We start from the raw sequence: 56,761 nt of genomic DNA, 5'->3' as shown, positions 1-56,761 counted from the left end.
GGGTCCTACGCAGATGCCCGCAACCAGGTAACCAACCAGCGGAGACAAACGCAGCTTGTTGGCCAGCGCACCCAGGATGAAGGCGAGCCCAAGGCCAACGGCAACGATGTTGATCAGGTCGGTGTCATGGTGCATCGGGGCTCGCAACGTGGGGGATGCCCCGATTTTCACCGATGCGGCCAGTTCCGGCAAACCGTACTGCGGTAATCGACGCTGCAGCTGTCGGTAGCGCCGGCCGTTGGCCGGCCCTCATGAACGCCGGAACGTCCGCGAGGGCCGGCTGACAGCCGGCGCTACCGCGAACTCACCACTTGTACGTGACGCGGCCGTACACGTAGGCGCCGTTGAAGCCGTACGGCGAGTAGTTGCTGTACGGCAGCATGCCCCAGGTGGAGTTCTGCAGGTCCACGGTGCGGTCGGGGTATTCATCCAGCAGATTGTCCGCACCCAACGTCAGGGTCCAGTTCTCGCTCGGCTTGTAGGCCACCGAGGCATCGAGCACCCACGAGGCATCGTAGGTCTGGTCGCGGGTCGGGGTGGCCGAATTGCGCACGGTGAACGAGCCGTAGCGGGTGGCCGCCAGATTCAGGTCCCAGTGGTCCGACCGCCAGGTGCCGCTGAGAATGGTCTTGTCGCGTGGGTAGCTGTCTTCGATGCGGCCCACTTCATCGCGGCCGATCAGCGACTGGGTCAGGCCCAGAGAGCCGAACACGGCCGGCGATGCGATGAACTTCTTCACCTCGGTGTCGTTGTAGCTGTAGGCCGCGGTCAGTTCCAGCGAGCTGGCACTGAACGGGATGGTGTAGCTGGACACCGCGTCCACGCCGCGGGTGCGGGTATCCACGCCGTTGGTGAAGTAGGAGAACGCGGTGACCTGCGGCAGGCCCAGGTTGGCCAGCAGCGCATTGGTGGCCGCATTGGTGGTGATGTTGGTGGACAGGATGATGCGGTCGTCGATGTCGATCTGGTACGCATCCACGGTCAGGTAGAGGCGGTCGATCGGCTGCAGTACCAGGCCCACGCTGTAGGAGGTGGAGCTTTCAGCCTTCAGCGGGCTGGCGCCCAGTGCCTGCGCGGCGGTGCTGGTGGTGGGGAAGGTGCCGCGTTCGACGAACACGCCGTTGACGATGGTACTGGTTACCGCCTGGTAGCTCTGCTGGGCCAGCGACGGGGCGCGGAAGCCGGACGAAGCGGTGGCACGCAGCGCAACCTTGTCGGTGAACGCGTAGCGGGCCGACAGCTTGCCGGAGAACTTGTCGCCGAAGTCCGAGTAATCCTCATAACGGCCGGTGACGCCGGCCGAGAACCTGTCGGTCAGGTCCGCTTCCAGGCCGGCGTAGACGGCGTAGTTGTCGCGGTCGGCATCGACGGCGTTGAGCGGGGTGAAGCCGCCGAAGCCCTGTGCGCCGGTGCCGAAGTACGAATTGGGCTCGCCCGCGCTCTGCTCCCACTTCTCGCGGCGATACTCACCGCCGAAGGAGAGGGTGACCGGGTAGGCCAGGCCCCAGTCCAGCTGCTTGGTGATGTCCACGTTGCCGATGTCCTGGGTGTATTCCAGCGCGCCGGCGTAGAACGAACGCGGGCTGGTCACGCCCAGCGCGTAGTTGATGCTGTTGCGGGTGTGGAAGTCGATCTTGTTGGTGCCGTGGTTGTAGCTCACGTCCCAGGTCCAGCCGCTTTCGGTGTCGCCCTTCACGCCGGCCACCAGCGAGCGGTCCTTGGAGTACTGGTTGATTTCCGGGACGAAGCCGTCCGGGTAGGTCTGGGCCAGCAGCGCGCCCTGGCCGCTGTTGGTGCGCGAGCGGTAGAAGGCGAACGAGGTGATGTCGCGGTTGCTGGCCAGCGCGGTGGCATAGGCTGAGACGTGGTCGCTGAACTGGAAGCTGGCATTGGCCGAGGCGGCCGTGGCATCCACCTGCGGGTCGCCGACCACGAAGGTGGTCTGGCCCACGCTGGGGAAGTTGCCGGTGTTCGGCGCGGTGCCCTGGTAGGGCCCGGCGCGGTTGCTTTCATCCTGCTGGGTGATCTGCCCAGCCACGTGCACGCTGCCGCGGCCGTCGGCAAAGCCGATGCCGGTATCGCCGGAAAGCTGGTACTTGTTGCCGTCGCCGGCCGAGTACTGGCCGGCATCCAGGGCCAGGCTGCCGCCGGTGCTGGAGCCCTTGAGCACGATGTTGATCACGCCGGCGATGGCGTCCGAGCCGTACTGCGCCGAGGCACCGTCGCGCAGCACTTCAACGCGCTCGATCGAAGCGATGGGAATGGCGTTGATGTCCACCGCCGACGAGCCGCGGCCGATGCTGCCGTTGACGTTGATCTGGGCCGAGGTGTGGCGGCGCTTGCCGTTGACCAGCACCAGCACCTGGTCCGGGGACAGGCCGCGCAGCTGCGCCGGACGGATGCCACTGGTACCGTCGGTGAGCGCCGGGCGCGGGAAGTTCAGCGAGGGCAGGGCACGGGCCAGCGCAGTGGCCAGTTCGGTGGTGCCGGTGGACTGCAGGGCCTCGGGGGTGATGATGTCGATGGGCGACTGCGACTCGGCCACGGTGCGGTCGGCCACGCGGGTGCCGGTCACGATGACCGTGTTCAGGGTGTTGGCGCTGGCGCGGGCAGGGGCGTCCTGGGCAGTGGCACTGAAGGCAGAGGCCCCGAGGGCGACGGCGACAGCGGCGGCAAGCGTGCGGGTCTTGCGGTTCATCACGATGTGGCTCCGGTTGGGACAAGGCGGCACCGGGCGACATCACGACTGCGGCAAAGCGGGTCAGCGAGGGCGGGTGTTGCGGTGCGCAATCCATGGATTAACGGTATTTTTACTGACTGTCAAATCTAAAAAACGTTGCAAAAGCAACGATTTAGGACGATCTGACGGCTCGCGCGGGACAGAGGTCCCGGGGAAAGCGCAGGCAGGGTCGTGGGAGAGAGACGAGACCTGCCGCGCATCCCGGGGCCCGTCAAGTATTCGTTAACGCTAGAATTGCGTCGCAGGAAAGGTGCTCACCAGCACATTCCATTCCGTTATATGGACCCCCAGAATGATTTCCCTTCGTAACTTCGCCTTGCGCCGCGGCGAGCGGCTGCTGTTGTCCAACGTCGACCTGACCCTGCATGCGGGCTACCGCGTGGGCGTCGTCGGCCGCAACGGGGCCGGCAAGTCCAGCCTGTTCGCGGCCGTGCAGGGCGAGCTGGAGGCCGACAAGGGCGATGTCGACCTGCCCGGCAAGATCCGCATCGCCAGCGTGGCCCAGGAAACCCCGGCACTGCAGGACCCGGCGCTGCAGTTCGTGCTGGAAGGTGACACCGAGGTGGCGGCCGTGCTGCGCGAGGAAGCCGAGGCAACCGCGCGCGAGGATTGGGAAGCGGTGGCCAATGCCCACCAGAAAATGGCCGAGATCGGCGCATACGACGCCGAGTCGCGTGCAGGCAAGCTGCTGCATGGCCTGGGCTTCCCGTCCGACACCCACTCACGGCCGGTGGCGACGTTCTCCGGTGGCTGGCGCGCGCGACTGAACCTGGCGCGCGCGCTGATGATGCCGAGCGACCTGCTGTTGCTCGACGAACCGACCAACCACCTTGATCTGGACGCGGTGTTCTGGCTGGAACAGTGGCTGCTCAAGTACCCGGGCACGCTGCTGCTGATCTCGCATGACCGCGAGTTCCTCGACAACGTGGCTACCCACACCCTGCACCTGCATGGTGGCGGGGCCAAGCTGTACCCGGGCGGCTACACCGACTTCGAACGCCAGCGCGCCGAACAGCTGCGCCAGCAGCAGATCGCGCACGAGAAGGAACAGGCCGAGCGCGCCCACCTGCAGAGCTTCATCGACCGCTTCAAGGCGTTGGCCAGCAAGGCCACCCAGGCCCAGAGCCGCATGAAGCGCCTGGCCAAGCTGACCGGCACCGAAGCGGTACGTGCCGAGCGCGAGTTCCGTATCGAATTCGCGCCCCCGGCCAAGCTGCCGTTCTCGCTGATCCGCCTGAACGATGTGGAAGCCGGTTACAGCCCCGACGCGGTGATCCTGCACCACGTCGGCTTCGGCCTGGAAGCGGGCCAGCGTATCGGCCTGCTGGGCCCGAACGGCGCCGGTAAGACCACGCTGGTCAGGACCCTGGTGGGTGAGCTTGATCCGGTGGCCGGCGAGCGTTCGGCGCACCCGGACCTGCGCATCGGCTACTTCGCCCAGCACACGGTAGAGTCCCTGCACGCAGGCCAGTCGCCGATGGACCATTTCCGGGACATTTCCCCGGATGGCAGCAACCAGGCCTTCCGCGATTTCCTCGGCAAGTGGAACTTCGCCGGCGACCGCGCCTTCGAGCCGGTGGACGGTTTCTCCGGCGGTGAGCGCGCGCGGCTGGCGCTGGCGATGATTGCCTGGCAGCAGCCGAACGTGTTGCTGCTGGACGAACCGACCAACCACCTTGACCTGGAAATGCGCGAAGCACTTGCCGAAGCGTTGGCGACCTTCGAGGGCGCGATCGTGATGGTTTCGCACGACCGCCACCTGATCGGCCTGGTCTGCGACACCTTCTGGCGCGTAGCCGATGGCGTGGTGGAGCCGTTCGACGGCGACCTGGACGAATACGCGGCGTGGCTGCGTTCGCGCCCGGCGGCGCAGGGCACCAAGCAGAAGATGGCCGCCGCCGCGCCGGAACCGGTACCGCCGACCCCGCCGCTGCCGCCGAAGAAGAACGTCAACCCGGTCAAGCTGGCCGCCGCCGAGGCGAAGGTCAACCAGCTGGAAAGCCAGCTGGCCGAGCTGGACCGGCAGCTGGCCGACCCGGCCAACTACGCCGATGCCACCCGCATGGCGGTGCTCGGCCGCGACCGCGAAGCCACCGCGCAACAGCTGGAAAAGGCCGAGGCGAGCTGGATGGAGCTGATGGCCTGACGCAATGCGTGCGCCACGGCAGAAGCCGTGGTGCACGAACGCCGGAAACGGCGAACGGGAACGGCGAACGGAAATTGCGCACCCGGGACGTAGGGCCGGCGCGACCGGGGCCCTGCGCGTGCAATGCATCGTGTGTCACGCCGCGCCCTGCGCTTCCAGCCATGTGCGGAACCGCCGCGCCGCATCGCTCTCTGCCCGGGAGCGTAGCCGCGTCAGCCAATAGCTGCCCAGCTCCAATGTCTGTGCGAACGGCTGCACCAGCCGTCCCTGCGCCAGGTCCTGTTCGAACATCCGCAGCGGAAGCAACGCCACGCCGGCGCCGGCTGCTGCCGCACTGGCCAGGGTCAACGATGAATCAAACACCGGCCCGCGCGCCTCCAGCTCGCCCACGCCAGCAGCCTGCAGCCACTGCGGCCACTCGTCGCTGCGGTAGGAGCGCAGCAGCGCCACACTGGCCAGGTCACGCGGGTGCCGCAGCGTTCGCGCCAGTGCCGGCGCGCACACCGGTGCGAACGGGGCGGCCAGCACCGGCGTACAGAGCTGCCCCTGCCAGTCGCCGTCGCCGAAACGGATCGCCAGGTCCAACCCTTCGCCGGCCAGGTCGATCCGGTTGTTGTGGGTCTGCAGGCGCAGCTCGATATCCGGATGCCGCGCATTGAAATCGGCCAGCCGTGGCAGCAGCCAACCGGTGGCGAAGGTGCCCACCACGCCGACCCCCAGGACCTCGCGGAAATGCCCGCCCACGAACCGGTCCAGGCTTACCGCGATCCGATCGAAGGCCGCGTTCAGTACCGGATAGAGGCGCGCCCCTTCGTCGGTCAGCGCCACGCCGCGGGGCAGCCGGTGGAACAGCACCGCGCCCAGGCGCTCTTCCAGCCCACGGATCTGGTGGCTCAGCGCGGCCTGGCTCACACACAGCTCCAGCGCGGCGCGGGTGAAGTTCTGGTGGCGCGCGGCGGCTTCAAAAGCGCGTAGCGCGTGGAGCGGGAGCTGGGGCCGAAGCATGGGAGAGGTGAGCAATCCTGATGGCTGCGATGGCGGTAGCGCCGGCCGTTGGCCGGCCGTCCCCATCCTACCCTTGGCGCGGGTCGTTCGTCAGGCGGACAGGCATTAGTGTGGCTCATGCCTCTCCCTGAAAATACGCGCTGGTGCCGGCACCGCCCGCATGTCGATACTGCAGCCCTGCCCAACAAGGAACCGCCCATGATTGCCCGCCGCCACTTCCTGCTATGGTCCGGCGCCGCCGCCGCCTCGGCCCTCGCTGCTACCGTGCTGGGCAAGGCTCCGCCGACCACGCTGGCCGCCAGCCAGGCCCAGGCGAGCGACTTCGCCGCACTGGAAAAAGCCAGTGGCGGCCGCCTCGGCGTGACCTTGCTCGACACGGCCAGTGGCCGTCGCATCGGTCACCGGCAGGACGAGCGTTTTCCGATGTGCAGCACCTTCAAGTTCGTGCTCTCCGCCTGCGTGCTGCACCTGGCCGACCAGGGCACGCTGTCGCTGGATCGGCGGCTGCCGGTACGCCAGCAGGACATGTTGTCGCACGCCCCGGTGACCAGGCGCCACATAGGCAAGGACCTGACCGTGCGCGACCTGTGCCGCGCCACCATGGTGACCAGCGACAACCCGGCGGCGAACCTGCTGCTCGGCGTAGTGGGTGGGCCGGCCGGGGTGACGTCGTTCCTGCGCGCCAATGGCGATGCGGTGACCCGCAACGATCGCCTGGAGCCGGAGATGAACCGATTCGCGCCCGATGACCCGCGCGATACCACCAGCCCCGCCGCGATGGCGGCCAGCCTGCAGCGGTTCGTGCTGGGGGATGTGCTCAAGCCAGCGTCGCGCCTGCAGCTGGCCGACTGGCTGATCGACAACGAAACCGGCGACACGCGCCTGCGTGCGGGGTTGTCGCCAGCGTGGCGGGTAGGCGACAAGACCGGCAGCAATGGCGAAGACACCACCAATGACATCGCGATCCTGTGGCCGCTGGCCGGCGGCGCCCCGTGGGTGCTGACCAGCTACCTGCAGGGCGCCACGGTGGATGATGCCGGGCGCAACGACGTGCTGCGCCAGGTGGCAGTGATCGGCGAAAAGATGATCAGCGCGCACGCGCGCTGATCAATACGGCATCAACCGTGGCCGGCTTGCTTGACCGCATCAAGGAACTCGCGGCCCCAACGATCCACATCGTGGTACTCCACGGTGCCGAACAGCTGGCGCATGCGGCCGCCGGCTTCTTCGTCGGGCATCGACAGTGCCTGCAGCAGCCCGGCGGTGAGGTCGGCCGGGTCGTGCGGGTTGGTCAATACCGCGCCCTTCAACTCCGCCGCCGCGCCGGCGAATTCGCTCAGCACCAGCACGCCATTGCTGCCTTCGATCCCGTGGGTGGCGACGAATTCCTTGGCCACCAGGTTCAGCCCATCGCGCAGCGGGGTGATCCACATCACCTGTGCCGCCGCGTAATGCGCCACCACCTCTTCGAACGGCAACGCCTGTGCGAAGAAACGCACCGGAGTCCAGTCCAGCCGCGAGAAGCGCCCGTTGATGCGGCCCACCGCCTGTTCGATCTGGTTCTGCAGCGTGCGGTACACGGTCATTTCGCGCGCGGCCGGCACGCACACCATCAGCAGGGTCACTTTGCCCTGCCGGTCTGGATGCTGTTCCAGCAGCCGCTCGAATGCCTCCAGCTTGGCCAGCGTGCCCTTGGTGTAATCCAGCCGTTCCACCGACAGCACCAGCTTGCGCGCGCCGATCTCACGGCGCAGCTTGAAGATGTCGTTGCGTACGGCGGGCCGGGCCAGCACGTCGTGGATGCGGCGCAGGTCAGTGCCGACCGGGTGCGCGCCCAGTGCCACTTCCCGGTCACCGACACGGATGCGCGTGGTCATCGTATCCAGCCCCACCGCGCAGCCATAGGTCAGGAAGCGCGGCGCGCAGCTTTCCCACGACAACCGCTCGGCCGGCATCGCCCCGCGCACCACGTCCACGAAGTTCTCCACCTGGCGCGGGATGTGGAAACCAATATAGTCGCAGCAGAGCAGGCTGCCGATGATCTCGCGGCGCCACGGCACCACGTTGAACACATCCGCAGACGGGAAGTAGGTGTGGTGGAAGAAGGCGATCTTCAGGTCCGGACGCAGCTCGCGCAGTGTGGCCGGCACCATCCACAGGTTGTAATCGTGGATCCACACGGTGGCCCCGTGCGCGGCTTCGGCGGCCGTTGCTTCGGCGAAGCGGCGGTTGACCTTGAGGAACACCTGCCAGTCGTCCTCGCGGAAGCGCGCGCGCTCCCAGAACACATGCAGCATCGGCCAGAACGCTTCCTTGGAGAAGCGCTTGTAGAAGATGTCCACTTCCTGCCGGGTCAGCGGCACGCGCGCGGCGGTCAGGGTGGGGTAGTGCTCGGCGTCCACTGCCATGCGGGTCTGGAACGGGCCGCGCTTGCGATCGTCGATGCCCCAGGCCACCCACGACCCGGTCTGGCCGCCCTGGAAGAAGCTCAGCAGCGAGGGAATGATGCCGTTGGGCGAGCGCGGCGGGCGCTGCACCAGCACGCCGTCTTCCATGACTTCATCGAAGGGCATGCGGTGGTAGAGCATCACCAGATCGGCACCTTCGGCGCGCTTGGCTGCCGGCGGCTTGAGCCATGCATCATCGGCCGGCAACAGGGCGAAATGCTCGATCGCTTCCAGGATGCCGCCGCAGCCCGGTGCCTGCGCGTGGTAGGTATGCGCCAGCCCGCGGGTGGCGGCAGTGAGCGCCTGTTCGGAATCGCCCACGCACACGCCGCGGAAGCCGGCGGTGTACATCGACAGGTCGTTGAGGGTGTCGCCGGCCACCAGGACGCGGTCACGCGGCAGGTCCAGCAGGCGCGCCAGCGCAGCCAGGGTACGGCCCTTGTCGGTGTCCGGCGGCAGGATGTCCAGATAGCGGTCGGCCGAATACAGCACGTCGCAGCCCAGCGCCTGGGCGGCAGCCTGGATCTGCGAACGCAGCGGGGCCAGCGTGGCCGGGTCGCAGAAGTAGGAGCAGCGCCGCTCCTGCGGCACGTCCTGGCGCTGCAGCGCGGTGAACGGCCGCATCGCGGCGGCCACCACCTGCTCGCCGGGCCAGTGCGCGTCGATCATCGATTGCAGGGGCTGCAGCGGCTGCAGGGTGTGGCCATCGACCACGGTTGCGCCGACATCGCAGACCACGTAATCGGGGCGCGGAATGGCCGGATCGGAGAGCAGCGGCATCACCGCTTCAAGGCCACGGCCGGTGATGAAGATCAGGCGGATACCGGGGTGCTGGTCGACCAACCGGTACAGGCGGTGACGCGCGGCGGCATCGCCGGCGAGAAAGGTGCCATCCAGGTCGGTGGCGAGAATCAGTTGCTGGGCCGGGGGAGCCGCCGGCGTGCGGGATGAGGTGGATGGGGCAGGTGTCGAAACAGTCAATGCACTTCCTTATCGGAGTTGTTGGGTGAGGGGTGGGGTGTATCCAGCGGCGCGTCATTCGCGGGTAGCGCCCGACCGTTGGTCGGGTGGCCGTCCGACGGCGCGACAGCATCGGTTTCAGGGATCAGCTCCAACGCCGCAGGCGTAGTGCGCAGCATCAATCGGAACACCACCGGGTGCGTGCGCAGCCGGTCGAAGCTGAGCAGGCGCGCGGTGGTGAACAGCGCCAGCACGCCCAGAACCGCAGCAAAGTAAAGCGGCAGGGCGGCCGGACCGAACTGCTGCATGGCCGCACCGGCCAGCGCCGGGCCGATCGCCGCGCCCACGCCGTGCACCAGCAGCAGGCTGGAGCAGCCCGACAGCAGGTCTTCGCGCGGCAGGTAATCGAGCATGTGCGCCACCGCGAAGGGATACAGCGCGAACGCCAGGCCGCCATAGAAGAAGAACAGACCGAACAGCAGCCAGGTCTGCTGCTGGATCATCGGCATCGCGGCCACCGCCGCGATGCCTGCAGCGGCCAGGCACAGCGCCACCAGCCCGACGCGACGGTCATGACCATCGCTGATGTGGCCCAGCGGCCACTGCAGCAGCGCGCCGCCGGCAATGGCGGTGAGCATGAAGCGGGCCACGCCGTCATTGGTGAGGCCGACCTCGCCGGCATATACCGGGAGCAGGCCCCAGAACGCACCCATGGCCAGGCCCGACAGCCCGGCGGCAACCGTGGCCACCGGCGCCATCGCGTACAGCCGCGACAACGTCAGGCGCGGCACCGACGGCACGTCCGGCGGGGTGAGCCGGGTGGCGGTGATCGGCAGCACGGCGGCGCAGACCAGCATGGCGATCAGCATGAACATCGACATGGCCGGCGCATTGCTGACCATCAGCAGGATCTGCCCCAGGGCCAGCGCGGAAAGGTTGACCACCATGTACAGCGAAAAGGCACGGCTGCGCTGGCGCGGGTCGGGCTCGGCGTTGAGCCAGCTTTCGATCACCGTGTACAACCCCACCAGCGCGATGCCGGTAATGATGCGCAGCAGCCCCCACAGCCAGGCATTGAGCCACAGCGGATGCAGCAGCACCGCAATGGCGGCGAGGGCGGCAAAGAAGGCGAACGCACGGATATGCCCGATGCGGCCAATCAACGACGGGGCGAAGAAGGTGCCCATGAAGAAGCCCGCGAAATAACCGGACATCACCAGGCCCAACGTACCGGCACCAAAGCCGGCCTCACCGCCGCTTACCGCCAGCAAGGTGCCCAGAAGCCCGCTGCCCGTCAAAAGCAGCGCTACTCCTGTCAGCAGGGCGGTCAGCCGCAACACGCGTGCGACCTTCGTGGGGAAGGCGAACCGGTCACGACAATGACCCTAACACAGACGTGATTAATCCTTTGTCGCCGATGGCGCGGATTTGCGCATTGCGCCCACGCGGGCTACGGTGTCCGCATGACTGTGTACAAGTTCATGCCGCTCGCGGCTGCTTTGTTGCTCGCCGCGTGTGGTGGCCAGCGTGACCGCGTGGCCCACGATGTTGCGATGGCCCCGGCCGACGCGTTTCTCGCTGCTGTCGCCGCGCATTGCGGCAAGGCGTTTGAAGGCCATGTCGCCGCCAATGAGCCGAAGAGCGCTGCGCCCGATCCGTTCGACGGCAAGCGCCTGGTGATGCACGTGCGCGGTTGCGATGACGCCTCGCACACGCTGCGCATCCCGTTCCATGTGGGCGACGATCATTCGCGTACCTGGGTGTTGAGTCGCACCGATACCGGCCTGCGCCTGAAGCACGATCACCGCCATGCCGATGGCAGCCCCGATGCGGTCACGATGTACGGCGGCGACAGTGCGCCGCCGGGCACTGCGCAGCGCCAGTCGTTCCCGGTGGATGCCGATTCGGTGGCGATGTTCCGCAAGGCCGGCATGGCGGCGTCGGTGACCAATACGTGGGCGATGGAAATCGAGCCGGACAAGACATTCGTATACGAGCTCACCCGCCCGGGCGGACGCAAATTCCAGGTGGTGTTCGACCTCGCCCACCCGGTGCCGTTGCCACCGGCCCCGTGGGGCGCCGAGGCGCCCCGATAGGGCCCGACCGTGGGTCGGGCTGCCTTCCCGTCAACGCGCGCCGAACCTCGCCCGGCACCCATTGCTGACCCACACCATGCTCGGTCGATAGCCCCAGCTGCGGTTCTCGACACAGCTGCTGCCTGACAGCTGCTCCAGCAGCACAGGACGGCCCTGGCGCGAATCCCATGCACAGGTCTGCTGGCGGTTGCCATTGCTGCTGCAGGTCACGCTGTAGTTGCTGCCGCCCCCGCCACCACCCCAGTTGCCGCGCGATTCGGCGAATTCACCGCGGCAGCCGCGGGTGACCCAGATCGTGTTCCCGCGCATGCCCCAGGTCTGGTTCTGTACGCAGGGCGACCCCGAGATCTGCCGCACCAGGGCCGCATTGCGCCACGGGGTAGGGCAGCTGCGCTCGCGGTTGTCATTGCTTTCGCACCGTATCGTGTTGCCGGGGCCGCCGGTGCCGGGGCCCCAACCGCCGCCACGGCCCTCGACGAATTCGGCCCGGCAGCCGCCGCTGACCCAGACCTGGCCGTTGCGCGAGCCCCAGTTGCTGCCTTCCACGCAGCGGGTGCCCGAGATCTGGCGGGACAGCCGCGCGCTGCGCCAGCCGGTGGGACAGACCCGCTGGCGGTTGTCGTTGCTCTCGCAGCGGACCACCCCGTCGTTGCCACCGCCGGGGTTCCAGCCGCCGCCGGAGCCGCCCAGCGAGGTGGCGATGTCCTGCTTGATCCGGGAAAAGCCCCAGGACGAGCGGTTGACCTGGTCCAGGTAGAAGCGCATCTGGTCGTCGGGAATGCGCCGCCCCCCGGACTGTTCGGCGTATTCCTGGGAAATGACCCGCTGCTGGTCCTGGATCGACAGGGTGCGCAGGTTTTCCGGGGCATAGGCCCGGGCATTGACCTGGGCCTGGGCCTGCAGGGCCGGGGCGCCGCAGGCAAGGAGGGCGGTAAGACAGGCAACAGCGAGGCGGTTCATGGCAAATCCCCTTGCACATGGTGGTGCGCGGACTATAGGGACGGGTCGGATTAAGCCCGTGTGACTGTCCCGGATTTGCCCGATCGGGTCGCCGGCCGCAGAATAACGGGCTGACCGGTGCCGCCTGGCGCCGGCAACCTCCTGCGGAGCTTTACCCCCATGCGTACCCACTTCTGCGGCCTGGTCGACGAGACCCTGATTGGCCAGACTGTCACCCTCGCCGGTTGGACCGACGTTGCCCGCAACCTGGGCGGCGTGTGCTTCATCGATCTTCGCGATCATGAGGGCATCGTGCAGGTGACGGTGGAGCCTGAGAACGCCGACGTGTTCAAGGTTGCCGCCAGCCTCGGCTACGAGGACGTACTGCAGGTGGAAGGCGTGGTGCGCAGGCGCCATGCGGTGAACGACAAGATCCGTACCGGCCAGGTCGAGATCGTCGCCACCCGCATCACCGTGCTCAACAAGGCCGAGCCGCTGCCGTTCCACGCCCACGAGAACCCGGGCGAAGAAACCCGCCTGAAGTACCGTTACCTGGACCTGCGCCGCCCGGACATGCAGCGCATGCAGCGCACCCGCATCAAGCTGGTGCAGGCGCTGCGCCGCCACCTTGATCGCGACGGCTTCCAGGACATCGAAACCCCGATCCTGACCAAAGCCACCCCGGAAGGCGCACGCGACTTCCTGGTGCCGGCGCGCATGCACCCGGGCGAGTTCTACGCCCTGCCGCAGTCGCCGCAGCTGTTCAAGCAGATCCTGATGGTGGCCGGCTTCGACCGCTACTACCAGATCGCGCGCTGCTTCCGCGACGAAGCCCTGCGTGCCGACCGCCAGCTGGAATTCACCCAGCTGGACATGGAATTCGCGTTCGTGCGCGAGCGCGACGTGCAGGATTACGTGGAAGGCATGATCCGCGCGATCTTCAAGGAAGTGGTCGACGTGGAGCTGGCTGCCAGCTTCCCGCGCATGACCTGGGCCGAGGCGATGCGCCGCTATGGCTCGGACAAGCCGGATCTGCGCATCAGCCTGGAACTGGTGGATGTGGCCGAGCTGGTCAAGGACAGCCAGTTCCCGGTGTTCGCCAGCGCCGCTGCCGACCCCGATGGCCGCGTGGCTGGCCTGCGCATCCCGGGCGGTGCCAGCCTGTCGCGCAAGCAGATCGATGAGTATGCCGCGCATGCCGCCAAGTACGGCGCCAAGGGCCTGGCCTACATCAAGATCGCCGAAAACGGCGAGATCAGCTCGCCGATCGCCAAGTTCTTCAGCGAAGAGGCGTTCGCCGCGCTGGTCGCCCACGTTGGCGCCGGCAATGGCGACATCGTGTTCTTCGGTGCCGGTGGCTACAACAAGGTGTCCGACTTCATGGGCGCGCTGCGCCTGAAGGCCGGCAAGGACTTCGACCTGGTTGCCGCCGGCTGGGCGCCGCTGTGGGTCACCGACTTCCCGATGTTCGAGTACGACGACGAAGCCCAGCGCTACGTGGCCCTGCACCACCCCTTCACCGCCCCGGCGGTGGATGACATCGCCGACCTGCGCGCGAACGCGAAGACGGCTGTGTCGCGCGGTTACGACATGGTGCTCAACGGCAACGAGATCGGCGGTGGCTCCATCCGTATCCACCGCTCGGACATGCAGAGCGCCGTATTCGACCTGCTGGGCATCGGCGCCGAAGAGGCCGAAGCCAAGTTCGGCTTCCTGCTCGACGCACTGCGCTTCGGCGCGCCGCCGCACGGCGGCATCGCCTTCGGCATCGACCGCATTGCTGCGCTGATGGCGGGCACCGAATCGATCCGCGACGTGATCCCGTTCCCGAAGACCACCGGCGCGCAGTGCCTGATGACCGGCGCCCCGTCGCCGATCCCGGATGAGCAGCTGGCCGAAGTGCACATCCAGGTCCGTCCGCGCAAGAATTGATCCCGCGATCAATCGATCGCACCATCCCCCTCATCGCTACATCGTCCAGGAGATCCAGCAGTGACCGAATTTGCATTCGCAGTGGAATGGGAAAAGCTGGGCAACGTAGGTGCCGATGCCAACCTGGTGACCGAGCGCGCCCGCGTGTTCGGTGGCTGGCTGGTGCGCGTGGGTACCAACCCGGCCGCGATGGCGCTGACCTTCGTCGCCGATGGCGAAGGCCGCTGGGATGGTGAGGACTTCGGCGTCGAGGACTACGAGGACGACGAAGAGGAAGAGGGCGAAGACGAAGAGTACGAAGAGGGCGAGGAAGACGAGGACGAGGAGGAGTACGAGGAAGAGGACGAAGAAGACGGCGAAGAGGAAGACGCCGCCAAGGGGCCGCAGGCCTGAGGCCTGCCCCGCACCCGTCCATGTACACCATCCGCCGCGCCGGCCCCGAGGACGCACCGACCCTGTCGGTGCTGGCCACCCGTACCTTCGTGGAAACCTTCGGCCACCTGTACCCGGCCCAGGACCTGCAGGACTTCCTGGACGAGGCTTATGCGGAAGATCGCCAGCGCGTGATCCTGTCCCACCCCGATTACGCGGTGTGGCTGCTGGAGCGGGATGGCGTGGCGGTCGGTCATGCCGCCGCCGGCCCCTGCGGCCTGCCGCACCCGGACGTGCAACCGGGGGATGGCGAGCTCAAGCGGCTGTACCTGATCAGGGAGCAGCAGAGCTGCGGTTGGGGCAGCCGCCTGCTCGAAACCGCGCTGACCTGGCTGGAACGCAACGGGCCGCGCACCCTGTGGCTTGGGGTGTGGTCGGAGAACTTCGGCGCTCAGCGTTTCTACGCCCGCTACGGGTTCAGCAAGGTGGGCACCTACGAATTCCCGGTCGGCCAGGTGCGCGACCTTGAATTCATCCTGCGCCGCCCGCCGCGGGCGGCCTGAACGGTCCATCTCCAGGAAACGACGTGAGCGGCGGGTTTCACTCGCCGTTCCTTCGTCCATTTGTCTAATGACACCGTTTCCTGCCTCTGGAACGGTTTTGCACCGGCTACGCTGAGCACATGACTCCCCCCGTTTTACTGCTGCATGGCATCTGGAATGCCCGCGCCTGGGTTGGCCCATTGGCCTGGCGCCTGCGCGCGCGTGGCTTCAGCGTGGATACCTTCGGCTACTCCAGCGTGTTCGGCGGCCCCGACGTGGCCGTGCCGCAGCTGCTGAAGCGGCTCCAAGACAGCGGCCCGGTAGCGCTGGTCGGGCACAGCCTGGGTGGGCTGGTGGCCCTGGAGGCCCTGCGCCGCCAGCCGGACCTGCCGGTATCGAGGGTGGTCTGCCTGGGCTCGCCGCTGCGCGGCAGCGGCACCGCCCGTTCGCTGGCCGAGCATGGCTGGTCGCTGGCGCTGGGTCGCAGCAGCGAGCTGCTGCTCGATGGCCTGCCGGCCTGGGAGGGCAGGGCACAGGTCGGGCTGATCGCCGGGTCCGTGCCGCACGGGCTGGGCAGCCTGCTCGGCGCCTGCGGCGACGCCTCCGACGGCACCGTGGCGCTGGACGAGACCCGCCTGCCGGGCCTGACCGACCATTGCGTGGTGGCCGCCAGCCACAGCGGGCTGGTGTTTTCCCCCGACGCGGCGCGCCAGACCGCCGCCTTCCTGCGCGATGGCTGCTTCCGCCCGGACCGGGCCGCGCACGCGGCCTGACCCCGGCTAACACGGTGAAGGCGGTCGATCAGGTAGAATCCGCGCCCTGTTCCTGACGCACGCACGGAAACACCCATGGGTAGAGGCCCTTCCATCGAAAACCGCAAAAACGCGTCTGACGCGAAGCGCGGCAAGATTTTCACCAAGATCATCCGTGAGATCGGCGTAGCCGCGCGCGGCGGTGGAGGCGACCCCAACAACAACCCGCGCCTGCGGGTGGCCATGGACAAGGGCCTGACCTCGAACATGTCCAAGGACGTGATCGAACGGGCCATCAAGAAGGCCACCGGCGAGCTGGAAGGCGTTGAATACGAAGAGATCCGCTACGAGGGCTACGCCCCCGGTGGCGTGGCCGTGATCGTCGACTGCCTGACCGACAACCGCGTACGTACCGTGGCCGATGTCCGCCACGCGTTCAGCAAGTGCGGCGGCAACATGGGTACCGAAGGCTCGGTCTCCTTCATGTTCAAGCGCATGGGCGTGCTGCACTACGCCGGCGGCGCCAACGAAGACGCAGTGACCGAGGCGGCCATCGAGGCCGGCGCCGATGACATCGTGGTGTACCCGGAAGACGGCGCCATCGACGTGCTGACCGCAGCCGACATGTACCACGCGGTCAAGGATGCGCTGGAAGCGGGCGGGCTGACGCCGGATCACGCCGAGCTGACCTTCCGGGCCGATAACGACATCAAGGTCGAGGGCGACACCGCCCTGCAGGTCAAGAAGCTGCTGGACATGCTGGAAGACCTGGACGATGTGCAGGACGTGTTCTCCAACGCCGACCTTGGCGCGGACGCCTACGCCTGACGTCCATGCCCCCGTCTCGCCAAGTGCGACGTCGGGGGCGGACAATGCGGACCATGATGACTCCCGACGCGCCACGCATGATCCGCATCCTCGGCATCGACCCCGGTTCGCAGCGCACCGGGGTGGGCATCATCGATGTGGACTGCACCGGCAAGGTGCTGCACGTGCACCACCTGCCGCTGGTGCTGCTGGGCGCCGACGACTTCCCCAACCGCATGAAGCTGCTGGTGCTGGGCCTCAACGCGCTGGTGGAGGAATACCGCCCGCATGAAGTGGCCATCGAGAAGGTGTTCATGGCGCGCAACCCCGATTCGGCCCTGAAGCTGGGTCAGGCGCGCGGCGCGGCCATCTCGGCCGTGGTCATGCGCGACCTGCCGGTGCACGAATATGCGGCCAGTGAGATCAAGCTGGCGGTGGTCGGCCGTGGCGGAGCGGAAAAGCAACAGGTCCAACACATGGTGGGGCTTATGCTCAACCTGAAAACCAGGCTGCAGGCCGACGCGGCCGACGCGCTGGCCGTGGCCATCACCCACGCCCATGTGAGGGCAACCGCGCAGCGCCTGGGCGTCAATGCCCGCCAGGCCTGGAGCCGGAAATGAGGACATCTGCATGATTGGTCGTCTGCGTGGGATCGTCGCGTACAAGGCGCCGCCGTGGCTGCTGATCGACGTCAACGGCGTCGGCTACGAACTGGAGGCGCCGATGAGCACCTTCTACGATCTCCCCGAACTGGGCCGCGAGGTCACCCTGTTCACCCACTATGCGCAGAAGGAAGACAGCGTGTCGCTGTATGGCTTCCTGCGCGAGGGTGAGCGACGCTTGTTCCGCGACGTGCAGAAGGTCAGCGGCATCGGTGCCAAGATCGCGCTGGCGGTGCTGTCCGGGGTGAGCGTGGACGAGTTCGCGAAGATGGTGCAGGCCGGTGACATTACCGCGCTGACCCGGATTCCCGGCATCGGCAAGAAAACCGCCGAGCGCATGGTGCTGGAGCTCCGCGATCGCGCGGCGAACTTTGGCGGCGGCGGTGCGCCGATTGCCGGCGCGGCGCCGGCCACCGACCCGGTCTCCGAAGCCACCGTGGCGCTGCAGCAGCTGGGCTACAAGCCGACCGAGGCCGCGCGCATGGCCCGCGACGCCAACGCCGACGGCGACGATGTCGCCACCGTGATCCGCAAGGCCCTGCAGGCCGCGCTGCGCTGAGCGCGCGGGCCTATTCCCCTTCCGACCGACGCCTTCCCGGAGTCTCATGTCCACCTCTTCCACCCAGCACGACAGCGGCCAGCACGGGCATGGCCATGCGCCGGCCGCCAGCGGCCTGGCCCTGATCGTCGGCGCCATCGGCGTGGTGTTCGGCGACATCGGTACCAGCCCGTTGTACACCCTGAAGGAAGCGTTCTCGCCGCATTACGGCCTCAACAGCGACCACGACACCGTGCTGGGCGTGCTGTCGCTGGCGTTCTGGGCGCTGAACATCGTGGTGACGTTGAAGTACGTCACCATCATCATGCGTGCCGACAACGACGGCGAGGGCGGCATCATGGCGCTGATGGCGTTGACCCAGCGCACCCTGCGCCACGGCTCGCGCTCGGCGTATGTGGTGGGCATCCTGGGCATCTTCGGCGCCTCGCTGTTCTTCGGTGACGGGGTGATCACCCCCGCCATTTCGGTGCTGGGTGCGGTCGAGGGCCTGGAAGTGGCCGCTCCGGGCCTGCATTCCTTCATCGTACCGATCACCGTGGTGGTGCTCCTGGCGGTGTTTGCCGTGCAACGGTTCGGCACCGAGAAGATCGGCAAGCTGTTCGGGCCGATCACCTCGATCTGGTTCATTTCGCTGGCCGCGATCGGCATCTGGAACATCGTCGATTCGCCGGAAGTGCTCAAGGCCTTCAACCCGATGTGGGCGCTGCGCTTCTTCATGGAGCACGGCTGGCACGGCATCTTCATCCTCGGTGCGGTGGTGCTGGCGGTGACCGGTGGCGAGGCGTTGTACGCGGACATGGGCCACTTCGGGGCCAAGCCGATCCGCCACGCGTGGTACTTCTTCGTGCTGCCGTGCCTGGTGCTGAACTATCTGGGTCAGGGCGCGCTGGTGCTCAACAACCCCGAAGCGGTGAAGAACCCGTTCTTCGAAGCGGTGCCGCAGTGGGCGCTGTACCCGATGATCATCCTGGCCACCATGGCCGCGGTGATCGCCTCGCAGTCGGTGATCACCGGTGCGTTCTCGGTCTCGCGCCAGGCCATGCAGCTGGGCTACATCCCCCGCATGCGCATCACCCATACCTCGCACGACACCATCGGCCAGATCTACATCCCCGGCATCAACTGGGGTATCGCGGTGATGGTGATCGGCCTGGTGCTGGCCTTCCGCAGCTCCTCCAACCTGGCGGTGGCCTACGGTATCTCGGTTTCGGCGACCATGCTCATCGATACGCTGCTGCTGGCGCTGGTCGCCCGCGCGCTGTGGCCGACCTCGCGTTACTGGATCATCCCACTCTGCGTGGTGTTCTTCATCATCGACCTGGGCTTTGTGATCGCCAACGGTGCCAAGCTGCTGCAGGGCGCCTGGTTCCCGGTGGTGCTGGGCATCGTGCTGTTCACCATGATGCGTACCTGGCGCCGCGGCCGCGAGCTGCTGCGCGATGAGATCCGCAAGGATGGCATCCGGCTGGATACCTTCCTGCCCGGCCTGATGCTGGCCCCGCCGGTGCGGGTGCCGGGCACGGCGGTATTCCTGACCGCCGACCCCTCGGTGGCCCCGCACGCGCTGATGCACAACCTCAAGCACAACAAGGTGCTGCATGAGCGGAACGTGTTCCTGCACGTGGAAACCCTGCCCATTCCGTATGCGATGGAAGGCAAGCGGCTGAAGATCGAATCGGTGGGCGATGAGTTCTACCGCGTGTTCGTGCGTTTCGGTTTCATGGAAACACCGGACGTGCCGCTGGCGCTGATGCGCTCGTGCGACCACGGCGGGATCTACTTCGACCCGATGGACACCACCTTCTTCGCCAGCCGCGAAACCATCGTGGCCACCGCCAACCGGGGCATGCCGATCTGGCGCGACAAGCTGTTCGCACTGATGCACCGGAATGCGGCGCCGGCGACCGGGTTCTTCAGGATTCCGGGCAACCGCCTGGTCGAGCTCGGTGCCCAGGTCGAGATTTGAGGCGATGGCCGACCAACGGTCGGCCGCTACCGGTTGATTTCCATCCCTGGCGGGTGACGACCGTTGGTCGTCACCCGTTTTGCCGCATAATCACGCGATGACCGACGACCGCATCATCGGCGCCGGTGCCACCCGCGAGGATGACACCACCGACGCCAGCATCCGCCCCAAGCGCATGGCCGATTACCTTGGCCAGGCGCCCGTGCGCGAGCAGCTGTCGATCTACATCGAAGCAGCCAAGGCCCGTGGCGATGCGCTGGACCATGTGCTGATCTTCGGTCCGCCCGGCCTGGGCAAGACCACCTTGAGCCATGTGATCGCCAACGAACTGGGCGTGGCGCTGCGGGTGACCTCCGGGCCGGTGATCGAAAAGGCCGGCGATCTGGCCGCGCTGCTCACCAACCTGCAGCCGCACGATGTGCTGTTCATCGATGAGATCCACCGCCTGTCGCCGGTGGTGGAAGAAGTGCTGTACCCGGCGATGGAAGATTTCCAGATCGACATCATGATCGGCGAGGGCCCCGCGGCCCGCTCGATCAAGATCGACCTGCCGCCGTTCACCCTGATTGGCGCCACCACCCGGGCCGGCCTGCTGACCGCGCCGCTGCGCGACCGCTTCGGCATCGTGCACCGGCTGGAGTTCTATACCCCCGAGGAACTGACCCGGATCGTGCGGCGCTCGGCGGCCATCCTCGGCATCGACTGCACCGCCGACGGTGCGGCCGAAATCGCGCGGCGTTCGCGCGGCACCCCGCGTATCGCCAACCGGCTGCTGCGCCGCGTGCGCGATTACGCCCAGGTCAAGGCTGCCGGCCACATCGACCAGGACGTGGCGCAGGCCGCCATGCAGATGCTGAAAGTGGACCCGGAAGGCTTCGACGACCTCGACCGGCGCATGCTGCGCACGCTGATCGATTACTTCGACGGCGGCCCGGTGGGCGTGGAATCGATGGCCGCGGCCCTGTCTGAAGAGCGCGGCACGCTGGAAGACGTGGTCGAACCCTACCTGATCCAGCAGGGTTTCCTGGTGCGCACCGCGCGTGGCCGCATGGCCACCCAGAAGGCCTACCGCCACCTGGGCCTGAAGCCGAAGAATCCGCCGGCCGACCTGTTCGCGGAGGTCCCGGATGTCGGTTGATCCGCGGTTCAGTTGGCCGACACGCATATATTGGGAAGATACCGACGCTGGCGGGGTGGTCTACCACGCCCGCTACGTGGCCTTCATGGAACGGGCCCGCACCGAATGGATGCGGGCTTTGGGCTACGGCCAGGAACGCACCCGCACCGAGCATGGCCTGGTGTTCGCGGTCCGGTCGATGACCATGGAGTTCCTGAAGCCGGCGCGGCTGGACGACGCGCTGGACGTGACCGCCACGCTGGTGCAGTGCAAGCGCGCCAGCATGGTGTTCGACCAGGCGGTGTGTCGCGGCGATGAAACGCTGCTGACCGCGCAGGTGAAAATCGCGGCACTGGACGCTGCCACATTCAAGCCGCGCGGCATGGACGATGCTCTCCACGCCGCGCTGAAACCCCACGTAATTCAAACAGCCGCATATTGAGGAACAACGGATGATCGGAATGCTCCTGGCCCTGCAGGCCACGGTGGTCGAAGCGCTGCCGCAGGAAGTCACCAGCGCCGCGTCGCAGACCGTCGCCCAGGCCGCGCACGGCGGTGGCATCAATTACCTGGACCTGATGATCAAGGCCAGCCTGCCGGTGAAGATCATCGTGCTGCTGCTGTTGGCCGGTTCGTTCATCAGCTGGGTGATCATCTTCCGCAAGGCGCGCGTGTTCAACGCCGCCAACCGCGAAGCCGATGAGTTCGAAAGCCGCTTCTGGTCGGGTGCCGACCTCGGCAAGCTGTACAGCGCCGCCACCGACCGCAACCGCAAGGTGGGCGGCCTGGAGGCGATCTTCGAAGCCGGTTTCCGCGAATTCACCCGCCTGCGCGACAAGCGCCGCCTGGATGGCCGCGCCCAGCTGGAAGGTGCCCAGCGCGCCATGCGCACCACCTTCACCCGTGAGGTGGACCAGATGGAGCGCAGCCTGGAACTGTTGGCCAACATCGGTTCCACCGCCCCGTACGTGGGACTGGTCGGCACCGTGTTCGGCATCATGGTGACCATGCATGACATGATCAACAGCGGCGAGCAGGCCGGTATCGCCTCGGTCGCGCCGGGTATTTCCGAAGCCCTGTTCGCCACCGCCATCGGCCTGTTCGTGGCCATCCCGGCGGTGTGGGCCTATAACCGCTTCACCACCCGCGTCGAGCGCCTGTCGGTCCGCTTCGAGACCTTCGCCGAAGAGTTCAGCTCGATCCTGCAGCGCCAGTCCGCGGGCGACGAGTAAGTGCCCAGCACAAGGACCCTGCCATGACCGCTGCCATCGGCCGCCGCAAGCGCCGCAAGCTCAAATCCGAAATCAACGTCGTGCCTTACATCGACGTCATGCTGGTGTTGTTGATCATCTTCATGGTCACCGCGCCGCTGCTCACCCTGAGCTTTGAAGTGGACCTGCCCAGTTCGCAGGCCAAGGCGCTGGAGAGCAAGCAGGACCCGGTGATCGTCTCGGTGCGCCTGGACGGCCAGCTGAGCCTGAAGCTGCCTGAAGCGAAGGAGCCCGCCCCGATGGAGGCCGGCCAGCTGCAGGCCCAGCTCGGCGCGCTCGCCGCGCAGGACAAGAACCTGCGCGTGATCGTGGCCGCCGACAAAGCCGTTGCCTACGAAAAGGTGGTCGCGGCGATGGACGTGATCAAGCGCGCCAACGTGGAAAAGGTGGGTCTGGCGACCGATGCACGCTGAAGCCCTGCCACCGCAGCGCCAGCCGGAAGGCGAGTGGGGCCTGCCGATCGCTCTGGCGATCCTGGTCCACGTGCTGCTCGCGCTGGTGTTCATCGCCGCCTGGCTGTGGTCGCCCCAGCGCAGCACTGAAGCGGCCGCGGGCGATCCGGCCATTGAAGCCAGCCTGCAGCTGTCGGCCTCGGAAGCCGCCGCGGCACGCCAGGCGCTGCGCGCCTCGGAAAAACTGCCTGACCTGCCCGAGCCGGTGGCCGAGCCGATCCCGGTGGAAGAAGACACCGTGCCGCCGCCGCAGCCGCTGCCCGAGCCGCGCCCGCAGGACGCGCCCACCCCGCAGCAGCAGAACGCCCAGGAGCGCATCGCGCAGCCCGATACGGTCGACCAGGCCGCGGTCAACGCGATGTCGATCTCGGCCGAGAAGGCCAAGCAGGAGCAGGAAGCCAAGCGCCGCCAGGAGCAGATCGACCTGACCGAACGCAAGCGCGTGGAAGAGGCCGAGCAGAAACTGCGGCTGGCCAAGCAGCAGGAAGAGGCCGCGCAGAAAAAGAAGCTCGCCGAGCAGGAGCAGAAGGCCAACGACGTAAAGGCCGAAGCCGAGCGCCAGAAGAAGATCGCCGAGATCCGCAGCCGCCGCGAGGCGGCAGAGAAGGAAGCCAAGCTGGCCGAGCAGAAGCTGCGCCAGCTGGCCGCCGCGCGGGCCGCTGCAGGCCAGTCCACCGCCGGTTCCAGCGGCGCCGCGCAGCCGGCCGCCGGCGGCGGCGGTACCAGCGACGACCTGCGCGCCAAGTACGCCGCAGCGATCCAGCATAAGGTGCTTGCCTCGTGGACCCGCCCGGACAACGTACCGTTCGGCCAGCGCTGCAAGATCGTGATCGTGCAGCTGCCCGGCGGCAACGTGAGTTCGGCCAAGGTCAGCCCGGACTGCCCGTTTGACGAGGCCGGCCGCCGCTCCATCGAAGCCGCTGTGCTGAACGCCCAGCCGCTGCCGTACCGCGGCTTTGAAGAAGTGTTCTCGCGCCAGCTCAACTTCACCTTTACCGCCCAGGACAACTGATCCCGGGCGGCCCGGTGCCGCGTTTCGTTAATGCGCTGTGATTTCCGCGGCCACGACCACTCGGATTTCACACCCGGTTGGTTCATGATTGCGAAACCGTTCACCGCACTGCTGTTATCCCTCGATCTGGTTTTCCCCCTATAGAGCGCCCATGAAGAAGATGCCTCGCTGGTTTGCCGTGTTCGCGGCTTTGTTGTTCCTGCCTTTCGCCGCCGCCGCGCAGCAGAGGGGCCTGGACATCGACATCATCGGCGGTAACGCCTCCGCGTTGCCCATCACCGTGGTGCCCATGCCCTACCAGGGCTCAACCGCTGCCCCGCAGACCGACGTGGCGCAGGTGGTCCGCGCCGACCTGGAGCGTTCGGGCCAGTTCCGCACCCTCCCCGAAGCGCAGATCGTCGAAAAGCCGACCCGTGGCGGTGAGATCCAGTTCGCCACCTGGCGCGCGCTGAAGCAGAACTACATCGTGGTCGGCCGCGTCATGGACGCCGGTGCCGGCGCCTACCGCGTCGAGTACGAGCTGTATGACGTGCCCAAGGGCGAGCGCCTGCTGGGCCTGGCGATGACCGCCCGTGGCAATGCCATGCGCGACGTTGCCCACCAGATGGCCGACGCCATCTACGAAAAGATCACCGGTGTGCGCGGCGCCTTCTGGACCCGCATCGCCTACGTCACCGCCAGCGGCAAGGGCGATGCCATGCGCTACGCGCTGATGGTGGCTGATTCGGACGGTTTCAATCCGCAGACCATCGTGCGTTCGGCCGAGCCGCTGCTGTCGCCTTCGTGGAGCCCGGACGGCAACCGCTTGGCCTATGTGAGCTTCGAACGTGGCAATTCGGCGATCTACATCCAGAACATCGCCACCGGCGCCCGTGAGCTGGTGACCAGCTTCCGCGGCATCAACAGCGCCCCGTCGTTCTCGCCTGATGGCCGCCGACTGGCCCTGTCGCTGTCGCGCAGCGGCAACCCGGAAATCTACGTGATGGACCTGGGCAGCAAGCAGCTGACCCAGCTCACGAACCACTTCGCCATCGACACCGAGCCGACCTGGAGCGCAGACGGTTCCAGCGTCTACTTCACCTCCGACCGTGGCGGCCGCCCGCAGATCTACCAGGTGTCCTCGAGCGGTGGCAGCGCCTCGCGCGTGACTTTCCAGGGCAACTACAACGCCACCCCGAGCATGTCCTACGACGGCAAGAAGCTGGTCGTGGCGCAGGGCAGCGGCAATACCTACAAGATCGCGATGATGGACAGCAGCCTGGGGTCCCCGCGCTGGAGCACGCTGTCGCCGGGCTCGCTGGATGAGTCCCCCACGTTTGCGCCCAACGCAAGCATGGTGCTGTACGCCGCCCGCGAGGGTGGTCGTGGCGTGTTGTATGCCGTGTCGGCTGATGCGCGCGTGCGCCAGCGGCTGGTCCTGGCCGACGGTGATGTTCGCGAGCCTTCTTGGTCGCCATACCGTACAAAGCGCTAACAGAGTGTTAAGATCCGCACGTATTCATCCCTACATCCGGCTTTAGGAGCCTCAAAGGTAACTACATGAACAAGACCACCCGCGTTTTGCTTGTCTCCCTGCTGTCCGTGGCCGCTCTGGCCGGTTGCTCGAAGAAGGTCAAGGAACAGCCGGCTGCTCCGGTTGACACCGGCAGCACCTCGCAGCCGACCGGCCCGTCGACCTCCGGCCTGTACGGCCCGGGCGACCTGGACACCGATGCCTGCCTGCGCCAGCGCGTTGTGTACTTCGACCTGGACCAGGACGCAATCAAGCCGGAATTCCAGGCCCAGATGGCGTGCCACGCCAAGTACCTGCGTGACCGTCCGTCGTCGCGCATGACCCTGCAGGGTCACACCGACGAGCGCGGTTCGCGCGCCTACAACCAGGCCCTGGGTGAGCGTCGTGCCAACGCCGTGTCCTCGGCGCTGCAGGCCAACGGTGGTTCGGCCAGCCAGATCACCGTCGTGTCCTACGGTGAAGAGCGTCCGGTCTGCACCGAATCGGCCGAGTCCTGCTGGTCGCAGAACCGTCGCGTCGAAATCGTCTACACCGCGCAGTAATCCATGCGCATCGGCATCAAAAACCTGATGCTGGTCGTTGCGGCAGCCTTCTTGGCTGCCGCACCGGCGCAGGCCCAGCGGCAGAGCCTGGCCGACCGCGTTGGCGCGCTTGAGCAGCAGGCCTACAACAACAGTTCCAACCAGGACCTGTTGAACCAGGTCAACCAGCTTCGGCAGCAGATCCAGCAGCTGCAGAGCACGGTTGAGCAGCTCCAGAACGAAAACGCCCAGCTCAAGCAGACCTCGCAGGACCAGTACCTGGACCTGGACGGGCGTCTGAACCGTATCGAAGGTGGCTCGGCCCCGATCCTTCCGGCCGCTCCGGCCACGAATGCACCGGCCGTCGCCCCGAAGCCCGCCGTACCGGCAGCGGCCGCCATCGAGCGGCCGCCCTCCGTGCATGGTGACCCGGGCAGCCTTGCTGCCAGCGGCGACGAGCGCACCGCGTACAACGTGGCTTTTGATTCGCTCAAGGCCGGCAAGTACGACGACTCGGCCCAGCTGTTCCTGAGCTTCCTCGAGCTCTACCCCAATGGCGTCTACACCCCCAACGCGCTGTACTGGCTGGGTGAAAGCTACTACGCCACCCGCAATTTCCCGCTCGCCGAGGCTCAGTTCCGCGACCTCATCGCGCGTTACCCAACCCACGACAAGGCCTCTGGTGGCCTGTTGAAGATCGGCCTTTCCCAGTACGGCGAAGGCAGGATCGAGGAAGCCCAGGCCACCCTGGAGCAGGTCGTCAACACCTATCCCGGCTCCGACGCCGCGCGCACCGCGCAGGACCGTCTGCAGGCCATCCGCCTCGGCCAGCAGATCCGCTGAGGCCCCGACCGGTCAAGGCCGGTATAATCAAAGGTCGGCCCGGCTGTTTCGGGCACCGTAGAGCCAGGCTTTGCCTGGCTGCTCTCGTTTCCGTATCCGCACACCAGACCCCCACGATGACCACCCCCCAGTCCGCCGCCGCCGCGCTCCCCAGCGAGATCGTGCAGTCGCCCCTGCCACGGCTGAAGATCACCGAGATCTTTACCTCCCTGCAGGGCGAAGCCGATGCAGCCGGCTGGCCGACCGTGTTCGTGCGCCTGACTGGCTGCCCGCTGCGCTGCACCTACTGCGACACCGCCTACGCCTTTCACGGCGGCACCTGGTGGGACATCGACGAGATCGTGCGCGAAGTGCTGGCCCAGGGCGTCCACCACGTGTGCGTGACCGGTGGCGAGCCGCTGGCGCAGAAGCGCTGCCTGGTGCTGCTTGAGAAGCTCTGCGACGCCGGCCTGGACGTCTCGCTGGAAACCTCCGGCGCACTGGATGTCAGCGGCGTGGACCCGCGCGTGTCGCGCGTGGTCGACCTCAAGACTCCCGGTTCGGGCGAAGTGGGGCGCAACCGCCTGGAAAACCTGCCGCTGCTGACCCGCCGTGACCAGATCAAGTTCGTGCTGTGCAGCCGCGAAGACTACGACTGGGCGCGCGCGATGGTGCGCGAGCACCGCTTGAACGAACGCTCCATGGTGCTGTTCTCGCCCAGCAAGGGCCAGGTCAGCCCGCGCGAGCTGGCCGACTGGCTCGTCGAAGACCGCCTCCCGGTGCGCTTCCAGATGCAGTTGCACAAAATTCTCTGGGACGACGAACCGGGCCGCTGAGCCCGTTCGTTGCCCCCTTGATGTACCGGCGCGGGACAGCGTGCTGGCTTTCCCGCAACCCACCGGAAACACCCTCATGAAGAACGCAGTTGTCCTCCTGTCCGGCGGCATGGATTCCGCCGCCGTCGTCGCCATGGCCCGCGAGCAGGGCTTCGCCGTGCATGCCCTGAGCGTGCGTTACGGCCAGCGCCACACCTCCGAACTGGACGCCGCCGCCGCCGTGGCCAAGGCGCTGGGCGTGGTCGCGCACAAGACCGTCAACGTGGACCTGCGCAGCATCGGCGGCTCGGCGCTGACCGACGACATCGACGTGCCCGAAGCGGGCGGCGAGGGCATCCCGGTCACCTACGTGCCGGCACGCAACACCATCATGCTGTCAGTCGCGCTGGGCTGGGCCGAAGTGCTGGGCGCCAACGACATCTTCTGTGGTGTCAACGCGGTGGACTACTCCGGCTACCCGGACTGCCGCCCCGAGTTCATCAGCGCCTTCCAGACCCTGGCCAACCTGGCCACCAAGGCCGGCGTGGAAGGGGCGGGCATCCAGATACATGCACCGCTGCAGTTCCTGAGCAAGGCCGACATCGTGCGTGAAGGCGTGCGCTTGGGCGTGGATTTCGGCCTGACCGTGTCCTGCTACAACGCCGACGACAGCGGCGCGGCGTGCGGCCACTGCGATGCCTGCCGCCTGCGCGCGCAGGGCTTCGCCGACGCCGGCGTGGCCGACCCGACCCGCTACGCCTGATCGCCGGGGTACGCCTGCGGCGCAAGATGGGTTAGAATGCGCACCCCCGGCGCGAAGTCGGGGCATGCAATGGGCCGTTAGCTCAGTCGGTAGAGCAGAAGACTTTTAATCTTTTGGTCGATGGTTCGAATCCATCACGGCCCACCACTGCATCAGATAACTAAAGGTGCCCGATGGGCGCCTCTTTTGTTTCTGGCGAAGACGTCGGTCACAACGCGCAGCACTCGCCACCGGTGTCATACTCGTTGTATGCCAGAGCGTGTTTCCGGTGGATACAATCCATTGATCCCGGTAGCTCCCGGGCGCTGACATGTGCTCTCCAGTGAAGATTCTCCTGACAGGAAGTTCAGGCCGGGTTGGTCGCGCCATCTTTGGCGCCCTGGCCGCCCGCCACGAGGTGGTGGGCATTGACCGCAGTCCGTTTGCGACCACGCGTCACGTGGCCGATTTCACCGATACCCGGGTGCTCGCCAGGGCGCTGCAGGGCGTGGACGCGGTCATCCATGCCGCTGCGTTGCACGCGCCGCACGTGGGCCTTTTCAGCGACAGCGAATTCCAGCGCATCAACGTGGAAGGCACCCGCACGCTGGCAATGCTGGCGCGCGAAGCAGGAGTGCGGCGGCTGGTGTTCACCAGTACCACTGCGCTGTACGGACACGCCATCGTACCGGGGCGCTGTACCTGGGTGGACGAACAGACCACGCCCCAGCCCCGCACCGTCTACCACCGGTCCAAGCTGGCCGCCGAACAGTGGCTGGAAGAGGCCGCAGGACCCGACCTGGATGTGCGCGTGATCCGGATGTCGCGCTGCTTTCCGGAGCCGCCGGAACGCATGCTGTTGTACCGGCTGCATCGGGGGATCGATGTCCGTGATGTGGCAGATGCGCATGTGGCCGCGCTGACCAACGGCGGCCCGGCGTTCCAGCGCTATCTGGTGAGCGGCTGGACACCGTTCCAGCGGGAGGATTGCGAGGCGCTGGTGAAGCGTCCGCGTGACGTCCTGGCCCAGCGCTGCCCGCAATGGCTGGCCGAGTACGACCGTCGCGGCTGGACACTGCCGGTGGTGGATCGCATCCATGACGCGCGCGCTGCCAGTGTCGGGTTGCAGTGGCGCAGCTGGCGTGGGCCGGAAACGATCCTGGAGCAGCTGGCGGTGGGTAGCATCGAGGTGTTGCCCGATACCGTCCGCGTCGAAGACTGCACCATTGAATAGGCCATGTACACGCCGCCTGAGCGTGGCGTGGCGCAGACTATGTCGGTTGAGTAACGGCGCTGTGGAGGTGCCATGAACCGTTTTGTCCTGATCGGCCTGGGCGCACTCGCGCTTGTGGCCTGCAAACCCACGCCGACTGATACGACGGCTGCACCCACCGCGCCTGCCACGAGCGAAGCCGCGTCCAGATCGCCGAAGCCGGCGCCCGCACCAGCGGCGCTGCCTGCGGCGGGTTCCGAGGGCCCGTCGTTCGACTGCGCCAAGGCCGGCTCGGATGCAGAGAAGACCGTCTGCGGCGACGCGCGGCTGTCGGCATTGGATCGCGAGCTGGCCGGGTTGTACAAGGCGGCGCAGACCGGGCCGGGCGAGCTGGACGTGGCTGCTGAACAGCGCGGTTGGATCAAGGGCCGCGATGCCTGCTGGCAGGCGGTGGACGCCAGCCGCTGCCTGCTCGAGTCGTACCAGACCCGCATCGTCGAGCTGCGCCTGGCCGCGGCCAATGGGCCGGGACCGGCGGCAACCCAATACCAGTGCGACGACGCCAGCAAGCCGCTCTCGGTGGTGTTCCACAATGAGTTTGACCCGCAGGCGGCGGTGATCCGGCTGGGCCGCGACCAGGCCATCGCGTTTGCCGCGCCCTCAGCCAGCGGCAGCCGCTACACCCGCGAGGGCGTGGAGTTCTGGGAGCACCAGGGCGAGGCCACGCTGGAGTTCTACGGCACGCGCCTGAGCTGCAAGGTGGCGGGCAGGTAAACTGAAGCGGGTGCCGGCACAGGCCGGCACCGCCTTGCCGCTCAGCGCACGCGGCGGTAGCGCACTTCGTTCTGGCGGTCGCCCACTTCGGTGGTGACGAATCCGTCGCGGCTCTGGTTGATGTCGAACACGCTGTTGCCCACGTTGAGCTGTCCACCATTGACCCAGCCGGACAGATTCTGCCCGCTGGCCTGGGCGGACATCCGGCCATCGGCTTCGATGCGCATGCGGATGTCGGTGTTGTACATCGGGTTGTAGCCCTCGAACTCACCGACCATCCAGTTCGGCACGTACGAGCTATGGCGCGCGCCCTGGTAGTTGCCATCGTCGTAGCGCTCGTCCTGCTTGTTGGCGTTGTGCACCAGCGCGCCCAAAATTGCCGCACCAACCAATACGCCGGCAGCCACCTTCGCATCGTGGTTGTCGTCATCGCGGTCATGGTGCCGGTCATCGCCGCGCACCCGGAAAGAGGCGCGGCAGCCATCGTCCACCCACACATTGCGGCGGTCGTAATCCCAGCTGCGCCCTTGGCGGCAATCAGCGCCGGACAGCTTGCGATCCAGCGTTACATAGCCGGCGTAGGGCAACGCACAGGACTGGTAGCGGTTGTCGCGGCTTTCGCAGGTAACGAAGTCGTCAGCACGCACGTCGGTGAGCGAGGCCAGCAGCAACAGGGGAGTGCCAAGCAGCAATCGGGTCTGCATGATCAGGAGTCCGGCAAGGGAGGTTCACGTGCCGAACGATGCGCAGGGGTTGATGAAATCCTGATGAAAGCGGGGCGTGGCCAGCGCGCCCCTTACGCGGGGGCCTCAGGCCGCGCGATCCACATCCTCGTCGCCGAAACAGGCGCGGATGGCATCCAGCAGCTCGCTCATCGAATACGGCTTGGGCAGGAAGTGGATGCCGGGGGCCAGCTGGGGGGTCACCCGTTCCGGCTGCAGGCCGGAGGTGACCAGTACCGGCAGGCTCGGTTGGTGCTGGCGGATGCGGTGGGCGGCTTCAATGCCGCTCAGCCCGCCCAGGCAGACGTCGGTGAATACGAGGTCGAAGCGCTCGCCGGCCTGCAACAGGCCCAGGGCGGCTTCTGCCGAGCTGACGGCGGCCACGTCGCAGGCCTGGCTTTCCAGCGCCATGCGGCTCAGTTCACGGGTGTCTTCGGTGTCTTCAATCAACAGCACGCGCGGTGTCACATGGCGCTTGGACAACAGCATGACGCGGGTCCCCTGCAGGGTTTGGGTGGAAAGGCGCGGCAGTATGGGCAGCGGCGGGTGAGGGGATCGTGCAAAAAACGTCAGCCAGGCGTTGGGCTGTTGTGCGCCGCTCAGGTCGGTCACGGTACAGTCAGAGCCTGACCCCGAATGGAGCCAAATCGATGCAATGCCCCGTATGTACGACCCAGGCGCTGGTGATGTCCGAGCGCCAGGGCATCGAAATCGATTACTGCCCGCAGTGCCGGGGCGTGTGGCTGGACCGCGGTGAGCTGGACAAGATCATCGAGCGTTCGGCCGGTGCCGCTGCGCCCGCCCCGGTGCCGCAGCCTCCGCCGACGCAGCAGGTCCATCAGCAGGTGCAGCACCGTGACACCCGCCACCTGGGCCAGCAGCATTACGGCGATGCGCAGGGCTACCGCAAGAAGAAGAAGGAAAGTTTCCTGTCGGACCTGTTCGATTTCTGATCGCCCAGGCGGTCCGTGCGCCGGCCCTGCTCAGGGCCGGCGCAGGATGAATTCCAGGTCGCGGCTTTCGCCCACCGGGAATTCATAGCTGCCCACCTGCACACAGCCGTAGCGCGCGTAGAAGCGCTGCGCGCCAACGTTCTCCGACCAGACGCCCACCCACAGGGTGCGGCGCCGGGGCTGGTCCAGCCAGTCCAGGAACGCGTCCATCAACCGTGCCCCATGCCCGCCGCCCTGATGGCTGGTCTGCACATACAGCCGCTTCAGTTCGATATCGCCTTCCGTCGCCAGTGCATGGGGCAGGCTGTTCGGCCCTGCGGCGAGATAGCCGATCGCCTGCCGTCCATCGAAGAGCAGCCATGCGGCACTGAGCGGGTCTTCAAGCTCGCGAAGCTGGGGTGCGGGAGCGTAGTGCGCCTCGAGGAATTCATGCAGGTCCTGCGGCGGATACGAATCGCCAAAGGTCTCTGTGTACGTGGCAATGGCCACGGCGGAGAGCAGCTCGGCATCGGCAGGCGTTGCACGTCGGATCTGCAGTGCCATCAGAACCAGACCCGCACGCCGGCCACCCAGCGGGTGTCGCGGGTGTGCTCGCCCGCCGCCTGGTGGTAGTCGGCCGTGTCGCCGAACAGGCGCTCGTGGCTGATGCCGATGTAAGGGGCGAAGCGACGGCTGAACTCGTAGCGCAGGCGCAAGCCAGCCTCGACCTTGTTCAGGCCCGTCCCCATGCCGTGCTCGGGTTCGTCCTTGGCGGCGAGCGTGGCCTCCACCAGTGGCTGCAGGATCAGGCGGTTGGTGAGCAGCAGCTCGTACTCGACCTCCATCGTGGCCGCCACCTGTCCGCCTTCGCCGACATACGCCGTCGCCGAGGTTTCGAACTTGTACGGGGCCAGGCCCTGGATGCCGAACGCGGCCCAGGTGCGCGATTCCGCCGGGCGGAAGTCCTGCTTCACGCCCACGAGCACGTCCCACCATGGCGACACGCTGCGCCCGTACAGCACTTCGAGATCGGACGATTCGGTGCGCCCGCCGCTGCGTTCGCCTTCGCTGCGCAGCCACAGGCGGTTGATGTTGCCGCCGACCCAGCCGCTGGCTTCCCAGGCCTGGCCGGTCCCGTGTTGGCCATCCCAGTGTTCCAGCCGGTTGATCAGCAGCAGGCTGTGGACGTCGGGCGCGTGTTCCATCGCATCATGGTTGATGGGCGGGAAGGCGGCCGTACGGTCAGCGTCGGTGACCGGCGGGATAGGCTCACGCGGTTCGCTGGGCGCGGTGCCATGGCCCATGGCGGCGTGATCCATCGTCGAGTGATCCATCTGCGCGTGGTCGTTGCCGCCGTGGTCCATGGTCGAATGGTCCATCGTTGAATGGTCCATTTTCGAGTGGTCCATTTTCGAATGGTCGACCGCTGCCGGTGCAGCCGCCGGGGCTGCATCGGTGTGCCCACGCGACTGGGCCCAGGCAGGTGTGGCCATGGCGGTCAGAAGCGCAACAGTGAGTGCCTTCATTCTTCGATCCTCACTTCGCGCATCATCCCTGCTTCCATGTGGTAAAGCAGGTGGCAGTGGTAGGCCCAGCGGCCCAGTGCATCGGCGCGCACGCGGTAGCTGCGGCGGGTGCCGGGTGGCATGTCGATGGTGTGCTTGCGCAGGTGGAATTCGCCGGCGGCGTTTTCCAGGTCACTCCACACCCCGTGCAGGTGGATGGGGTGCTGCATCATCGTGTCGTTGACCAGCACGATGCGCATGCGCTCACCGTAGTTCAGGCGCAGCGGTTCGGCGCTGGCAAACGGAATGCCATCAAAGGACCAGCTGAATTTCTCCATGTGCCCGGTGAGGTGAAGCTCGACCTCGCGCGACGGCTCGCGCCCGTCGGGATCCTCGAACAGGCTGCGCATCGCGCCATAGGTGAGCACCTGGCGGCCGTTGTCGCGCAGGCCGATGCCGGGGTCGTCGAGCTTGGGCTCCGTGGCCGAGCTCTGCATGTCGACCAGCGGGTTGCCGTTCTCGCTCGGTGCGTGGCGCGGGGCCTTTTCGCCACCGCCATGGCCAGCGTGGCCCATGTGGGCGCCGCAGCCGCCTTCCATGCCTTTCATGTCGTGGCCCATGGCACCCATGTCATGCCCCATGTCGCTCATGGTCAGCAGCGGGCGCGGGTCACGGGTGGGAATCGGCGCCTGCAGCCCGTGGCGCACGGCCAGGGTGCCGGCAGCGTAGCCGGTACGGCCCATGTCCTGGCAGAAGATGGTGAAGGCATCCTGGCCGCTCGGTTCGACGATCACGTCGAAGGTTTCGGCCGGCGCGATGCGGAATTCGTCGATGCTCACCGGGTGGATGTACTGACCGTCGGCGGCGACCACGGTCATCTTCAGGCCGGGAATGCGCACGTCGAAGTAGGTCATCGAACCGCCGTTGATGAAACGCAGCAGCACCTTTTCGCCGCTGCGGAACAAACCGGTCCAGTTGCCGGCCGGTGCGGTGCCGTTGAGCAGGTAGGTGTAGGTGTGGGCGTTGATGTCGGAAATGTCGGTGGGGGTCATCCGCATCCGGCCCCACATGCCGCGGTCGGCGGTGGCCGCGCTCCAGCCATCGCGGCGCACGTCGCGCAGGAAATCGGGCAGCGTGCGCTTGTAGTAGTTATCGTGCTCGGCCAGCTTCTTCATGCGCCGGAACAGTGCACCGGGGTCCATGTCGGTCCAGTCCGAGAGCAGGATCACGTGTTCGCGGTCGAACCGGTAGGGGGCCGGCTGCAGCGGATCGATGATCAGCGCGCCGTACAGCCCGGCCTGTTCCTGGAACATGGAGTGGCTGTGATACCAGTAGGTGCCGGACTGCTTGAGGGTGAACCGGTACTGGTAGGCCTCGCCCGGGGCGATGCCGTTGAAGCTCAGGCCGGGCACGCCGTCCATGTTGGCCGGCAGCAGGATGCCGTGCCAGTGGATGGAGGTGGGGTGGCCCTGCAGGGCGTTGGCCACGCGCACGTTGACGGTGTCGCCCTCGCGCCAGCGCAGGATCGGTGCGGGCAGGCTGCCGTTGACGGTGATCGCCGGACGGGTGCGGCCGGTGAAGTTGGCCTGCGATTCGCCGATGCTCAGCTGGAACTGCTGGCCGCTGAGCACCTGGGGGGCGGTGGCCACGCGCGGACCGGCGCTGGCCAGGGCACGCGCGGGTACGGCACCGGCCAGGCCGGCAACCACGCCGCCAGCGGCCAGGCCCTGCACGAACAGGCGTCGCGACGGTACGGGCGGGGCGCCCGCGCCGGGGAAAGAGGGGTGTGACATTGCAACTCCGAATCGGATCCGAGGGCACGCGCAGGTGCCGGCAGGACGCGCGTGCATCAGCACGGCATCGCGGTTACGCAGGCGTTCGTGGTGAACGCGCGCTCAGGCGATGGGAGGGCGGGTGATGCGGTCCAGCGGCGGGCTGGGCAGGGACGGCTGCGCCGCGTGCAGCAGCACCGGCGACGGCGGTGGGGGTATCGGAAGCCAGGCGATCTGGGCGGTCAGGCTGGGCTGCTGGGCGCAGCTGCGCAGGCAGTCCTTGATCCTGCAGTGCTCGCCGTCGTCCGGCGCCGGGGCCGGTGTCTGGGCCGGGGTGCTGTGCAGGGCGGCATGGTCCTGGCCATGGCAGGGCGGTGCGGACGCGTCCTCTGCGGCGGTGGGCGTGGCCATGGCCAGCACCATGGGGCCGGCCATGGCCGCGTTCAGCCCGTTGAGCAACAGGCTGAGCATCAATACCACTCGCAGGAGCAGGCCACCGGCGGACATGGGCGCCACCTTAGCGCCAAATTGCACAGCGCGCACCCGTGCCTGAACGGGGGATTCAACTCTGGACGTGGGTCCGGCTGGGGCCGCGCGCATCAGCCTTCTTCGCGGACGATTTCGACCAGCCGCTCGCCATAGCGGGACAGCTTGGTGCCACCGATCCCGCCCACTCGGCCCAGCGCGTCGATGCTGGTAGGGCGCTGTTCGGCGATATTGCGCAGGGTGCTGTCGTGGAAGATCACGAAGGCCGGTACGTTCTGCTCGCGCGCCAGCTCGGCGCGCAGGCCGCGCAGGGCGTTGAACAGGGCCAGGTCCTGCGGCAGCACCGACAGGCCGGTGCGCTGGCCGCCGCGCTCGCGTTCGCGGGTCCTGGCGCTTTCGCGGCGCATCATGACCTTGCGCTCGCCCTTGAGGACCTGGCGGCTGCCATCGGTCAGGCGCAGACCGCCGTAGGCGTCGCTGTCCACCTCCAGCAGGCCGGCGGCGACCAGTTGGCGGAACACGCTGCGCCAGGTGCGTGCGTCGAGATCCTTGCCGATGCCGTAGGTGCTCAGTTCGGTATGTCCGAACTGGCGGATCTTGTCGTTCTCGCCGCCACGCAGGATGTCGATCAGGTGGCCCACGCCGAACCGCTGCCCGCTGCGGTACACACAGCTCAGCGCCTTCTGGGCGGCCACGCTGGCATCCCAGGCATCGGGCGGCTGCAGGCAGTTGTCGCAGTTGCCGCACGGCTGCGGATAGGTTTCACCGAAGCCGGCCAACAGCACCTGTCGGCGGCACTGCATGGATTCGCAGTAGCCCAGCAGGTGGTCCAGCTTGGAACGTTCCAGCGCCTTGCGCTCTTCGCCCGCTTCGGATTGCTCGATCATCTGCTTCAGCAGTACCACGTCGCCCAGGCCGTAGCAGAGCCAGGCCTCGGCCGGCTCGCTGTCGCGGCCGGCACGGCCGGTTTCCTGGTAGTAGCCTTCCATCGACTTGGGCAGGTCGGTGTGGGCGACGAAACGCACGTCGGGCTTGTCGATGCCCATGCCGAAGGCGATGGTGGCGCACATTACGATGCCGTCTTCGCGCAGGAAGCGGCGCTGGTTGGCCGCGCGCACCTCGGCCGGCAGGCCGGCGTGATAGGGCAGGGCGTTCATGCCCTCCCTGCACAGGAATTCGGCGGTCTCCTCGACCTTGCGCCGCGACATGCAGTACACGATGCCCGCTTCATCGCGGTGGCCGCGCAGGAAATCCAGCAGCTGGCGCTTGGCGTTGTCCTTCTGGACCACGGTGTAGCGGATGTTGGGGCGGTCGAAAGAGCTGACGAAGTGCTGGGCATTGGTCAGGTCCAGCCGCTCGGCGATCTCGCGCTGGGTCGGCGGGTCGGCGGTGGCGGTCAGCGCGATGCGCGGCACATCCGGCCAGCGCTCGTGCAGGACGGTGAGCTGGCGGTATTCAGGTCGGAAATCGTGGCCCCACTGCGACACGCAATGGGCTTCGTCAATGGCGAACAATGCAATGCGGCTGCGCGCCAGCAGGGACAGGAAACGGCCGGTCAGCAGCCGCTCGGGCGCCACGTACAGCAGTTCCAGCTCGCCGGCAGCCAGTTCGCGCTCTACCCGGGCTGCGGTTTCGCCATCCAGGGTCGAATTCAGGTATTCGGCGCGCACGCCCAGCTGGCGCAGGGCTTCCACCTGGTCCTGCATGAGCGCGATCAGCGGCGAGATGACGATGCCGGTGCCCTCACGCAGCAGGGAAGGCACCTGGTAGCACAGCGACTTGCCGCCGCCGGTGGGCATCAGCACAAGCGCGTCATTGCCGGCCGCGACATGCTCGACGATCGCCTGCTGCGGACCGCGGAAATCGTCGTAACCAAAGATGCGGTGCAGCAGTTCGTGCGCGGGGCGGGAAGACATCGCGCTAGTTTACCGGTTCCGGCGGGCGTTCCCCGTCCGGAATTCCCCCGACGGAGCATCGGGGGAACGGGGCCGGGCGTTACTGCAGGAGCGAGCGGAGCATCCAGGCGTACTTTTCGTGGGTCTGCAGGCGCTGGGTCATCAGGTCCTCGGTCGGAGCGTCGTCGGCACCGGCGGCCACGTCCAGCACCTTGCGGGCGGTACGACACACGGCCTCGTTGGCAGCCACCAACTGGCGTACCATTTCACGCCAGTCGGCGCTGTCGGTCAGGCCCGGTTCCTCGGCGATCGAGGTCAGGGCGGCGAATTCGCGGTAGGAGCCCGGGGCATTGAAGCCCAGCGCGCGGATACGTTCGGCCACGTCGTCCAGCGCGGCCCACTGCTCGGTGTACTGGGTTTCGAACATCAGGTGCAGCGAGTTGAACATCGAACCCGTCACGTTCCAGTGGAAGTTGTGGGTCTTCAGGTAGAGCGTGAACGCGTCCGCCTGGAACGCCGACAGGCCATCGGCGATCTTCTTGCGATCCGTTTCCTTGATCCCGATATCAATGTTCGGGGCAGACGGTGCTGACGCTGCCAGCTTCTGCTTGGCGGCCTTGGGTTTGGCCGGGGTCTTGGTCTTCGCCATGGGGGAAATCCTCGTGTTGGATGGGATGGCCTTCACAATAAGTCAGACTAACCTTCAGTTGCACTCATAAGTTCAAAACGATTCGATTGATGACCGCTATCAAAAAACCCGAAGCTTCGTCCCTGTCGTCGCAGCAGGCCGCCATCGACGGGGCCATGAGCCGTGATCGCGGTCGTCTGCTCGGCATGCTCTCGCGCTGGCGGGCCAGACCGGCCGATGCGGGCGTGGCGGCGGCATTCCAGCAGGCCTTGGAGGCATCCGTGGAGAGGCGCCAGGCGCGGGCGCGCAACCAGCCGTCGGTCAGTCTGGACGACAGCCTGCCGATCGCGCGTGAAGCCGAACGCATCACCGCGCTGATCCGCGAACACCAGGTGGTGGTCATCGCCGGCGAAACCGGATCGGGCAAGACCACCCAGCTGCCTAAACTGTGCCTGGCGGCCGGGCGTGGCGTGGCCGGGATGATCGGCTGTACCCAGCCGCGGCGGATCGCCGCACGTGCGGTAGCCACCCGCGTGGCGCAGGAACTGCACTCCGAGCTGGGTACCCTGGTCGGCTATCAGGTGCGCTTCACCGACCGGGTCGGGGACGATACCCGCATCAAGTTCATGACCGACGGCATCCTGCTGGCCGAGATCAGCAGCGACCGCTGGCTGTCGCAGTACGACACGATCATCGTTGACGAGGCCCACGAACGCAGCCTCAACATCGATTTCCTGCTCGGGTATCTCAAGCAGCTGCTGCGCAAGCGGCCGGACCTGAAGCTGATCGTCACCTCGGCGACCATCGATACCTCCCGCTTCGCCCAGCACTTCGACGATGCGCCGGTGATCAGCGTGGAAGGCCGCACCTTCCCGGTGGAAGTGCGCTACCGCCCGCTGGAAGGCGAGGGCGGTGGCGACGAGGACGGCGGCCGCGATGGCGAACGCACCGTCAATGATGCCGTGGTGGCTGCCGTGGATGAGATCACCCGGCTCGACCCGCGTGGCGACATCCTGCTGTTCTTCCCGGGCGAACGCGAGATCCGCGACGCGCACCAGGCGCTGGAACGGCGCAGGTACCGCGAAACCGAAGTGCTGCCGCTGTACGCGCGGCTGTCGGTGAAGGACCAGGACGCGGTGTTCAACCCGGGAAGCAAGCGCCGCATCGTGCTGGCCACCAATGTGGCCGAAACCTCGCTCACGGTGCCACGCATCCGTTATGTGATCGATCCGGGCCTGGCCCGGGTCAAGCGCTACAGCCCGCGCCAGAAGCTGGACCGGCTGCATATCGAGCCGATTTCGCAGGCCAGTGCCAACCAGCGCAAGGGCCGTTGCGGGCGCGTCTCTGCAGGCATCTGCTACCGGCTGTATGCGGAGGCGGATTTCCAGTCGCGCGCCGAATTCACCGACCCGGAAATCCGCCGTTCCAGCCTGTCCGGGGTGATCCTGCGCATGCTGCAGCTGGGGCTGGGCCGGATCGAGGATTTCCCGTTCCTGGAAGCTCCCGACGAGCGCGCCATTGCCGATGGCTGGCAGCAGCTGGGCGAGCTGGGCGCGGTCGACAACGACCGCCGGCTCACCCCGATCGGCCGCCAGATGGCGCGCCTGCCGGTGGATGTGAAGCTGGCCCGCATGCTGGTCGCCGCGCAGGCGCAGGGCTGCCTGCGCCCGATGCTGGTGATCGCCTCGTTCCTGGGCATCCAGGATCCGCGCGAACGCCCGCCCGAAGCGCGCGCCGCCGCGGACAACGCACACGCGCTGTTTGCCGACGGACGTTCTGAATTCGTCGGCGTGCTGCGGCTGTGGGAAGGCTACCGCCAGGCCCACGAAGACCTGACCCAATCCAAGCTGCGCGGCTGGTGCGACCGCCACTTCCTGGGCTTCCTGCGCATGCGCGAATGGCGCGAGCTGCACCGCCAGCTGCGGGTGCTGTGCGAAGAGCTGGGCTGGAGCGAAGAGCCCGCGGACAGTGCAATGGCCCCGTTGCTGGCCGGTTCGTCGGCGCCCGCGCCCGTTCGCGATGATGCCGAGAAGGCCAAGGCCACCCGTGGCCAGCAGCACCGCGCCGCCCGCCTGGCCCGCGAGCGCAAGACCGAAACGCCGGCCGCCACTGCGCCTGCGGCCGTCCCGGCAGCGACCGACGAGGCCCGCAGTGCCTTCAGCGAGCGCGTGCGTGCCGCGGCCTACCAGACCCTGCATCGCGCGCTGATCGCCGGCCTGCCGACCCAGATCGGCCACCGCAGCGACAAGGGCGATTTCCTGGCCCCGCGGCAACGCCGTTTCCTGCCGTTCCCCGGTTCGGTCATGGCCAAGCGGCCGCCGCCGTGGCTGCTGGCGGCCACCCTGCTGGATACCCAGAAGGTGTGGGGCCTGACCAATGCGGCGATCGAGCCGGACTGGGTGATCGCCGAACTGCCGCACCTGCTGCTGCGCAAGCACTTTGATCCGCACTGGTCGCGTGCGCAGGGCCAGGTGCTGGCCTCGGAGCAGATCAGCCTGTTCGGGCTGGTGCTGGCGCCGAAGAAGCCGGTGCACTACGGCCGCATCGCCCCGGGCGAGGCGCACGACATTTTCGTGCGCCAGGCGCTGGTCACCGGCGAGATCAATACCCGCGCCAGTGTCATCGCCGACAACCTCAAGGTGCTGGAGCAGGCCCGCGAAGAAGAAGCCAAGCTGCGCCGCGCCGGTATCGTAGCCGATGAAGGCTGGCAGGCGCGCTGGTACCTGGACCGGATTCCGGCGGAGATCCACTCGGCCACCGGGCTGGATGCCTGGTGGAAGGCGCTGGCTCCAGACAAGCGGCGCGCGCTGGCATGGACGCTGGCCGATCTGCTGCCGGGCGAGGGCAGCGATGCCGAGCGCTATCCCAAGTACCTGCCGCTGGGCGATGCGCGGCTGGCGCTGCACTACCGCTTCGAACCAGGCAGCGAGGACGATGGCGTCAGTCTGGATGTGCCGTTGCATCTGCTCAATGCGCTGGACCCGGCACGTCTTTCATGGCTCGCGCCGGGCTTCGTGGCGGACAAGGCCTCCGCGCTGATCCGCAGCCTGCCCAAGGCCATGCGCCGCAACTACGTGCCTGCGCCGGACTTCGGGCGTGCCTTCGCCGAGGCCTTCCCGGTTCCCAGCGCCGACGACCTGCGTGGAGAGCTGGCCCGGTTCCTGTCGCGCGCCACCGGCGCGCAGGTGGCGGCCATCGATTTTGATGAAAGCGCGCTGGACCCGCACCTGCGCATGAACCTGCGCCTGCACGATGCGCAGGGCAAGCTGCTGGCCGCCTCGCGCGAGCTGGAGGCGCTGCGCGCGCGCTTCGGCGAGCAGGCCGGCGATGCGTTCGCCGCACGCGCTGGTCGCGCGCTGGCGGCCGAAGGGCTGCGCGATTTCCCGGCTGCTCCGATTCCGACGCAGGTGCCCGGTGAAGCCGGCGTGCCGGCGTATCCGGCGCTGGTCGATGCCGGCGAATCCGCCTCACTGCGTATCTTCGCCGACCGCAACGAAGCGCTGGAACAGCACCCGCGGGGCGTCCGCCGCCTCATGGACATCGCGCTGGCCGACAAGGCAAAGCAGGCGCGCAAGCAGCTGCCGGTGCCGCCCAAGACCGGCCTGCTGTATGCCTCGATCGAATCGCAGGAGCGCCTGCGCGGCGACCTGGTCGACGCGGCCATGAACGCGGTGCTGGCCGAAGGCCTGGGCGAGATCCGCGACCCGGCTGCCTTCGCCAGGCGGCGCGATGCCGCCGGCCGGGAGTTGTTTGGCGAGGCGATGGCGCGGCTGAAGCTGGCAGAGAACATCCTGGCGCATGTAGCCGAGCTCAAGCCGTTGCTGGAAGCCCCACTCATGGGTTGGGCGCGCGGCAACCTGGATGACCTGGAGCAGCAGCTGGCGGCGCTGGTCCACCCCGGGTTCCTGCGCGAAACACCGGCCGATGCACTGGCGCAGTATCCGCGCTACCTGCGCGCGATGATCCTGCGCAGCGAGCGCGCCAAGCGTGATCCTTCCCGCGACCAGGCCCGGATGCTGGAGCTGCGTCCGTTCCTGGACGCGCTGGAAGAGGCGCAGGCACGTGGCCTGCGCGACCGCCCACAGTGGCAGGCCTTGCGCTGGGACCTGGAAGAACTTCGGGTGTCGCTGTTTGCGCAGGAACTGGGTGCCAGGAGCGGCATTTCGGCCAAGAAACTGGCCCAGCGGGTGGCCGCGCTGCGTCAGGCGTGACGCGGCAACGCCCCGCGCGGCAGCCGCGCGGGGCGTGCCCTGTCATTTGACCCGGCGGACCTTGGCGCGGGTGTTGACGCCCTTGATCTGCAGGTACCACGCACCGATCATGCCCGGCGCGATGGACACTTCCGGATCGGTGCGACGCACGCCGGCCAGCGTGGTCTCGTCGGTCTGTTCCCATTCCTGCTTGTTGGCCAGCACGTAACGGCGGCCCTTGCCGAAGCCGCGGAATTCGCCCTGCAGCGTGCTTACGATCGGCTCGTTGCTGCCGAAGTCGAAGAAGCCGCGGTTTTTCACGATCACTTCCTGACGGCCTTCCTCGCGTGCTTCTTCGCGCACCTGTTCGCGCACCTGCTCACGCACGTCGGCGCTGACCGCAGCCACCTTGCCCTGCAGCCAGCCGTTGAGGGCGGCCAGTTCGGTGGGGCTCAGCTTGTCCAGGCCGGCGGCCTTGAATTCGGCCGGTGACATCTGCTGCTGCAGATCGCCTTCGACCACACGCTGGGCGAGGGCAGGCCCGGACACGGCCAGCAGGACGGCCGCAGCGGCCAACAACCTAAGACGGGAAAAACGCATGGCAGCTCTCCAGGAATGCATGATGGAACCGGTTCTGATTGTCCGGCAACGATACCAGCGCTAGTGTAGGGCTCTCTATCTTGTCTGCATGATGCTGTGAACCGCGCTTCTGTCCCCGGCCTGGATGGCTTGTTGAACCGACCGTCGGCGGCCTCGCTGCCCCCCGCGCTGCGCGATGCCCTGCTGCAGCGCTGGCAGGCCGACGATGCCGACCACGTCCAGTCAGCCTCCTGGCCGGTGCTGGCCGATACCGTGGATGCGCTGGCCCTGCTGTCGGCCGACGACAGCGCCCTGCTGGCGGCCCTGCTGTTCGACCTGCCGTGGTTGCGTGCCGGGCTGGATGCGCTTCCGCTTGGCAGCCACAAGGCTGCCGTGACAGGCCTGCTCGAGGGCCTGGACGCGGCCGACCAGGTCTGGGCGCTGCACGCTGGGCGCGATGCCGGGCGCAACAGCGAAGGCCTGCGCCGGTTGCTGCTGTCGATCATCCAGGACCTTCGGGTGGTTCCGATCCTGCTGGCCCGGCAGCTGGCGCGCATGCGCGCGGCCGACCGGCTGCCTGAAGAGCAACGCCGCGCGCTGGCCCAGCTGACCCGTGACATCCATGCGCCGCTGGCCAACCGGCTCGGCATCTGGCAGCTGAAGTGGGAACTGGAGGATCTGGCGTTCCGGCACCTGGAGCCGGATACCTACCGCCGCATCGCACGTGAAGTGGACGAAACGCGGTTGGCGCGCGAACGCTACGTCGAATCGGTCAAGAAGGTGCTGTCGCGCGAGCTGCTGGCGCAGGGCATCGAGGCCGAGGTCAGCGGGCGTCCCAAGCACATCTACAGCATCTGGCGGAAGATGCAGAAGAAGCGGCTGGCGTATGAGCAGCTGTACGACATCCGCGCGGTGCGGGTGATGGTCAAGGACGTAGCGGCCTGCTACGCCGCGCTGGGCGTGGTGCATTCGTTATGGGCGCCGGTGCCGAGCGAGTTCGATGACTACATCGCCCGGCCCAAGGCCAATGACTACCGTTCCCTGCACACCGCCGTGGTGGGCCCGGAAGGACGCACGATCGAAGTGCAGATCCGCAGCCACGACATGCACGCCCAGGCCGAGCTTGGCGTGGCCGCGCACTGGCGCTACAAGGAAGGCAGCAAAGGCGCGGAAAAAGCGTTCGATCGCAAGATCACCTGGATGCGCCAGCTGCTGGAGCAGTCCCAGGAAGGCCACGGCGGTGAGCTGGCCGGCGCGCTGGATGCGGAACTGACCGAGGACCGGGTCTACGCGCTCAGCCCCAAGGACGAGGTGATGGACCTGCCGCAGGGCGCCACCCCGCTGGATTTCGCGTACCACGTGCACACGATGGTCGGGCACCGCTGCCGCGGTGCGAAGGTCAACGGCCGCATCGTGCCGCTTACCTACCGCCTGCGCAGTGGCGACCGGGTCGAGATCCTCACCGGCAAGGAGGCCGACCCGCGCCGCGACTGGCTGCTGGCCTCCAATGGCTACCTGGCCAGCAACCGCTCGCGCGAGAAAGTGCGCGGTTGGTTCCACAAACTGGACCGGGCGCGCAACGTCCAGGCCGGGCGGGACCTGCTCGACCGAGAACTGAAGCGGCTCGGACTGGCGCAGGCCGACCTGGCCGTGGCGGCAAAGAAGTTCCATGCCGACAGCGTCGATGACCTGTACATCCAGGTAGCGCTGGGCGACACCGGCCCGCACCAGGTCAGCCGCGCCCTGCTCGAAGCCGAACGCGCGGCCACGCAGCCGGCGGTGCCCGCGCTGCCACGGCCCACGGCGCGCCGCGACAGCCTGGGCAAGTCCAAGTTCACCGTGCAGGGCGTGGGCAACCTGCTGGTGCAGCTCGCGCGCTGCTGCCAGCCGGTGGCCGGCGAGCCCATCGTCGGGTACCTGACCCGCACCCGTGGAGTCACCGTGCACCGCACCGACTGTGCCGCACTGGCGCGACTGTCGGCGGCCAGCCCACAGCGCATCCTGCCGGTCGAGTGGGGCCAGGCAGGCGGTGGCTACGAGGTGGATGTGGCGGTCGATGCGGTGGATCGCCGCTGGCTGCTCAAGGACATCACGAACCTGATCGCGCAGGAAGATGCGTACGTGCTGGACATCCACAGTGACAACGTACGCAACAGTGGCCGAGCGCACCTGCGCCTGCGCCTGAAGGTGAGCGATTACGGCCAGCTTTCGACGCTGCTGGGGAAACTGGATGCCTTGCCTGGCGTCAGCCATGCGCGGCGTCTGGGCTGACATCACGTGACCAACGCTACGCTCACGGAATGAGCCGCCATCCCGACCATGAGGACGCCGCGCATGCCGCCCTCCGCCGCGTTCGCCGCGAAGGGCGCTGGTGGTGGGTGCAGGCCTGGCAGTCGCGCCGCATCTGGCGCTGGGCGCTGTTGGTGGCGGTGACGGTGTTCGTGCTGCTGGCCCTGTTCCGGCGCCCATTGGCCAACTGGTTCTGGAACGAGCCGCAGGTGGAACAGCTGCTGGACCGGGGCGACCGTGCACTGGCGGCGGGACGGTTGACGGCTGCCGACGGCAGCGGCGCGCGCGAGTGGTACCAGGCGGCGCTGGCGCTGGACAGCGATCGACCGCAGGCCCGTGAAGGCCTGGCGCGCACCGGCCAGGCCGCGCTGGTGCAGGCCGGTGCCGCCCTGGATGCCGGCGATGCGGAGGCCGCGCAGCGTGCCCTGGCGCTGGCCCGCGAACTGCAGGTGCCGCAGCGCGATGCCGATGCCGTGGCGCGCCGGCTGCGCGACCACCGGCAGGGGGGCGCCGGGATTGGCGCGCTGCTGGGCCGGGCCGAATCAGCGCTGCAGGCGCAACGGCTGGACGGCAGCGAGGACAGCGCCTTGCCACTGTTCCAGCAGGTACTGGCGCGGGCGCCGAACCACCTGCGCGCGCTGGAAGGGCGCGAGGATGCGCTTTCGGACCTGCTGCAGCAGGCACGCGATGCAGCAGCACGGGGTGATGTCGCCGGTGCCGCGGACCGCGTGCAGCGCGCGCGGGGCTTTGATGCAGGCCATGTCGACCTGCCAGCAAGCGAGGCCGCCCTGAACGCGGCGCTGGAGGCGCGCGTGCGCGATGGGCAGCGGTTGCTGCGCCGGCAGCGCTGGCAGTTGGCGGGCGACGCATTCCAGGCAGTGCTGGCGGTGCGCCCCGATGACGCCGTCGCGCAGCGCGGGCTGCAGCAGGTGGTCGAGGCGCTGCTGGCGGCGGCGGTGCGCCAGGCCGCGGATTTCCGCTTCGATCTGGCGGGGCAGGCGCTGGCCACTGCAGAGGCGTTTGGTGCGTCCGAACGCCAGTTGGTGGCGTCGCGCCAGGCCGTTGCGCAGGCGCGCCAGGCCGAGCGGGCGCTGACCGCACCCGCCACGCCGCACCGACGCCGCGAGCAGGCCGTGCGCGACCTGCTTGCGCGTTTCGAGCAGGCCCAGGCACGCGGCGACATCCTGTCGCCGCCCGGCAGCAGCGCCTATGACGCACTCCGCGAAGCGCAGGCGCTTGCGCCCCGGGACGCGCGCGTGCATGCGGCGGCACAGCGGCTGGTGCCCGCCACCCGGCAATGCGTCGAAGATCGCCTGCGCGAAAACCGCGTACAGGCTGCAGGTGCGTGCCTGGAGGCCTGGCAGGCGTTGTCGCGCAGCGGTGGCCAGGCCGACGCCGGCCAGCGCCTGGGCCAGCGCTGGCTGGCCATTGGCAGTGAGCGCCTTGGCCGGGGCGACGTGGCGTTTGCGCAGGAGGCGCTGCAGCAGGCGGCCCGCTGGGGCGTTTCCCCCACGGCGGCCGAATACCAGGCGCTGCAGCAGCGGCTGCTCGCTGCCGATCCGCTGCGCTGAGTCGCACCGCGCCGGCAGGCTCCACGCAGCCGGTCGGCTATAGTGCGCGCTCGTTCCATCGTGGAAAAGCAATGACAGTTCTTGTTTCCGGCGCGACCAGCCAGATTGGCAGGTACCTGTTGCCGCGGTTGGTGGCCGCACAGGTGCCGGTACTGGCCTTGAGCCGGCATGCGCACCCGGCGCAGCCGGGGGTGGCGTGGCAGGTGGGCGACATGCGTGCACTGCCGGCGCCGTCGCAACCGCTGCAGGCAATCGTCAGCTTCGCGCCGCTGGACGCATGGGGCGACTGGCTGGCCCGGCAGCACACTGCGCCGGCGGGAAAGATCATCGTTACCAGTTCGATGAGCGTGTTGACCAAGCAGGGATCGGCGCAAGCTGAAGAACAGGCGCTGGTGGCGTTGTTGCAGCGGGGCGAGCGCAACCTGGCCGAGCAGGCCGAGCGCCTTGGCATGCAGTGGACCGTGCTCCGTCCAACGCTGGTGTACGGCGCCGGGGTCGACCGCAGCCTGACCCCGATCGTCGCGCGGGCGCGGCGCACGCGCCTGTTTCCGATTCCCATGGCGCACGGGCTGCGCCAGCCGGTCCACGCCGATGACATCGCACTGGCGGTGGTGGCGGCGTTGGGCAGCGAGGCGGGATCCGGCCAGACCCTGCAGATCGGCGGCGGCGAGCGCCTGGATTACCAGCAGATGTTCCGGCGCGTGCGCGCGAGCATGGGCAGCTTCACGCTGCCGGTATACCTTCCGGAGACAGCACTGGCGCTGCTCGCGGCGGCCGTGCCGCGTGCGCGCGGACCGGTGTCGCGACTGCAGCAGGACCTGGTGGCGGACAACACCGAACTGACCCGACGCCTGGGCGTGGAGCCACGTGCGTTCCAGCCGACCCCTGCGACCTGGCGGCCGCATACCCCCTGACGGCCTGCCCTTACTGGACGAACACGCGCCGCACCGTGTCGCGCGCGGCGTCCAGCGAGAAGTGGTCCGCCACGTTGCGCAGCCCCGCAGTCGACAGTTTCCGCCACAGCGCTTCGTCGCGGTACAGGCGGACCACGGCGGCCGCAAACGCGTCGGCATCGTCGGCCACCAGTACATCCTCGCCATCGCGCAGGTGCATGCCTTCGACCCCCACGGTGGTAGCCACGACCGGCTGGCCGTGGGCCATGCTCAGGTTGACCTTGCCCTTGACGCCGGCGCCGAAACGCAGCGGCGCCACCGCGATGCGCACCTCGTCCATGTAGGGGGTCACCACCGGTACGAAACCGTGGATCTGCACGCCCGGCTGGGTGGCGGCCAGCGCCTGCAGGGCAGGGGGAACATCGGCGCCGATGCAGTGGAAGCGCACCTCCGGCAACTGCGCCCGGATGCGCGCGAACACCTCGCCGATGAACCACTGCATGGCATCCACGTTCGGTGGATGGCGGAAGCCACCAACGAACACCAGGTCGCGGCGCTGTGCCCAGCTGGCGCCGCCACCGGCCACTTCATGCAGGTTGGAAATCAGCTCCACGTGTACGGCCGGGGCATCGACCTGCAGCTGGGTGCGCTCGGCTTCGCTCACCAGCACGGTCACGTCGCTGGCGGCCATCACCGCCAGTTCGCGGGTGCGGGTGCGTTCGGCGTTGCGCAGCAGTCCGGCATCGCCAGCCAGCTCCGCGCCGCGGCGTTCGCGCAGGTAATGCAGGTCCACGGTGTCGAACACGCGGCGCGCATCCGGTGCATAACGTCGCAGCAGCGGCAGGCACTCGCTGGCCACGTGGTGGCGCACCATCATTACCACCGCAAAGCGCGGCCCGTGCTCGCGCAGCCACGCGCCGACGCCGTCCAGGAACGGGGCGTACCAGACCTCCACGCCCAGCTTCTGCAGCGCTTCGGTGGGGGCACCGGCATGTTCGCGCAGGGTCGGCACGAACACCACGTGCAGGCCTTCAGCGAGCAGCATGCGGATCAGGTTGTACTGGCGCAGCGACCCGGAATCGCGATCCGGCTGCGGCACCCGTTCGTCGAGGATCAGTACCTGGCGCTGCTGGCGGTGCAGCAGTGCCGGCGTGGGCACGCTGCCTGCGGCGGGGTGGGCAGCCAGTACCGGCGCCCACTTGGCGGCGAACACGCCCCGGTTGCGGACCTGGTAGGCCTTGATCCCCGTGCCGGTATCGGTGCCGTTGCTGGTGCCTTCGTCATGCACCACGCGACTGGCCGGTTGCACCAGCACCCGGTGGCCGGCGGCGCGCACTGCGAAGGCCAGGTCGGTATCTTCGTAATAGGCCGGACGGTAGCGCGTATCCAGCCCGCCCAGCTGCTCCCAGAGCGGGCGCGGCAGCATCAATGCCGCGCCGGAACAGTAGTCCGCATCGCGCAGCGCGCTGTAGCGCGGGTCGTCCGGCGATTCGAAGCGCCCGTAGCTCCACGCGCTGCCCTCGTTGAACACCACGCCGCCCGATTCCTGCAGGCGGCCGTCCGGATACAGCAGTTGCGAACCGACCAGGCCGGCGTCCGGTACCGCGTCGAAGGTGTCCAGCAGCGCGTCCAGCCAGCCTGGCTGCGGTACGGTGTCGTTGTTGAGCAGCACGATGAACGCGCCGCGCGAACGTGACACACCGTCGTTGCAGGCTTCGATGAACCCGCCATTGGCTGCGCGGACTTCATAGCGCAGCCCCTGCACCTGCGGCATCCACTCCGCCGTGTCATCGCTGCTGCCGTCGTCGACCACCAGGATCTCGCAGGCCACCTTCGGCGGGTAGGCCGCCAGGGCGCGCAGACACGCCAGGGTGTGGGCTGCATGGTTGTACACCGGGATCACAATGCTGACCCGGGGCTCAACGCTGTACGGCACCGAAAACGGCGCGAACGGGGTGGCGGGGGGCAGGTACAGCGGCGCGCGCTGAAGACTCGCCACGGGGCGCGCATGCACCCGGATACGCTGCCAGGTGGCCTGCCAGCCCCGTGTCCGCAGGCTGGCCACGCTGCGCCGGAACAGGCCGATCATGCGGTTCAGGAAGTAGCGTGCATCGGCCAAGGACGTGGGCATCCCGTTACAACTCCAGCTAAGCGGGGAAAACCGGGGGACACGCGCGCCACCAAGGCTGCGCTAGACTCGCCGGACTTTTACATTCTTGCATGCCCGTGCCCCCACGCTACGATTCCGACGACAACGACGCGTTCGAGGACGACACCGACAGCCGCTGGCCGCAGTGGCGTCCTCGCCTGATCACCTGGGGCATGGCCGCCGTTGCGCTGGCGCTGGGCTTCCTCATTCCGTATACCGCGTACCTGAACACCCAGGTCACCCAGCGCTTCGGCGAGCTGCGCTGGCAGATTCCGACCCGCGTCTATGCACGTCCGCTGACACTGGCGCCGGGCGTGGCCATGGATGCGCAGACGCTCAAGACCGAGTTGGCGGCATCGGCGTATCGCGATGACGGCATCGGCAAGTCCCCGGCCACCTTCAGCCAGGACGGCGGCCGCTTCGTTGTCTCCAGCCGTGGCTACAACGATGTGGATGGCAAGGTCGCGCCGCGCCGGATCGAGCTGCGTCTTTCCGGCGGCCAGATCGCCTCGCTGCGCGATGCCGACAGCCGCAAGGCGCTGAAGGCCGCGCGGCTGGACCCGGCGCGCATTGCCACCCTGTACGGACAGAAGCAGGAAGAACGCCGCCTGGTCCGGCTGGAAGATACCCCCGAGCTGCTGGTCACCGGTTTGCAGGCTGTGGAAGACAAGGACTTCAACCGGCACCACGGCATCGACCTGAGCGGCATCGCGCGCGCGGTGTGGGTGACCGTGCGGTCCGGTGGCCAGAGCCGCCAGGGCGCGTCCACGCTGACCCAGCAGCTGGCCCGCAGCGGCCTGCTCGGGATCGGCAAGGAACAGACGGTCACCCGCAAGTTCAACGAGGTGCTGTACGCGCTGATCATGGAAGCGCGCTACGACAAGCGCACCATCCTGGAGGCCTACCTCAACCAGGTGTACCTGGGCCAGCGCGGCAGCCAGGCAATCCACGGCATGTCCTCCGGCGCCGAATTCTGGTTCGGCCGCGACCTTTCCTCGCTCAACACCGAGCACATCGCGCTGCTGATCGGCCTGGTCAAGGGGCCGTCGTACTACGACCCGCGCCGCAATCCCGAGCGTGCGCTGGATCGGCGCAACTTCGTGCTCGGCAAGCTGCACGAGAACGGCCTGATCGACGCGACCGAACTGCAGCGCGCGCTCAAGGCGCCGCTGGGCGTACCGAAGAACCCGGGCCTGATCGCCGCCAACCGGTTCCCGGCCTATGTGGATCTGGTGCGCCGGCAGCTGGGGCATGACTACCCGGAATCCGTGTTGCAGGGCGCCGGCCTGAGCGTCATGACCGGCATGGCGCCGTCTGCCCAGGCCTATGCCGAAGGCGCGGTGACCAGGACGCTGAAGTCGCTGGAGAACAAGCGTCGCCCCGAACTGCAGGCCGGCCTGGTGCTGACCGATGTGCACAATGGCGACGTGCTGGCCGTGGTCGGCAGCCGCGATGTGTCCGAGCCGGGCTTCAACCGGGCCATCGAAGCGCAGCGGCAGGTAGGCTCGCTGCTCAAGCCGTTCGTGTACCTGCTGGCACTGGCGCAGCCGGACAAGTATTCGCTGGCGACCTTCGTCGACGATTCGCCGGTGACCGTGCAGCTCAGCCGCGGCAAGCGCTGGACCCCGGGCAATGCGGACAACCGCAGCCACGGCACCGTGCGCCTGGTCGATGCGCTGGCCAATTCCTACAACCAGGCCACCGTGCGCGTGGGCATGCAGGTAGGCCCGGAACGCGTCACCCAGCTGATCCACGTGCTGGCCGGGTTGAAGGCCGAGAGCAATCCCTCGGTGATCCTGGGCGCGACCGACCAGAGCCCGTATGCGATGGCGCAGCTGTACCAGTTCCTCGCCTCCGGCGGCGAAATCCAGCCGCTGCACGCGGTGCGCGGCGTGCTCGATCCGCAGGGAAAGCTGCTCAAGCGCTATGACAAGACCCCGGCACCGGCCCAGGAAGGCGACTCCATCGCCGCCAACCTGATCAGCATCGGCCTGCAGCAGGTGGTCTCCAGTGGCACCGCCGCGCGCCTCAATGCCGACGGCCTGTCGCGCCTGCAGGCGGCCGGCAAGACCGGTACCTCCAATGACGGCCGTGACAGCTGGTACGCCGGCTACACCGGCGACCACCTGGCAGTGGTCTGGATGGGCAACGACCAGAACCAGCAGACCGGCCTGTTCGGCGCCACCGGCGCCATGCGGGTGTGGTCGGGCATCTTCAGCCGCCTGCCGAGCGCGCCGCTGAAGGTCAGCAACAAGGGCCTGGACTGGCAGCCGGTCGAAGCCGGTGGGACCGCCGCCACCGACGAGTCCTGCCCGGGCGCGCGCCGTTTCCCGTTCGTGGTCGGCTACGCACCGGCCTACACTGCGTGCGTGGCCCCCACCGCATTGCCGGAAGGCGAAGGCGGCGAGGGCAGCGAAGGCGGCGGCTGGCGCAGCTGGTTCGGCCTGGACAAGAAGCCCGAACCGGCCGCCGAGCCGGCGCAGGCCGCACCCGCGGCCACTTCCCCCGCTCGATGACGCGCAACGCAAGGCAGCCCCGCATGACGACTTCCCGCACCGTGATTCGTACCGCTACCGTGCTCACCCTTGGGCTGGCGCTGGCCGCCTGCGTGTCCACCGCGCCGCCGGTGAAGGCGCCGGTGGATACCACAACGCCGGCCCAGCGCATGGCGGCGGTGGATGCCAGCGCTGGCAAGGATGACAAGGAACTGGACGTGCAGCCGCTGCGCGATGCCGGCATCGAGGACCTGCGCGTAGTGGCCAAGGCCAAGCGCCAGGCCAACGATCTGGCCGGTGCGGCCGAGGCGCTGGACCAGGCACTGCTGATCAACGAAGGCGATCCCTCCATCGTGCAGGAACGCGCGGAAATCGCGCTGCTGCAGGGTGACTGGGCACGCGCCGAAACGCTGGCCCGCAAGGCGGTGGAGCTGGGATCGAAAACCGGCCCGCTGTGCCGCCGCCACTGGGCCACCATCGAACAGGCGCGGTTGGCGCGTGGCGAAAAGGAAAACGCGGTGTCGGCGCACGCCCAGCTGGAAGGCTGCACGGTGCCGGGCATAAAACGCTATTGACGGTTCGCCGGCCGGCGGCCGGCACTACAATGGCGGTATGTCCCGCCTTGCCCACGCCAGCAGTGAAGCCCTCAGCGAGGGCGGCACCCTGGCCAGCCAACTTGATGCCTTCGTCGCGCGCCCGGCCCAGCTGCGCCTGACCACGGCCATTGCCGAGGCCTTCGTCCAGCGCGAAGTGCTGCTGGCCGAGGCCGGCACCGGCACTGGCAAGACCTTCGCCTACCTGGTACCGGCGCTGCTGTCGGGCCTGAAAACCATCATTTCCACCGGTACCCGCGCGCTGCAGGACCAGCTCTACCACCGCGACCTGCCGCGCGTGCGCGCCGCGCTCGGGGTGGGGCACAGCAGCGCGCTGCTCAAGGGCCGGTCCAACTACCTGTGCCGGTACCGGCTGCAGCAGGCGCGAGGCGAACCGCGCTTCACCTCGCCGCAGGAAGTGGCGCAGTTCCAGCGCATCCTGGCCTGGTCGGGGCGCACGAAGTTCGGCGACATGGCCGAGTTGGAAGCGCTGCCCGACGATTCACCGCTGTACCCCATGGTTACCTCCACGGTGGACAACTGCCTGGGTACCGAGTGCCCGTTCTGGGACGACTGCTTCGTGGTGCAGGCGCGCCAGCGTGCGCAGGCGGCCGACGTGGTGGTGGTCAACCATCACCTGCTGTTGGCTGACCTGGCACTCAAGCAGGAGGGCTTCGGCGAAATCCTGCCGGGTGCGCAGGCGTTCGTGATCGACGAAGCCCACCAGTTGCCGGAGCTGGCGGCCAACTTCTTCGGCGAAGGCTTTGGCATGCGGCCGTGGCAGGAACTGGCCCGCGACTGCCTGGCCGAGAGTCGCAGCGTGGCCGGCGCCCAGGCGGCGCTGCAGGCGCATGCCGGGACATTGGAGCAGACCCTGCGTGACCTGCGCATGGCGATGGATGGCCTGCCCGCGCGTGGCACCCAGTGGCGCGCCCTGGCGGTACCGCAGGTGCGCGATGGCTTCGACGCCGCGATGAGTTCACTGGTCGCGCTGCGCGATGCACTCGATGGCGTGCGGGCCGCATCGCCAGGCCTGGATGCCTGCCATGCGCGTGCGATGGAGGCGGTGTCGCGGCTGTCGCGCTGGTTGGGCGACGATGCGCCGCTGCTGGATTTCGATGCCGATCCGGAACAGGCGCCGGCGCCGGCCGACGTGCTGTGGTACGAGCTCACCCCGCGTGGCTTCCGCTGCCAGCGTACGCCGATGGATGTATCCGGGCCCCTTCGCGAGCACCGCCAGCGTTCGATGGCAGCGTGGATCTTTACCTCGGCCACGCTCACCGTTGACGGCAGGTTCGAACACATCGCGCAGCGGCTGGGCCTGGACGACCCCATCACCCTGCTGCAGCCGAGTCCGTTCGACTGGGCCCGGCAGGCGCTGTGCTACCTGCCGACCGATCTGCCCGATCCGGCTGCGCGCGGCTTCGGTACTGCGCTGATTCGCGCGCTGACCCCGGTGTTGGAAGCGTCCGCCGGCCGGGCATTCCTGTTGTTCGCCTCGCATCGCGCCCTGCGCGAGGCGGCCGAAGCGCTGCGCGACGCGCCCTGGCCACTGTTCGTGCAGGGCGAGGCGCCGCGCGCCACGCTGCTGCAGCGCTTCCGCGAATCGGGCAATGGCGTGCTGTTGGGCTCGGCCAGCTTTCGCGAAGGCGTGGATGTGGTGGGCGATGCATTGAGCGTGGTGGTGATCGACAAGTTGCCCTTTGCCGCCCCCGACGACCCGGTATTCGAGGCGCGGCTGGACGCGATCCGCCGCGACGGCGGCAACCCCTTCCGCGACGAGCAGCTGCCACAGGCGGTGATCGCGCTCAAGCAGGGAGTGGGGCGGTTGATCCGCAGCGAGACCGACCGGGGCGTGCTGGTGCTGTGCGATCCACGCCTGGTCAGCCGCAGCTACGGCCGTACCTTCCTGGATTCGCTGCCGCCGTTCCGGCGCACCCGCTCGCTGGGCGATGTGCAGACCTTCTTTGCGCCACAATGGCCTGCCACGGCCGCCGACCCCGGGACTGCAGGTCCCGCCGCGGTTGCAGACGCCTTTCCTACTTCCCTGTTCTGATCCCCATGAAACTGCTCGCTTTTGAAACCGCCACCGAAGCCTGCTCCGTTGCCCTTTACGTGGATGGGCAGGTGCGTGAGCGCTTCGAGATCGCCCCGCGCCGCCATGCCGAACTGAGCCTGCCCTGGGCCGAGGAGCTGCTGGGCGAGGCCGGGCTGGCGCGGTCGCAGCTTGACGCGATCGCTCTGGGGCGCGGGCCGGGTGCCTTCACCGGCGTACGGCTGGCCATTGCCATTGCCCAGGGCATCGCACTGGCGCTGGATCGTCCGCTGATTCCGGTGTCCACTCTGCAGGTGCTGGCGCTGCGTGCGCCGGCCGGAGCGACCCATGTGCTGAGCAGCATCGATGCGCGCATGGGCGAGGTGTACGCGGCTCGCCAGGTGCGCGTGGATGGGCAATGGCAGCTGCAGGGCGAGGAGGTGGTGTGTGCGCCGGAGGCGGTGGAAGTGCCCGATGGCAGCCGTTGGTTCGGTGTCGGCACCGGCTTCGGCGCGGCCGATGGCGTGCTCGCTGCCCGATTGGCCGACCAGCTGGAAGGTGTCGATGCACAGGCGTTGCCGCGCGCATCCGACCTGCTGACGCTGGCCGTGCCGATGTTCGAGCGCGGCGAGGCGATGGCGCCGGAGCTGGTCGAACCGGCCTACCTGCGCAACAACGTGGCGCTGACGCTGGTTGAACAGCAGGCTGCGCGGGCGGCAAAACAGCAGGTCTAGGGATTGGCCGCAGTCACCGTTTCGGGTGGCCGACCTCATTCACCGGTCGTCGCGCAGCTCGCCGCCGGGCAGGAACACCCAGGTCCGGGTGACCTGCAGGATATCCACGCCGTCATCGGTCTTGGGCAGCGGCGGGAACGGCTGGGCCAGGCGGATTACCCGCAGTGCGGTTTCATCCAGCAGCGGCGTGCCGCTGCTGCGCAGGATCCGGCTGCTTTCCACGCTGCCATCGCGACGCACGCCCACGGTGATCACTACCTGGCCGCCGAGGCGGCGCTGGCGCGCCTCATCGGGGTAGTTCAGGTTACCCACGCGCTCGGCGCGGTCCACCCACGCGCGCAGGTAATTGGCGTAGGCGTACTCACGGGTGCTGGCCGACACGAACTTGCGGTTCGGGCGTTTGGCGTACTGCGCCGAGCGCAGGTGCACTTCGGCGGCCAGCCGCGCCATTTCGGCATCGCGTTGTTCGCGTGCGGTCAGCGCCGGATCCTGCTGCGGATGTTCCGGCAGTGGCTGTGGCTGGGCTTCGGCGACCCGGTCGGAGCTGTTGCGGCTGGCCACGACCCGCGCCTGCGGCGGCGGTGGGCGCGCGGCATCCTGGCGCTGCTGCGGCACCGGCGACAGCCCGGCCTGCGGCTGCGGCACGATCCCGGTCTGGTTGTCGCGCGGACGCTGCGCCTTGTCGTGGTCGCCGCCGCCCTGCTGGTTCGCCTGGGCCAGGAAGTCAGCCTGCTTGGGCGTCAGCGGCGTCTGGGTCTGGCTGAAGATCACGTCCAGGGTGGGTACCAGCGCGGCGTTGTCGCTGACCGCGAAGCCCACCCCCAGGATCAGCAGCGCATGCACCAGCGCCGACAGCGCCAGGGTCGCGCCCAGGCGCTGCGATTCGCGGGCCTGCAGGGGCACCATCGGGGCGACCGTATTCATTGCGCCAGGCTGGCCTCGATCGCGTCGAACAGGGTGCCGGCGATGTTCAGCCCGAACTGCGCATCCAGTTCGCGCACGCAGGTGGGGCTGGTGACGTTGACTTCGGTCAGGTAATCACCGATCACATCCAACCCTACGAAGCGCATGCCACGGCGCTTCATTTCCGGCCCGACCTGCGCGGCGATCCAGCGG

General features: G+C 67.8%; 50 protein-coding genes and 1 tRNA gene (2 of these 51 running past the window's edge). 33 read left to right on the top strand and 18 right to left on the bottom strand.

Annotation, left to right across the window (positions count from 1 at the left end):
• Positions 1-135: the 5' portion of a YbaL family putative K(+) efflux transporter gene (gene ybaL, locus ACGFZ3_RS11685; protein ID WP_392920887.1), read on the bottom strand. Its footprint begins 1,566 nt before the window's first position; only the first 135 of its 1,701 coding nucleotides appear in the window; its start codon is at positions 133-135; its stop codon lies beyond the left edge, outside the window.
• Positions 136-304: 169 nt separating this feature from the next.
• Positions 305-2,698 (bottom strand): TonB-dependent receptor plug domain-containing protein, encoded by a 2,394-nt coding sequence (locus ACGFZ3_RS11680; protein WP_392920884.1) that lies wholly within the window; start codon positions 2,696-2,698, stop codon positions 305-307.
• Positions 2,699-3,032: 334 nt separating this feature from the next.
• Between ACGFZ3_RS11680 and ACGFZ3_RS11675 the strand changes: the two genes are divergently transcribed.
• The gene (locus ACGFZ3_RS11675) at positions 3,033-4,886 is read left to right on the top strand and encodes an ABC-F family ATP-binding cassette domain-containing protein (RefSeq protein WP_392920881.1); all 1,854 of its coding nucleotides are present in this window, start codon (positions 3,033-3,035) and stop codon (positions 4,884-4,886) included.
• Between the two features lie 135 nt (positions 4,887-5,021).
• Here the strand turns inward: ACGFZ3_RS11675 and ACGFZ3_RS11670 are convergent, their stop codons facing one another.
• Complete coding sequence (locus tag ACGFZ3_RS11670) at positions 5,022-5,891, bottom strand: LysR family transcriptional regulator (RefSeq protein WP_392920878.1); 870 nt, start codon at positions 5,889-5,891, stop codon at positions 5,022-5,024.
• Positions 5,892-6,089: 198 nt separating this feature from the next.
• Here ACGFZ3_RS11670 and blaL2 point away from each other — a divergent pair, with 198 nt between their 5' ends.
• Entirely contained in the window at positions 6,090-6,998 is a 909-nt protein-coding gene (gene blaL2 / locus ACGFZ3_RS11665; protein ID WP_392920875.1) for a L2 family extended-spectrum class A beta-lactamase, read from the top strand.
• A gap of 11 nt (positions 6,999-7,009) precedes the next feature.
• Here the strand turns inward: blaL2 and ggpS are convergent, their stop codons facing one another.
• Both ggpS and ACGFZ3_RS11655 read right to left on the bottom strand, forming a co-directional pair.
• Entirely contained in the window at positions 7,010-9,253 is a 2,244-nt protein-coding gene (gene ggpS / locus ACGFZ3_RS11660) for a glucosylglycerol-phosphate synthase (protein ID WP_392920992.1), read from the bottom strand.
• Positions 9,254-9,315: 62 nt separating this feature from the next.
• Positions 9,316-10,638, bottom strand: coding sequence for an MFS transporter (locus tag ACGFZ3_RS11655; protein WP_392920871.1), 1,323 nt, complete (start codon positions 10,636-10,638; stop codon positions 9,316-9,318).
• Between the two features lie 123 nt (positions 10,639-10,761).
• Here ACGFZ3_RS11655 and ACGFZ3_RS11650 point away from each other — a divergent pair, with 123 nt between their 5' ends.
• The gene (locus tag ACGFZ3_RS11650; RefSeq protein WP_392920868.1) at positions 10,762-11,394 is read left to right on the top strand and encodes a hypothetical protein; all 633 of its coding nucleotides are present in this window, start codon (positions 10,762-10,764) and stop codon (positions 11,392-11,394) included.
• Positions 11,395-11,424: 30 nt separating this feature from the next.
• On the opposite strand, the gene ACGFZ3_RS11645 is transcribed toward ACGFZ3_RS11650, so the two are convergent.
• On the bottom strand, positions 11,425-12,354 hold the full coding sequence (locus ACGFZ3_RS11645) for a DUF3011 domain-containing protein (protein ID WP_392920865.1): 930 nt from the start codon (positions 12,352-12,354) through the stop codon (positions 11,425-11,427).
• A gap of 159 nt (positions 12,355-12,513) precedes the next feature.
• On the opposite strand from ACGFZ3_RS11645, the gene aspS reads away from it, so the two are divergent.
• The 21 genes from aspS to ACGFZ3_RS11540 all read left to right on the top strand — a co-directional run bounded on the left by aspS (position 12,514) and on the right by ACGFZ3_RS11540 (position 30,177).
• Positions 12,514-14,265: an aspartate--tRNA ligase gene (gene aspS, locus ACGFZ3_RS11640; RefSeq protein WP_392920862.1), complete on the top strand. Its 1,752-nt coding sequence runs from the start codon at positions 12,514-12,516 to the stop codon at positions 14,263-14,265.
• Positions 14,266-14,325: 60 nt separating this feature from the next.
• The gene (locus ACGFZ3_RS11635; protein WP_392920859.1) at positions 14,326-14,658 is read left to right on the top strand and encodes a DNA primase; all 333 of its coding nucleotides are present in this window, start codon (positions 14,326-14,328) and stop codon (positions 14,656-14,658) included.
• Between the two features lie 20 nt (positions 14,659-14,678).
• Positions 14,679-15,200 carry a GNAT family N-acetyltransferase gene (locus ACGFZ3_RS11630; RefSeq protein ID WP_392920856.1) on the top strand — a complete coding sequence of 174 codons (522 nt, stop codon included), beginning with the start codon at positions 14,679-14,681 and terminating at the stop codon, positions 15,198-15,200.
• 119 nt (positions 15,201-15,319) lie between these two features.
• Positions 15,320-15,952, top strand: coding sequence for an esterase/lipase family protein (locus ACGFZ3_RS11625; protein WP_392920853.1), 633 nt, complete (start codon positions 15,320-15,322; stop codon positions 15,950-15,952).
• A 75-nt stretch (positions 15,953-16,027) separates the two neighbouring features.
• Complete coding sequence (locus ACGFZ3_RS11620) at positions 16,028-16,759, top strand: YebC/PmpR family DNA-binding transcriptional regulator (protein WP_392920850.1); 732 nt, start codon at positions 16,028-16,030, stop codon at positions 16,757-16,759.
• Positions 16,760-16,836: 77 nt separating this feature from the next.
• On the top strand, positions 16,837-17,358 hold the full coding sequence (gene ruvC, locus ACGFZ3_RS11615; RefSeq protein WP_392920990.1) for a crossover junction endodeoxyribonuclease RuvC: 522 nt from the start codon (positions 16,837-16,839) through the stop codon (positions 17,356-17,358).
• Positions 17,359-17,368: 10 nt separating this feature from the next.
• Positions 17,369-17,959 carry a Holliday junction branch migration protein RuvA gene (gene ruvA, locus ACGFZ3_RS11610; RefSeq protein ID WP_392920847.1) on the top strand — a complete coding sequence of 197 codons (591 nt, stop codon included), beginning with the start codon at positions 17,369-17,371 and terminating at the stop codon, positions 17,957-17,959.
• Between the two features lie 46 nt (positions 17,960-18,005).
• Positions 18,006-19,925: a potassium transporter Kup gene (locus ACGFZ3_RS11605; protein WP_392920844.1), complete on the top strand. Its 1,920-nt coding sequence runs from the start codon at positions 18,006-18,008 to the stop codon at positions 19,923-19,925.
• A 97-nt stretch (positions 19,926-20,022) separates the two neighbouring features.
• Positions 20,023-21,063, top strand: coding sequence for a Holliday junction branch migration DNA helicase RuvB (ruvB, locus tag ACGFZ3_RS11600; protein WP_184126745.1), 1,041 nt, complete (start codon positions 20,023-20,025; stop codon positions 21,061-21,063).
• Positions 21,053-21,484, top strand: a complete 432-nt coding sequence (gene ybgC / locus ACGFZ3_RS11595; protein WP_392920841.1) for a tol-pal system-associated acyl-CoA thioesterase — start codon at positions 21,053-21,055, stop codon at positions 21,482-21,484. Before ruvB ends, ybgC begins: the two co-directional genes overlap by 11 nt.
• Positions 21,485-21,494: 10 nt before the next feature.
• A complete protein-coding gene (gene tolQ, locus ACGFZ3_RS11590) occupies positions 21,495-22,274 on the top strand; it encodes a protein TolQ (protein WP_068853753.1) in 780 nt (259 codons plus the stop codon).
• Positions 22,275-22,297: 23 nt separating this feature from the next.
• Positions 22,298-22,726: a protein TolR gene (gene tolR / locus ACGFZ3_RS11585; RefSeq protein WP_392920837.1), complete on the top strand. Its 429-nt coding sequence runs from the start codon at positions 22,298-22,300 to the stop codon at positions 22,724-22,726.
• Positions 22,716-23,777: a cell envelope integrity protein TolA gene (tolA, locus tag ACGFZ3_RS11580; protein ID WP_392920834.1), complete on the top strand. Its 1,062-nt coding sequence runs from the start codon at positions 22,716-22,718 to the stop codon at positions 23,775-23,777. The genes tolR and tolA overlap by 11 nt, the downstream gene beginning before the upstream one ends.
• Before the next feature lie 151 nt (positions 23,778-23,928).
• Positions 23,929-25,251, top strand: a complete 1,323-nt coding sequence (gene tolB, locus ACGFZ3_RS11575; protein ID WP_392920831.1) for a Tol-Pal system beta propeller repeat protein TolB — start codon at positions 23,929-23,931, stop codon at positions 25,249-25,251.
• Positions 25,252-25,316: 65 nt separating this feature from the next.
• Positions 25,317-25,832 carry a peptidoglycan-associated lipoprotein Pal gene (gene pal / locus ACGFZ3_RS11570; RefSeq protein ID WP_392920828.1) on the top strand — a complete coding sequence of 172 codons (516 nt, stop codon included), beginning with the start codon at positions 25,317-25,319 and terminating at the stop codon, positions 25,830-25,832.
• A 3-nt stretch (positions 25,833-25,835) separates the two neighbouring features.
• Positions 25,836-26,654 carry a tol-pal system protein YbgF gene (ybgF, locus tag ACGFZ3_RS11565; protein ID WP_392920825.1) on the top strand — a complete coding sequence of 273 codons (819 nt, stop codon included), beginning with the start codon at positions 25,836-25,838 and terminating at the stop codon, positions 26,652-26,654.
• A 116-nt stretch (positions 26,655-26,770) separates the two neighbouring features.
• Entirely contained in the window at positions 26,771-27,469 is a 699-nt protein-coding gene (gene queE / locus ACGFZ3_RS11560) for a 7-carboxy-7-deazaguanine synthase QueE (RefSeq protein WP_392920822.1), read from the top strand.
• Between the two features lie 76 nt (positions 27,470-27,545).
• Positions 27,546-28,211: a 7-cyano-7-deazaguanine synthase QueC gene (queC, locus tag ACGFZ3_RS11555; protein WP_392920818.1), complete on the top strand. Its 666-nt coding sequence runs from the start codon at positions 27,546-27,548 to the stop codon at positions 28,209-28,211.
• A 71-nt stretch (positions 28,212-28,282) separates the two neighbouring features.
• A tRNA-Lys gene (locus ACGFZ3_RS11550) sits at positions 28,283-28,358 on the top strand.
• A 175-nt stretch (positions 28,359-28,533) separates the two neighbouring features.
• On the top strand, positions 28,534-29,424 hold the full coding sequence (locus ACGFZ3_RS11545) for an NAD-dependent epimerase/dehydratase family protein (RefSeq protein WP_392920816.1): 891 nt from the start codon (positions 28,534-28,536) through the stop codon (positions 29,422-29,424).
• 72 nt (positions 29,425-29,496) lie between these two features.
• Positions 29,497-30,177, top strand: coding sequence for an MliC family protein (locus tag ACGFZ3_RS11540; protein ID WP_392920813.1), 681 nt, complete (start codon positions 29,497-29,499; stop codon positions 30,175-30,177).
• Between the two features lie 41 nt (positions 30,178-30,218).
• On the opposite strand, the gene ACGFZ3_RS11535 is transcribed toward ACGFZ3_RS11540, so the two are convergent.
• The gene (locus tag ACGFZ3_RS11535; RefSeq protein WP_392920810.1) at positions 30,219-30,881 is read right to left on the bottom strand and encodes a DUF3011 domain-containing protein; all 663 of its coding nucleotides are present in this window, start codon (positions 30,879-30,881) and stop codon (positions 30,219-30,221) included.
• Positions 30,882-30,986: 105 nt separating this feature from the next.
• Positions 30,987-31,388 carry a response regulator gene (locus ACGFZ3_RS11530; protein ID WP_392920807.1) on the bottom strand — a complete coding sequence of 134 codons (402 nt, stop codon included), beginning with the start codon at positions 31,386-31,388 and terminating at the stop codon, positions 30,987-30,989.
• Positions 31,389-31,549: 161 nt separating this feature from the next.
• On the opposite strand from ACGFZ3_RS11530, the gene ACGFZ3_RS11525 reads away from it, so the two are divergent.
• Positions 31,550-31,852 (top strand): zf-TFIIB domain-containing protein, encoded by a 303-nt coding sequence (locus ACGFZ3_RS11525; RefSeq protein WP_392920804.1) that lies wholly within the window; start codon positions 31,550-31,552, stop codon positions 31,850-31,852.
• A 30-nt stretch (positions 31,853-31,882) separates the two neighbouring features.
• Here the strand turns inward: ACGFZ3_RS11525 and ACGFZ3_RS11520 are convergent, their stop codons facing one another.
• The 6 genes from ACGFZ3_RS11520 to ACGFZ3_RS11495 form a co-directional block, all read right to left on the bottom strand.
• A complete protein-coding gene (locus ACGFZ3_RS11520) occupies positions 31,883-32,395 on the bottom strand; it encodes a GNAT family N-acetyltransferase (protein ID WP_392920801.1) in 513 nt (170 codons plus the stop codon).
• Positions 32,395-33,357 carry a copper resistance protein B gene (locus ACGFZ3_RS11515; RefSeq protein ID WP_392920798.1) on the bottom strand — a complete coding sequence of 321 codons (963 nt, stop codon included), beginning with the start codon at positions 33,355-33,357 and terminating at the stop codon, positions 32,395-32,397. The genes ACGFZ3_RS11520 and ACGFZ3_RS11515 overlap by 1 nt, the downstream gene beginning before the upstream one ends.
• Positions 33,354-35,129: a copper resistance system multicopper oxidase gene (locus ACGFZ3_RS11510; protein WP_392920795.1), complete on the bottom strand. Its 1,776-nt coding sequence runs from the start codon at positions 35,127-35,129 to the stop codon at positions 33,354-33,356. The genes ACGFZ3_RS11515 and ACGFZ3_RS11510 overlap by 4 nt, the downstream gene beginning before the upstream one ends.
• Before the next feature lie 102 nt (positions 35,130-35,231).
• On the bottom strand, positions 35,232-35,615 hold the full coding sequence (locus ACGFZ3_RS11505) for a CopL family metal-binding regulatory protein (RefSeq protein WP_392920792.1): 384 nt from the start codon (positions 35,613-35,615) through the stop codon (positions 35,232-35,234).
• Positions 35,616-35,707: 92 nt separating this feature from the next.
• Positions 35,708-37,510 (bottom strand): DNA helicase RecQ, encoded by a 1,803-nt coding sequence (recQ, locus tag ACGFZ3_RS11500; protein ID WP_392920789.1) that lies wholly within the window; start codon positions 37,508-37,510, stop codon positions 35,708-35,710.
• 79 nt (positions 37,511-37,589) lie between these two features.
• A complete protein-coding gene (locus ACGFZ3_RS11495) occupies positions 37,590-38,138 on the bottom strand; it encodes a Dps family protein (RefSeq protein ID WP_392920787.1) in 549 nt (182 codons plus the stop codon).
• 89 nt (positions 38,139-38,227) lie between these two features.
• Between ACGFZ3_RS11495 and hrpA the strand changes: the two genes are divergently transcribed.
• The gene (gene hrpA, locus ACGFZ3_RS11490; protein ID WP_392920784.1) at positions 38,228-42,328 is read left to right on the top strand and encodes an ATP-dependent RNA helicase HrpA; all 4,101 of its coding nucleotides are present in this window, start codon (positions 38,228-38,230) and stop codon (positions 42,326-42,328) included.
• 42 nt (positions 42,329-42,370) lie between these two features.
• Here the strand turns inward: hrpA and ACGFZ3_RS11485 are convergent, their stop codons facing one another.
• Entirely contained in the window at positions 42,371-42,907 is a 537-nt protein-coding gene (locus ACGFZ3_RS11485; protein WP_392920781.1) for a hypothetical protein, read from the bottom strand.
• Between the two features lie 96 nt (positions 42,908-43,003).
• Here ACGFZ3_RS11485 and ACGFZ3_RS11480 point away from each other — a divergent pair, with 96 nt between their 5' ends.
• From ACGFZ3_RS11480 to ACGFZ3_RS11470, 3 genes are all read left to right on the top strand, one after another.
• On the top strand, positions 43,004-45,157 hold the full coding sequence (locus ACGFZ3_RS11480; RefSeq protein WP_392920779.1) for a RelA/SpoT family protein: 2,154 nt from the start codon (positions 43,004-43,006) through the stop codon (positions 45,155-45,157).
• Positions 45,158-45,186: 29 nt separating this feature from the next.
• The gene (locus ACGFZ3_RS11475) at positions 45,187-46,746 is read left to right on the top strand and encodes a hypothetical protein (protein ID WP_392920776.1); all 1,560 of its coding nucleotides are present in this window, start codon (positions 45,187-45,189) and stop codon (positions 46,744-46,746) included.
• A 71-nt stretch (positions 46,747-46,817) separates the two neighbouring features.
• The gene (locus tag ACGFZ3_RS11470; protein WP_392920773.1) at positions 46,818-47,660 is read left to right on the top strand and encodes an NAD-dependent epimerase/dehydratase family protein; all 843 of its coding nucleotides are present in this window, start codon (positions 46,818-46,820) and stop codon (positions 47,658-47,660) included.
• Positions 47,661-47,670: 10 nt separating this feature from the next.
• On the opposite strand, the gene ACGFZ3_RS11465 is transcribed toward ACGFZ3_RS11470, so the two are convergent.
• The gene (locus ACGFZ3_RS11465; RefSeq protein WP_392920771.1) at positions 47,671-49,770 is read right to left on the bottom strand and encodes a glycosyltransferase; all 2,100 of its coding nucleotides are present in this window, start codon (positions 49,768-49,770) and stop codon (positions 47,671-47,673) included.
• A gap of 95 nt (positions 49,771-49,865) precedes the next feature.
• Here ACGFZ3_RS11465 and mrcB point away from each other — a divergent pair, with 95 nt between their 5' ends.
• The 4 genes from mrcB to tsaB are packed head-to-tail and all read left to right on the top strand — an operon-like array spanning position 49,866 to position 55,645.
• A complete protein-coding gene (gene mrcB / locus ACGFZ3_RS11460) occupies positions 49,866-52,304 on the top strand; it encodes a penicillin-binding protein 1B (protein ID WP_392920987.1) in 2,439 nt (812 codons plus the stop codon).
• A gap of 23 nt (positions 52,305-52,327) precedes the next feature.
• Complete coding sequence (locus tag ACGFZ3_RS11455; RefSeq protein WP_392920769.1) at positions 52,328-52,858, top strand: tetratricopeptide repeat protein; 531 nt, start codon at positions 52,328-52,330, stop codon at positions 52,856-52,858.
• A gap of 37 nt (positions 52,859-52,895) precedes the next feature.
• Positions 52,896-54,932 carry an ATP-dependent DNA helicase gene (locus ACGFZ3_RS11450; RefSeq protein WP_392920766.1) on the top strand — a complete coding sequence of 679 codons (2,037 nt, stop codon included), beginning with the start codon at positions 52,896-52,898 and terminating at the stop codon, positions 54,930-54,932.
• Positions 54,933-54,937: 5 nt separating this feature from the next.
• Positions 54,938-55,645 carry a tRNA (adenosine(37)-N6)-threonylcarbamoyltransferase complex dimerization subunit type 1 TsaB gene (tsaB, locus tag ACGFZ3_RS11445; protein ID WP_392920763.1) on the top strand — a complete coding sequence of 236 codons (708 nt, stop codon included), beginning with the start codon at positions 54,938-54,940 and terminating at the stop codon, positions 55,643-55,645.
• 39 nt (positions 55,646-55,684) lie between these two features.
• Here tsaB and ACGFZ3_RS11440 read toward each other — a convergent pair whose 3' ends face one another.
• Complete coding sequence (locus ACGFZ3_RS11440; protein ID WP_392920760.1) at positions 55,685-56,569, bottom strand: energy transducer TonB; 885 nt, start codon at positions 56,567-56,569, stop codon at positions 55,685-55,687.
• Positions 56,566-56,761, bottom strand: partial view of a glutathione synthase gene (gene gshB, locus ACGFZ3_RS11435; RefSeq protein ID WP_392920758.1) — the end only. It continues 755 nt past the right edge of the window; the window shows 196 of its 951 coding nt (coding positions 756-951); its start codon lies beyond the right edge, outside the window; it ends in the stop codon at positions 56,566-56,568. Before gshB ends, ACGFZ3_RS11440 begins: the two co-directional genes overlap by 4 nt.

The sequence above is a fragment of the Stenotrophomonas sp. NPDC047960 genome, assembly GCF_043204395.1.
GTDB lineage: Bacteria > Pseudomonadota > Gammaproteobacteria > Xanthomonadales > Xanthomonadaceae > Stenotrophomonas.
The sequence above is the reverse complement of the archived record's forward strand: the minus strand, read 5'-3'. Positions and strand labels throughout refer to the sequence as shown.

Excerpts from the sequence above, each read along its gene's own strand:
- blaL2 (WP_392920875.1), top strand. The coding sequence starts at position 6,090 with ATGATTGCCCGCCGCCACTTCCTGCTATGGTCCGGCGCCGCCGCCGCC.
- tolB (WP_392920831.1), top strand. The coding sequence starts at position 23,929 with ATGAAGAAGATGCCTCGCTGGTTTGCCGTGTTCGCGGCTTTGTTGTTC.
- ACGFZ3_RS11625 (WP_392920853.1), top strand. The coding sequence starts at position 15,320 with ATGACTCCCCCCGTTTTACTGCTGCATGGCATCTGGAATGCCCGCGCC.
- ACGFZ3_RS11605 (WP_392920844.1), top strand. The coding sequence starts at position 18,006 with ATGTCCACCTCTTCCACCCAGCACGACAGCGGCCAGCACGGGCATGGC.
- ACGFZ3_RS11645 (WP_392920865.1), bottom strand. The coding sequence starts at position 12,354 with ATGAACCGCCTCGCTGTTGCCTGTCTTACCGCCCTCCTTGCCTGCGGC.
- ACGFZ3_RS11650 (WP_392920868.1), top strand. The coding sequence starts at position 10,762 with ATGACTGTGTACAAGTTCATGCCGCTCGCGGCTGCTTTGTTGCTCGCC.
- queC (WP_392920818.1), top strand. The coding sequence starts at position 27,546 with ATGAAGAACGCAGTTGTCCTCCTGTCCGGCGGCATGGATTCCGCCGCC.
- ACGFZ3_RS11495 (WP_392920787.1), bottom strand. The coding sequence starts at position 38,138 with ATGGCGAAGACCAAGACCCCGGCCAAACCCAAGGCCGCCAAGCAGAAG.
- tolQ (WP_068853753.1), top strand. The coding sequence starts at position 21,495 with ATGATCGGAATGCTCCTGGCCCTGCAGGCCACGGTGGTCGAAGCGCTG.
- ACGFZ3_RS11540 (WP_392920813.1), top strand. The coding sequence starts at position 29,497 with ATGAACCGTTTTGTCCTGATCGGCCTGGGCGCACTCGCGCTTGTGGCC.
- ACGFZ3_RS11530 (WP_392920807.1), bottom strand. The coding sequence starts at position 31,388 with ATGCTGTTGTCCAAGCGCCATGTGACACCGCGCGTGCTGTTGATTGAA.
- ACGFZ3_RS11475 (WP_392920776.1), top strand. The coding sequence starts at position 45,187 with ATGAGCCGCCATCCCGACCATGAGGACGCCGCGCATGCCGCCCTCCGC.
- ACGFZ3_RS11630 (WP_392920856.1), top strand. The coding sequence starts at position 14,679 with ATGTACACCATCCGCCGCGCCGGCCCCGAGGACGCACCGACCCTGTCG.
- ACGFZ3_RS11510 (WP_392920795.1), bottom strand. The coding sequence starts at position 35,129 with ATGTCACACCCCTCTTTCCCCGGCGCGGGCGCCCCGCCCGTACCGTCG.
- recQ (WP_392920789.1), bottom strand. The coding sequence starts at position 37,510 with ATGTCTTCCCGCCCCGCGCACGAACTGCTGCACCGCATCTTTGGTTAC.
- hrpA (WP_392920784.1), top strand. The coding sequence starts at position 38,228 with ATGACCGCTATCAAAAAACCCGAAGCTTCGTCCCTGTCGTCGCAGCAG.
- queE (WP_392920822.1), top strand. The coding sequence starts at position 26,771 with ATGACCACCCCCCAGTCCGCCGCCGCCGCGCTCCCCAGCGAGATCGTG.
- ACGFZ3_RS11450 (WP_392920766.1), top strand. The coding sequence starts at position 52,896 with ATGTCCCGCCTTGCCCACGCCAGCAGTGAAGCCCTCAGCGAGGGCGGC.
- ACGFZ3_RS11680 (WP_392920884.1), bottom strand. The coding sequence starts at position 2,698 with ATGAACCGCAAGACCCGCACGCTTGCCGCCGCTGTCGCCGTCGCCCTC.
- tsaB (WP_392920763.1), top strand. The coding sequence starts at position 54,938 with ATGAAACTGCTCGCTTTTGAAACCGCCACCGAAGCCTGCTCCGTTGCC.
- aspS (WP_392920862.1), top strand. The coding sequence starts at position 12,514 with ATGCGTACCCACTTCTGCGGCCTGGTCGACGAGACCCTGATTGGCCAG.
- ACGFZ3_RS11670 (WP_392920878.1), bottom strand. The coding sequence starts at position 5,891 with ATGCTTCGGCCCCAGCTCCCGCTCCACGCGCTACGCGCTTTTGAAGCC.
- ACGFZ3_RS11505 (WP_392920792.1), bottom strand. The coding sequence starts at position 35,615 with ATGTCCGCCGGTGGCCTGCTCCTGCGAGTGGTATTGATGCTCAGCCTG.
- ACGFZ3_RS11485 (WP_392920781.1), bottom strand. The coding sequence starts at position 42,907 with ATGCGTTTTTCCCGTCTTAGGTTGTTGGCCGCTGCGGCCGTCCTGCTG.
- ACGFZ3_RS11525 (WP_392920804.1), top strand. The coding sequence starts at position 31,550 with ATGCAATGCCCCGTATGTACGACCCAGGCGCTGGTGATGTCCGAGCGC.
- ACGFZ3_RS11520 (WP_392920801.1), bottom strand. The coding sequence starts at position 32,395 with ATGGCACTGCAGATCCGACGTGCAACGCCTGCCGATGCCGAGCTGCTC.
- ybgC (WP_392920841.1), top strand. The coding sequence starts at position 21,053 with ATGTCGGTTGATCCGCGGTTCAGTTGGCCGACACGCATATATTGGGAA.
- ybgF (WP_392920825.1), top strand. The coding sequence starts at position 25,836 with ATGCGCATCGGCATCAAAAACCTGATGCTGGTCGTTGCGGCAGCCTTC.
- pal (WP_392920828.1), top strand. The coding sequence starts at position 25,317 with ATGAACAAGACCACCCGCGTTTTGCTTGTCTCCCTGCTGTCCGTGGCC.
- ACGFZ3_RS11515 (WP_392920798.1), bottom strand. The coding sequence starts at position 33,357 with ATGAAGGCACTCACTGTTGCGCTTCTGACCGCCATGGCCACACCTGCC.
- tolA (WP_392920834.1), top strand. The coding sequence starts at position 22,716 with ATGCACGCTGAAGCCCTGCCACCGCAGCGCCAGCCGGAAGGCGAGTGG.
- ACGFZ3_RS11620 (WP_392920850.1), top strand. The coding sequence starts at position 16,028 with ATGGGTAGAGGCCCTTCCATCGAAAACCGCAAAAACGCGTCTGACGCG.
- ruvC (WP_392920990.1), top strand. The coding sequence starts at position 16,837 with ATGATCCGCATCCTCGGCATCGACCCCGGTTCGCAGCGCACCGGGGTG.
- ACGFZ3_RS11535 (WP_392920810.1), bottom strand. The coding sequence starts at position 30,881 with ATGCAGACCCGATTGCTGCTTGGCACTCCCCTGTTGCTGCTGGCCTCG.
- ACGFZ3_RS11455 (WP_392920769.1), top strand. The coding sequence starts at position 52,328 with ATGACGACTTCCCGCACCGTGATTCGTACCGCTACCGTGCTCACCCTT.
- ACGFZ3_RS11470 (WP_392920773.1), top strand. The coding sequence starts at position 46,818 with ATGACAGTTCTTGTTTCCGGCGCGACCAGCCAGATTGGCAGGTACCTG.
- ACGFZ3_RS11440 (WP_392920760.1), bottom strand. The coding sequence starts at position 56,569 with ATGAATACGGTCGCCCCGATGGTGCCCCTGCAGGCCCGCGAATCGCAG.
- ACGFZ3_RS11465 (WP_392920771.1), bottom strand. The coding sequence starts at position 49,770 with ATGCCCACGTCCTTGGCCGATGCACGCTACTTCCTGAACCGCATGATC.
- ruvA (WP_392920847.1), top strand. The coding sequence starts at position 17,369 with ATGATTGGTCGTCTGCGTGGGATCGTCGCGTACAAGGCGCCGCCGTGG.
- tolR (WP_392920837.1), top strand. The coding sequence starts at position 22,298 with ATGACCGCTGCCATCGGCCGCCGCAAGCGCCGCAAGCTCAAATCCGAA.
- ACGFZ3_RS11675 (WP_392920881.1), top strand. The coding sequence starts at position 3,033 with ATGATTTCCCTTCGTAACTTCGCCTTGCGCCGCGGCGAGCGGCTGCTG.
- ruvB (WP_184126745.1), top strand. The coding sequence starts at position 20,023 with ATGACCGACGACCGCATCATCGGCGCCGGTGCCACCCGCGAGGATGAC.